Below are 56,662 nucleotides of genomic sequence, written 5' to 3'. Positions count from 1 at the left end.
CGTCACCCTGCACGTCCCGCTGACCCCCGAGACGACCGGGCTGCTGGGGGCGCGCGAGTTGGCGCTCCTGCGCTCCGACGCCTACCTGATCAACGCCGGGCGCGCCGCCCTCGTCGATCGTGACGCGCTGCTCGCGGTGCTCCGCGACCGACGCATCGCCGGCGCCGGGTTCGACGTGTTCCACGACGAGCCCCTCGCGCCCGACGACGAGCTGCTCAGCCTGCCGAACGTCACCCTCACCCCGCACATCGCCGGGGCCTCCGACGACGTCGTCGTCGAGCACTCCCGCCTGGCGGCCGCGGCCGTGGCATCGTTCTTCTCCCGGAAAGAGACCTGATGACCGTCACCCCCACCGCCGACGTCGTCGTGCTCGACATCGAGGGCACGACCTCGGCCGCCGGCTTCATCCTCGGCGACCTCTACGACTACGCCCGCCCGCGCCTCGACGAGGTGCTCGGCCGCGACGACGACACCGTCCGCGCCGCCCGCGCCGACGCGATCGTCGAGACGGGCCTGGATGCCGATGCCTCCGACGCCGAGATCGCCGAGGCGCTGCGCGGACTCATGGCGAAAGACGTCAAGTCGACGCCGCTGAAGACGCTCCAGGGCATCATCTGGGCCGAGGGCTTCGCCGCGGGCGAGATCCACTCGCAGTTCTTCGACGACGTGCCACAGCGATTGCGCGCCTGGCACGCGGACGGCATCCGTCTCGCCGTGTACTCCTCGGGCTCGATCGCCTCGCAGGTGCCCTGGTTCCGCCACGCCCCACAGGGCGACCTCACCCCCCTCGTCGAGGACTTCTTCGACACCGTGAAGGCCGGCCCGAAGAAGGAGCGCGCGTCGTTCGACGCCATCGCCGCAGCGCTCGACGTCTCGCCCGAGCGCGCCCTGTTCCTCACCGACCACCCCGACGAGGTGACCGCCGCCCTCGCCGCGGGCTGGCAGGTCGTCGCCCTCGACCGCGCGGGCGAGCCGTGGGCCGGCGCCGACTTCGCCGCGCCCGCCGTGGCCTCCTTCGACGAGATCGAGGTCACCCGATGAGTCTTCCCGCCGCCGACCGCGTGCAGGCCGCCGGGGCCGCCCTCGCCGCCGAAGCCTCGCGCTTCTCGGGCTACGGCTGGATGCGCGGGACCTCGGGCAACCTCTCGATCGTCGTCGACCGCGACCCGCTCGTGCTCGCCGTCACCGCCTCGGGCCTCGACAAGTCGCTGCTCACCGACGCCGACGTCGTGCTCATCGACGCCGCCGGTCACGCCATCGACGCCGACGACCCCCGACCCCCGTCGGCCGAGTCGGGCCTGCACGCGCACATCGCCGCCCGCACGGGCGCGAACGCCGTGTTCCACGTGCACGCGTTCGACGCCGTCGTCGCCGGGCATCGGTGGCCGAGCGGCGTCGAGATCCGCGACATGGAGATGCTCAAGGGCATCGGCCACCTCGCCGACGACGAGACGGTCACCGTCCCCGTCATCCGCAACCACCAGGACATGACCGTCGAGGCCGGCTGGTTCGACGAGGTCTACCGACCCGCCACGGCCTCGGTGCCCGAGGTCCCCGCCCTGATCGTCGCGAACCACGGCATGTACGCCTGGGGTGCCGATGTGGCTGCGGCCCGTCGCCACCTCGAGATCACCGAGTGGCTCTTGCGCTTCGCCGTCGCGACGCGCTGAGCTTCGGCATCCCTCTTCCCCACCCCCAACGAAAGGAGCGGCCATGACCCTGCTGACCGTCTGGAAAGCGACCGACCCGAGCACGCCCGTGCTCGAGACCACCGAAGAGAGCGAGATCCGCGAGGCCCTCGCCGAACTCGGCGCCCGTTTCTCGCGCTGGGAGGTCAAGGACGTCGCCACCGGCGCCTCGCAGGACGAGGTGCTCGCGCTGTACGCCGACGAGATCGGCGAGGTGAAGGAGCGCGAGGGCTACACCCTGGTCGACGTCGTCGCCCTCGACCCCGCGCAGGACGACTACGACGAGGTCAAGACGCCGTTCCGCGAGAAGTTCCTGTCGGAGCACGCGCACGACGACGACGAGGACCGCTACTTCGCCAAGGGTGCCGGTGTGTTCTACCTGCACGCGAACGAGAAGGTGCACGCGGTGTACTGCGAGGCGGGCGACCTCATCTCGGTGCCGGCGAACACCACGCACTGGTTCGACATGGGCACCTCGCCCCACTACGTGAGCGTGCGCTTCTTCCACGACGACGACGGCTGGGTCGGCCACTTCACCGGCAGCCCGATCGCCGAGTCGTTCGCGTCGTTCGACCAGCTGGCGGAACGTCGCGCGCAGCTCGCCTGAGCTTCCGCTCGGGCCAGCCGGCCCCGGCCGGTCGCACCTCGCAGAAACGCCCGATCCCCGCAGTCTTCCCCACGGATTCTGCGGGGAACGGGCGTTTCTGCGTGCCCGGGTCGCCGTGACGACCCGGGCACGGCGACCGAGGAGATCGCGCTGTCGCGACGAGCCCCTCGCGCTCGTCAGGCGATCATGCCCGCGCGAGCGAGAGCGCAGCCCACGCGATGGGCGGCAGGCTCACGTGCAGGATGCCGCCGTCCAGCCGAGCCGCGACGGTTCCCGGCTGCACGCGCTCGGGCTCGTCGAGCGTGTTGCGCGCGTACGGGTCGTCGTCGTGGAGCAGGTGTGTCTCGACGATCTCGACGTCGCCCAGCCCGCTGACGTCGATCGCGAGGTCGACGGCCTCTTCGCGACCGCGGTGCACCACGAAGATCGCGGTGGCACCGGTCTCGGCGTCGTGGGTGGCGACCGCGTCCACCGCCGGGACCGCGCCGAACTTCTCGGTCCGGATGAGCGGTGCCTCGACCTGCAGGCGTACCGCGTCGCCCTGCGCGAGCCGCGAGGTGATCGCGAAGGGGAAGAACGTCGTCTGGCGCCAGGACGGTCCGCCGGGCTCGGTCATGATCGGGGCGATCACATTGACGAGCTGGGCCAGAGACGCCGATGCCACGCGGTCGGCGTGCTTGAGCAGCGAGATCATGAGGCTGCCGAAGACCACGGCATCCAGAGCCGAGTACACGTCCTCGAGCAGGCGCGGGGCGACCGGCCAGTTGTCGACGCCGGTGATCTGGTCGACGTCGTGGAAGCGGGTCTGGTACCAGATGTTCCACTCGTCGAACGAGATCTCGATTCTCTTCGCGCTGCCGCGCACGGCGCCGACGTGGTCGGCGGTCGCGACGACGGCCTCGATGAAGCGGTCGGTGTCGACGGACGAGGCGAGGAACGAGTCGATGTCGCCGTCGTGCTCCTGGTAGTACGCGTGGCACGAGATCATGTCGACGTCGTCGTACGTGTGCTCCAGCACGACGCGCTCCCACTCGCCGAACGTCGGCATCGACGCTCCCGACGATCCGCACACCACGAGTTCGATCGAGGGGTCCAGCTGGCGCATGCCCTTCGCGGTCTGAGACGCGATCTTGCCGTAGTCCTCGGCCGAACGGTGGCCGAGCTGCCAGGGCCCGTCCATCTCGTTGCCGAGGCACCACACGCGCACGGCGAACGGCTCAGCCCGACCGTTGTCGATGCGCTGCTGAGACAGGGTCGTGCCCCCGGGGACGTTGCTGTACTCGAGCAGGTCGAGGGCCTCGAGCGTGCCCCGGGTGCCGAGGTTGACGGCCAGCATGAGGTCGCTGCCGGCCTTGTCGAGCCAGTCCGCGAACTCGTGCAGGCCGATCTCGTTCGTCTCGGTCGAGTGCCACGCGAGGTCGAGGCGGCGCGGGCGCTGTGCGCGCGGTCCGACGCTGTCCTCCCACCGGAAGCCCGAGACGAAGTTGCCGCCGGGGTAACGGATCGTCGAGACCCCGAGCTCGCGCACGAGCTCCAGCACATCGCGACGGAAGCCCTGCTCGTCGGCCTCGGGGTGGCCGGGTTCGTAGATGCCGTCGTAGACGTGGCGGCCGAGGTGCTCGACGAAACCGCCGAACAGACGGCGACGGACGGCCCCGATCGGGAAACGGGGGTCGAGAGTCAGGCGGGCGGTGGTCATCGTGCTCCTCGGGATGCGTACTCGGCGAATCGGTCGGCGACGGGGTTGCGGCGGCGCGCGAGCCCGGTCTCGGTCTCCACGAGGTCGTGGAGCCCCATGGTCAGAAGATGGGCGGACCGCGGCTCATCGCTGTGCCGGTAGGTCCACTCGTACATGTCGAACAGCGGCCACCACGTGTAGCCGACGACGTCGACCCCGTCGGCGCGAAGCCCCTGGACGGTGGCGACGGAATCGGCCAGCCACCGCAGGCGGGTGGCGACGTCGTCGGTCACGCACGTCTCGGCGAGCATCACCGGCGCGCCGTAGCGGGCGGCGTAGGTGCGCAGCATCTCGGTGAGCCCCTCGACCCCGTCGTCGCGCGTGGGACGGGGGTCGGCGAAGCCGCCGGAGTGATGGATGCCGCTCTCGAACAGTTCCGTCGAGTGCCGGGGGTAGTAGTTGACGCCCATCACATCGGGCTGCACGGCGTTCTCGGCGAACCACGCGAGCGTCTCGTCGGAGGTGCCGTGCGCGCGCAGCAGAGGGAGGAGCGGATGGTCCGCCCCGACCGCACCGGTCACGAGATCCTCGACGAGGAAAGCCTGGTGGCGGTATCGCTCGGCCGTCTCGCGGTGTTCGGGAGCATCGATGTCACCGGCGTACCGCATCGACGCGTCGACGTGCACGAAGGTGGCGCGATCGCCGAGCACCTCGGCCACCGCCCGCTGGGTCTCGACGAAGCCGCGGGCGATCGCGGTCGAGATCTCGACGAGTCCGGCGAGGCCCCGACGGTACGGGGGCCAGTAGGCGTACTCGCCGCTGAACAGGGAGTGCAGCATCGGCTCGTTGACGGGGGTGTAGTCGGTGGCGAGGTCGCGATAACGCTCCGCGGCGCGCGCGGCGTACTCGGCGACGAACGAGGCGTAGTCGGGGTGGGCGAACTCGCCCTCGATCCACGTCGGCGTGCCGTAGTGCAGCAGATCGACGATCGGCCGGATGCCGCGAGCGGCGAAGCCGTCGAGCACCCGGTCGGTCCACGACCAGTCCCACGTCCCGCGCTCGGGCGACACGACGTGCCACGGGATCCCCCAGCGCAAGAACTCGGCATTCACCGACACCGCCAGGTCGAGGTCGTCACTCCAGCGCTCGTAATGCTCGGTGAGGGCGTACTCGTCGATCGCGCGCTCGCCCGGGCGTTCTTGCGGCACGAAGGTGTTCTCGATGCCGGCACCGAAGTGCAGCCGGCCGTCGCGATACCAGGGGGTCGTCGACATGGGGGTCTCTCTCATTTCAGTCCCGACGTTCCGACGCTCTCGACGAACCGCCGCTGGATCAGCAGGAACAGGATGGCCAGCGGCAGCACCGCGATCAGCGAGCCCGCCATCATCACGCCCTGCGGGATGATCCCGCCCGGCCCGGTCAGCAGCGTCAAGCCGGAGGTCACCGTGCCCATCTCGGAGTCGGTCGTGAAGACGAGCGGCCAGAGCAGGTCGTTCCAGTTGTTGACGAACGTGAAGATGCCGAGCGTCAGCAGCGCCGGCACCGCGTTGGGCAGAACGATGCTGCGGAAGATGCGCAATTCGCTCGCCCCGTCGATACGCGCAGCGTTGTCGAGGTCGCGGGGCAGCGACAGGAAGAACTGCCGCAGGAAGAAGATGCCGAACGCGTCCGCGGCGCGCGGGGCGATAAGCCCGGCGTAGGAGTTGACCCATCCCAGGTCAGAGACGAGTTGGTAGATCGGGACCAGGGTCGCCTGGAACGGGATCATGAGGCTCGCGATGATCGCGATCAGCAGGATCTTGTTGCCCCGGAAGTCCAGGCGGGCCAGCGCGTAGGCGGCGAGGGAGTCGAACACCAGCGCGAATAGGGTGACCCCGCCCGCGAAGACGAAGCTGTTGGCGATGAGGCGGGCGAAGGGCAGCTCGGTGAAGATCCGCGCGAAGTTGTCGAGCGTCCACTGACCCGGCAGCAGGGTCGGCGGATACGCATTGACCTCGGCCACGGGCTTGAAGGCCGTGAACACGATGATGAGGATCGGCAGCATCAGAACGAGGGTCGAGGCGGCGACCACGACGAGCAGGGTCGCCGACACGAGGCGGCGGCGACGGGCCTGCGGCGAGTTCCGACGGACGGGGACCGCGGATGCCGGGGCGGCGGGAGCGGGAGCGAGGGCGGTCATGCGGCATCCTGCTCTCGTCGTGAGAAGAAGAGGAACTGGGTCAGGCTCAGCACGAGGGTGATGAGCAGCAGGACGTACGACAGGGCGGACGCGAAGCCGAGCTCGAGCTTGCGGAAGCCGGACTGGTAGATCTCCATGACGATCGTCTGCGTGGTGCCGTAGGGGCCACCGCCGGTCATGACGTAGATCTGGTCGAATGCCTGCAGGGCCGCGATGAGCGCGACGATCACGACGAAGCCCATGGTGTTGCCGAGCATCGGGAACGTGATGCTGCGGAAGCGCTGCCATGCGCTCGCGCCGTCTACGCGGGCCGCCTCGTACAGGCTCGTCGGGATGTCCTGGAGCCCGGCGAGGAAGATGACCATGTAGAAGCCGAAGCTCTTCCACACCGCGACGAGCACGACGGCCGGCATGGCGAGGTTGGGGTCCTGCAGGACGTTTCCGAGCTGGATGCCGAGACCCCGCAGCCAGTAGTTGAGCAGACCGACCTGCGGGTCGAGCAGGTACGACCACGCGAAGGCGGCGACCGCGAGAGACACGATGAACGGCGTGAACAGGGCGGTGCGGAACAGGCCGCGCAGCGGCAGCAGCGGGTTGTTCAGCAGCAGCGCGAAGCCGAGGGCGAGCGCGATCGCGATCGGGGTGAACAGCACGGCATACAGAGCCGTGTTCCCCATCGCGCGCACGATGTCGGGGTCGGTGAAGACCCGCGCGTAGTTCTCGAGGCCGACGAACTTCTCGCGGCCGAAGCCGCTGGCATCCGTGAATGACAGACGCAGGGCCGAGACCATCGGCCAGGCCACGAAGACCGTCAGGATGACGATGGCCGGGGCGAGGAAGGCGACCACCGTGAGGCGGTGGCGGGGGCTGTGCCGGAGGGGTCCGCGGCCGCCGAGCGGAGCCGGTGGGCGGTAGGCCCCGCGCCGACGGGGCGGCGCGCTCGGGGCGTGAGTGGTCATGGTCGTCCTGTTCGAGAAGCGGGGGCGAGGACACGGGAGGGGCGACGCGGGCGCCCCTCCCGTGCGTTGGTCACTCGATGGCCTGCTGGATCTTGGTCTGGGCCGTCGAGAGCAGCTCGGTGACGTCGCCACCCGCGATGGCCTTCTGGGTGAGCTCGTCGACGTCCGAGATGACGTCGGTGCTGTTGACCACGCCGGGCAGCAGCGCTCGACCCGTCGGGGCGATCTCGCTGAGGGCGGCGACGACCGGGTTGGACGCGACGTCGCTGAGCGGGATGTCGGTGCGCAGCGGAGGCCAGCCCGAGGCGAGCGACCACTGCGTCGCCACGTCCTTCTGGAAGAAGTAGGTGAAGAACGCTTCGGCACCCGCACGCTGCGCGTCGTCGGCCGACTCGGTGACGCCCATCGCGACACCGATCGCCGAGGCCGCCTGCTCGGCGGGACCGGCGGGGAGAGCGGCGATGCCGTAGTCGATGTTGTTGTCCTTGGCGATGGATGCCATCCACGGTCCACCGACGTGCATGGCGGCCTTGCCCGAGCTGAACAGCTGGTCGGCCGCGATGCCGTCGAGACCCGTGGGCGAGATCTTGTCCTTCGTGATCGCGTCGGTCCAGAACTGGATGGTCTCCGCATTCTCGGGCGAGTCGATGACGGCCTTGTCGCCGTCGACGATCTGACCACCGCCGCTGAGGAGCAGGCTCGGCCACAGGCCGTTGGCCACCGTGGCGTGATCGGGGATCGCGACGCCGTACTGCTCGGGCGTGCCGTCGGCGTTCTCGTCCACGGTGAGCTTCTTGGCATCCGCCACCCATTCGTCCCACGTCGTGGGGGCCTCGGTGATGCCGGCGGAGGCGAACAGGGTCTTGTTGTAGAACATGGCCAGCGGCACGAACCCGGTGGGGACGCCGTAGGGCGTCCCGCCGACCGTGATCATGTCGACGGCCTGGGGAACGAGGTCGGCGGTGATGCCGGCGGACGACGCGTAGAAGTCGCTCAGGTCGGCGAAGGCGCCGCGATCGGCGTAGACGGGCATGCGCTCCGCCGGCATGGCGACGATCTGGGGGCCCTCTTCGGAACTGAGCGCGGGCAGCAGGGTGTCGTCGATGACCGCCCAGGTCTTGGTCTCGGTGGTGATCTTGTACTTCTGCTGCGAGGCGTTGAAGTCGGCGACGATCTGGTCGAGGACCTTGCCGTCGGCTTCGGTGTAGCCGTGCCAGAACGTGATCTCTGCGGGGCCGTCGGCCGCGGGGCTCGACGAGCCGGAACAACCCGCGAGGAGCAGGGCCGCGGCCCCCACCGTCGCGAGGACGGGCAAGCTGCGCTTCATCATCTTCGATGCCTTTCGTGTGACTGCGTCGTCTTCTCGGCTCGGGCGCCGAGTCTGGTGCAAAGCAATTTACAACGATGGAGGTAAACGTTGTAAATGGATGATCACCCCACCGTCGTGGGATGTCAAGGGCGGGATCTCAGCCCGCCGTGGATTCGCGCTCGACGAGGCGGAAGTCCGCGAGCACCTCGCGCGGTTCGGCGACCGCGTCACCCGTGATGCGCTGGACCAGCAGGTCGACCGCCACGCGCGCGATCTCGGAGCGGCCAGGATCGATCGTCGTCAGCGCCGGCAGTGAATAGCGGGTCTCGTCGAGGTCGTCGAAGCCGACGAGGGCGACCTCCTCGGGGATGCGGATACCCCGTTCGAGCATCACGCGCATCGCCCCGAGCGCGATCGAGTCGTTGAAAGCGACGACGCCATCGAAATCGAGGCCCGTATCGAGCACCGCGCGCATCGCATCGGCACCGTCGACGCGATGCCAACGGTCGACGGGCACCACCAGGACGGGATCGACCTCGAGTCCCGCGTCGGCGAGAGCAGCCTCGTAGCCGCGCAGGCGGAGCCCCGCGGACCCGACGATCTCTCCCGGGTGCGAGCCGAGAGCCAGCACGCGCCGACGCCCCGCGGCAAGCAGGTGCGCCGTGGCCGCGCGAGCCGCCTCGGTGTTGCGCATCGTCACGTGGTCGTGGGCGGAGTGGAAGATCCGCTCCCCCAGCAGCACCATGGGCATGCCGACCTCGTCGAGCAGGGGCGCGTCGTCCTCCCCGAGGGAGAGCACCGAATACAGCACGCCGTCGAGACCCCGGCGACGCGCCCCACGCAGGGCCGCGAGCTCACTGTCGCGATCCGCGTCGAACTGCTCGATGAGCACCGAGAACCCGTGCGCGCGCGCCGCGCGCATGACATCGTCAGCGAGTTCGGCGAAGTACGGGTTGCGCAGATCCGGCACGATCAGGCCGATCATGTCGGTGCGCCCCGATCGCAGGGTGCGGGCGGCCTGGTTGGGTCGATACTGAAGCTCGTCGATCGCCGCTTCGACCCGCTCTCGAGTCGCGTCGCGCACGTGCGGATAGTTGTTGATCACGTTCGAGACCGTCTTGATCGACACCCCGGCCGCGCGGGCCACGTCGTGCAGCGTCGCCGTCATGGCATCCCCCTCGTTCTGGTCGAGACTCTACAACGTTGCACAGGAAGCCTTGACGGCGAAGCTCGCGGCCGTTTACGGTCGTGCCGTCTCTACAACGTTGTAGTAGCGCGGTCGAGACTCCATTCGCACCGAGCGGGTCGCTGCGCCGACGCGGGCGCGCACCGGCAGCCGCCTCCACCCAGAGGAGCACAGAACATGCCACACCCTTCTTCCCTCGCGCGACGACGATCGCGCCTTCTCGCCGCGGCACTGACCGCCGCGGTCCTGGCCGTCGGCGGGATCGCCGCCTCGGCCCCCGCCTCAGCGGTGACGACCGGCAACGGCTCGGTGGTCTATTCGCCCCCGGCGGGGTCGTCGTTCAACCCCGAGGGCGGCACTCCCGCCGGCACGACGTACGCGAAGATCGTCGTCCTGAAGAACAACGGGTCGAACAACGGCACGCAGCTCGTCACCTTCGACAAGCTCGTCCTCCAGAACGGGCGACAGGTCTATCCCATCTATCGCAGCGCTGACGACGGGTCGTCGTGGACGAAGATCGCCGACGTCGACCCCAGCAGCACCTTCCCCGGATACACGCGCACAGCGCAGCCGTTCCTCTACGAGCTCCCGCAGGCTTCGGGCTCGCTCCCCGCGGGCACGCTCCTGCTGACCGGAATGATCATGCCCGAGGACCGCTCGAGCAGCCGGCTCGTCGTCTACAAGAGCGCGGATCGAGGCGCCACCTGGTCGTTCCTCAGCACCATCGACTCCGGCGGCCCCGCGGTGTACGACCCCAGCCCCTCCTCCACGACGACCACCGTCTGGGAGCCCTCCTTCGCGGTCGACGGCGGGGGCGGTCTCGTGGCGTACTACTCCGACGAGCGGCAGAAGGCATCCGGCGTCCTCCAGGCCGTGTCGTACCGCCGCTCCACCGACGGCGGGCAGACGTGGGGCGCGCTGTCGAACGTTTCGGCACCGCCGAACCAGAGCGACCGCCCGGGAATGATCACGGTCGCCAAGCTCCCCGACGGGCGCTACATCGCCACCTTCGAGGTCGTGAATCGCCCGAGCCAGTCGCAGAACACCGCGCCGGTCTACTTCAAGACGTCCACCGACGGGCTGAACTGGGGCGACACGACCAGCATCGGCACCCCCATCCGTCTCGCCGACGGGCGCGGGATCGGCTCCTCGCCGTACGTGAAGTGGGTGCCGGGCGGGGGCCCGAAGGGCATGGTCATCGTGGCATCCAAGTGGTCGCTGACCTCGTCGGGGGCCATCGACGGCGGCCAGAACCTCTACGTCAACTACAACCTGGGCGCCGGCGCCTGGGAGCGCCTCCCGATGCCCGTGACGTACGACGCGAGCGACACGCAGGGCGGGAACTTCAGCGGCTTCGCGCAGGGTCTCGACGTCGGCACCGACGGGCGCACGCTCTACCAGGCGACCAACGTCGAGAACACCGCCACCGGACTCAACGACATCCGCGTCGGATCGATCCCGGTGGATGCCCAGCAGTACGAGGCGGAGAAGGCGACGATCACGGACGCCACGGTGGTCGCGCACGTGCAGGCGTCGAACGGTCTCAAGGTTGGCAACATCAACAACGCCGGGAGCTCGGTGCAGTTCACCGTCCGCGCCCCGGCCGCGGGTCAGTACACGCTGAACATCCGGTACGACAACGGCAGCGGCAGCACGTCCACCCACGGTGTCAGCGTCAACGGCGGGACCAGTTCGGCGATCTCCTACCCGGCGACCGTCGACTGGGGCCGCTACGCCTGGGCGCAGAAGACGGTCACCCTGACCTCGGGCGTCAACACCATCCGGTTCACCAAGGGCACGGGCTTCGCCGAGATCGACACGCTGCACGTGTGGCGCTCGAGCACACTCGACCCGCAATTCCAGGTCGTCAACCGCAACAGCGGGAAGCTCCTCGAGGTCGGATCGGCCTCCCTCGCCGACGGCGCTGCTGTGGGGCAGTGGGGCCCGACGGAGAACGCGACACAGAGGTGGACGCTTCGCCCCACCGGAGCGATGACGCAGCTGGTGAACCTCAACAGCGGCAAGCTGCTCGAGATCCCGGGAGCCGCGACCGCTGACGGCGTCGACGCCGCGCAGTGGGGTCCCACGGGCAACACGACGCAGAACTGGAACGCCGCGACGAGCGGCGGCTGGTGGACCTTCACCAACGCGAACAGCGGCAAGCTGCTCGAGATCGACGGCTGCTCGACCGCCGATGGCGCCGCCGCGCAGCAGTGGACCGCCAACGGTCTCACGTGCCAGCAGTGGCGGCTCGTGCGCGAGGGCATCCAGTAGGACCCGAGCCCGCCCGGCGTGCGACGGCGCGCGCCGGGCGGGCTCCCCGCGCCGCCGAGGCCGCACCGGATCGCCGAAGCCGCATGCCATGGCCCCGATCGGCTGCGTCCTCTACGAACGAGTGCAGTCTCGGCGCTCGGTTGCGCCGTCGGCGTCAGATGACCTCGGCGCTCCACGCGTCGCGCCGACCGAAGCGGAACGCGCCGATCGACACCGACTGCTCGCGCAGGAACGGCAGCAGCTCCAGGCGCCCGGCCGTGGTCACCTCGTCGGCGTAGACCGTCAGCGACACGTCGCCCGCGACCGTCTCGGCGGCGGCCGCCCGCAGCGTCGACACGGTCGCCGCCGGGCCGACGAGTCGCACACGGGCGAGCCGCGGGGCGGCGATCAGGTCGGTGGCCTCGGTCTCGGCGGCCTCCGGGGTGCCCCCCGCCAACCGCTGCAACCACTCCGCGTCGCTCTCGACCGAGACGGCGACGTTGCTCTCGCTGAGCAGGTGGCGCACCGCCGCGGGAAGGCCGACGGGCGAGCTGAGGGTGAACGTCGACCCCGAGCGCACCGCCGCGACGAGCACGCGCAGCACCGCCTGCCACGTGGCGTCGGCGGTGGCGCGGATGGCGACGTCGGCCGGGCGGTACCGCCAGAGGTTGCGCTCCACGCCGAGGCGCGAGACGTCCTTCACGCGGCCGAACTCGCGGTCCCACGCCACGGCGTCCGACAGCGCGCCGCGCCGCAGCCAATCGAAGGCCTCGTACGACAGCGTGGGTTGCGCCGCCTCGATGAGCCCGGTGATGCGACTGTCCAGCCCGCGCAGGTGCAGGGTCGACGATGCGGCCCCGCCCGACGACGGCCGCCACGACCCCAGCGTCACGAGGCGGTGCGGTCCGCCCGCCATCGCGCCGGTGCCGACCGCCGCGTCACCCCAGCCGCCGAGGGGCTCGCGCTGCACGACGGCGCCCGAGGTCGGACGGTTCACGCGCAGCACGGCCGCCTCGGCCGTATCGAGCCAGAGTTCGAGGTCGGCCGCGTCGCGGGTGTGGAGCCCGGCGATGAAGCCCGAGCCGATCGCGTTCTGCATCTCGATCGCGCGGGTGACGGTCGGCGCGTGCAGGATGCCGAGCACCGGGGCCGCGATCGCGGCACGGGTGAGGTGCGACCCGGCGGTGACACCGGTGCGCACGCCCGGCGTCCAGAAGCGTCCGGCCGTCTCGGGTCCGAGGTCGAGTTCGCGCGGCTGCACCAGCCACCGTTCGCCGTCGCCGAGCACAGTCAGCGCACGGCGCACCTCGCCCGTGGGCTCTTCGACGAGTGGGCCGACGTCGGACAACGGATCGACCGCCGGCCCGACGCGCAGCGACGAGACGGCATCCTTCAGCTGGTCGGTGAAGCGCGACGAACGGGCCACGGCGCCCACGAGGATCACCAGCGAGGCGGCGGTGGCCGCTTGGCCCGCGCGCGCGAAGGCGCTGCCGACGATGTCGGCGACGGCCTCGTCGAGATCGGCCGACGGCGCGACGATCACGGCATTGCGTCCGGCGGTGAACGCCTGCACCGGCAGGGCCGGACGCCACGCGGCGAAGCGCTCGGCGGTCGAGCGGGCACCGGCCAGCAGCACGCGGTCGACACCGGGATGCACGATCAGCGCGCGCCCCGAGGCGTCTTCGTTGAGGTCGACGAACGCCAGCAGGTCGCGCGGAACACCGGCCGCCCACAGGGCCTCGGCCACGACGGCGCCGCTGCGACGCGCCCGCGGCGACGGGGTGAGCAGCACCCCCGAACCGGCGGCCAGCGCGGCGAGCGTCTCGGCGGCGCAGAGCCCCACCGGCGCGTTCCACCGCGGGGCGACGACGGTGACCCGATCGGGGAGGAACACCGCTCCCGGCACCCGGTCGAGTTCCTTCACCGTCGAGGCGTAGTACCCGGCCGCGTCGACCGCCTGGCTCACCTCGACATCGGCCTCGGCGACGAGCGCCCCGCCCTCCGACGCCAGCACCTCGATGAGCTCGGCGCGGCGTTCCTCGAGCGCGCGCGCCGCCGACAGCAGCACGGCGGAGCGATCGACCGCCGCGAGCGCTCCCCAGGGCTCGGCGGCCGTGCGCACGCCCTCGATCACGGCGTCGAGGCCGGGTTCGTCGTCGATGCGTCCCGCCGCGGCGGTGGCGTCTCCGGCGGTCGACCCGTCGGCGCGACCGAGGGCGGCGAGCGCCCAGGCGCGGTCGTCGGGCACGGTGGGGTCGGTGTCGGCGACGTTGCGGAAACCGGGCGCTCCGCCCGCGAGCTCGGCGCTCTCGCGCGCCGAGAAGACCGCGGTGTCGACGAACGCCTGCCCGCCGAAGAGCATCTGCTGCACGTCGGGGCCGAGGGCGGAGGTGTCACCGGATGCCGCGGCCTCCCGCGCGATGCCGAGCACCGCCTGGGTGAGTCCGGGCTCGGCGGCGTCGTCGTCGGCCCGCTCGCGCAGGATCGCGGGGTCGGCTGCGAGGTCGCGGTGCGGGGCGCGCCCGGCGGGCGCAGGAGCGTCGGCGGCGGCGAGGGCGCGACGCGCACGGGCAGCCACCGCCGCGGTCTCGGGCGCGACCGCGTCGGGCCGCAACACCTCGTCGAGGGGGGCGGTGTCGGCTCCGTCCCCGGGGTCCCGCTCGGCGGACGCGTCCGGCGCGTCGGCATCGCCCGCGTCGTCGGGGTCTTCGGCGCGCTCCGCTCCCGCGGCCGGGCGCGGGGCGGCGGGCGCCGTCACTGGCAGCGCGGGAGCGCTCGCCACGACACGCGCGTACGCCGACGCCAGGCGGGCAGCGACCGCGTCGAGGTCATCGGGGTGCACGGCTGCGGCCGCGACGATGTGCGCGGCGTCGGGGAACCACGACGTCGAGGCGGGCAGCACCAGGGTCGGCGCGGCCCCCGCGCTCGCTGCGACGGCGAGCACCAGCGCCGCGCGTTCAGGATCCGCGGTCGCGAACTCGACCGTGAGACCCTCGCGGCCGCGCGCACTCACCGCGTCGCGGAGCGCCCGCACGGCGAGGGCATCGACGTCGTCGCGTCCGGCCGCCGCCGGGGCGCTCCACCCGTGTCGGGCCGCGGTCACGGCATCCGGGGTCTGCGAGGGCGCATCGCTCAGCCGAACCGTGAGGCGGGCACCGCCGTCGGCGACGCGCACGCGCGCCCACGCCGCCAGCTCGCGCACCGCGTCGAGGCTCTCGACGACGGCGACCGGCAGCGCGATCCCCGCCGTGAGATCCCGCAGGCGGGGCTCTTCGAGCACGCGGGTCAGTACGGCGACGGTGAGGTCGAGATCGTCTCGACCGTCGACGACGAGCGTCAGGTGGGTGCCGGTCGACGCGGCATCCAGGTACAGCGGCAGAAGCCGCTCGGCGGCGTGATCGACGTCGGCGTCGAACGCCCAGGGCGAGAGCCCCGCCACCGCGTCGGCCACCGCGAGCGAGAGGCGGTCTACGTCGTCGCGGGCGGCCAGGGCACGGATGCCGTCGAGTCGGCGCCGCGCCGAGGCCTCGCCGAGCACGGCGGGGCCGACGAGCCGCACGTCGACCGCGGCGTCGGGGGTACGGAGGGCGCCGATGCCGGCACCGAGGCGTTCGGGGCGGGCATCGAGCGCGAGGCCCGCGAGCAGATCGCGCAGCGCGCGGCGGGCGAGGGGAACGGCGGGCGTGGGCAGCACGGGCGCCACCGCCCCGCCCAGCTGGATCGCTCCCCGCACGAACCAGGGCAGGGTCGCGGGCACGTCTTCGGCGAGGCGGTGCAGCGCCGCGGCCGCGGCCGTCGTGCTCTCGGGGCGCAGCACGCCGTCGGCCACCGCGGCGGTGAACTCCGCGGCCTCGGCGTCGAGCGGCATCTCGCCACGGCGGGTCGGCGCGGCGGGGGCGGGGTGGCGCGGCACGAAGGTCGCCGCGCGCGCGGCTGCCCGGGCGGGAACGTCGGAGGAGAGCGCAAAACCGGTGGCGCGCGGGTCTTTCGTGCTCATGCGGCCAGCCTAGGGATCGCGCGCGTGGCATCCCGACGGCCCGCCGCGCAACCCGCGGATCGGCGCGGAGCGCGGGTCGCGGCGCGACGGTCGCGGCGCACGGTTCGTTACGCGGCCGGTCGCGACTCGGGTCGAGGCGCCGCCGGTTCGCTACTGTCGGGTCACCCCTTCACCGACGAAAGACCACGCATGGCTCAGACCTTCACCGACCTGCCGCTCGAGCTGCTGCGCGAGTACCGCCCGGCGCTCACCGCACCCGCCGACCTCGACGCGTTCTGGGGCGAGACGCTCGCCGCGGCCCGCGAGGCCGCCGGCCCCACGGTCCTGACCCCGGTCGACGGCCCCGTGCGCGCACTGAGCGTGCACGACCTGACGTTCACCGGCTTCGGCGGCGACGAGATCCGCGGCTGGGTCGTGCGTCCACACGGCGACGAGGTGCTGCCCGCCGTCATCGAGTACATCGGCTACGGCGGAGGCCGCGGCCTCCCCGGTGAGCGCACGAACTGGGCCGCCGCCGGGTACGTCCACGTCATCATGGACACCCGCGGCCAGGGATCGGCCTGGAGCGTGGGCGAGACCCCCGATCCCCACGGCTCGGCCGCCGCGTTCCCGGGCGTGATGACCCGCGGCATCCGCGATCCCCGCGACTACTACTACCGCCGCCTCTGCACCGACGCCGTGCGTCTCGTCGACGAGGTCGGGCGGATGCCGGGAGTCGACGCCTCACGCATCGCGGTGACCGGAGCGAGCCAGGGCGGCGGACTCTCGATCGCCGCCGCGGCCCTCGCCGGCGACGCCGTGGCCGCGGTGCTTCCCGACGTGCCGTTCCTGTGCGACTTCCCGAACGCGATCGTGCGCACGCCGTCGGCGCCCTTCACCGAGATCACGAGGTTCCTCGCGGTGCACCGAGACGACGCCGCCCGCGTGCTCGAGACGCTGTCGTACGTCGATGGCGCCATCCTCGCCCGGCGCATCACGGCGCCGGCGTTCTTCTCGGTCGCGTTGATGGACGACGTCGTGCTGCCCTCGGGCGTGTTCGCGGCGTTTCACGCCCTCGCGTCCGAGGACGCGGCGATCGAGGTGTACCCGTACAACGGGCACGAGGGCGGCGGACACCGGCACTGGATGCGGCAGGTCGCCTGGCTGGACGGGCGCTTCGCGCGCTGAGCCGGGCCGGTCGCGCGGGGAACCAGCCCCGACGTCACTCCCAGACGCTGGGCGCCGGACGCTTCGTCGACGGCAGCGATGAACCGTCGGCCCACTCGTGCACCCACTCCTCGATGTCGGGCAGCCCCTCGGGCCGGCCGACCGCGGCGAAGAGCTCGTCGTGCGGCACCGTTCCGCCGGTGCGTCGCAGGATGCGGGCGCGGATGATCGCGCGCGCGTAGATCTCGCCCTTCACGAGCGCGCGGTGCTCGAGGTAGACCGCGCGGTCGTCGTGGCCGATCAGACGCGTCTCGAGGTCGAAGCGCTGCCAGAGCTCGAGCGAGCGGCGGAACGTGATCGTCTCGGCCGCCACCACGGCGTACCAGCCCTGCGCGGTCATCGCCGAGACGAGGCCCGCGCGGGTCAGCAGGTCCCACCGTCCGAGGTCGAACAGCGACAGGTACCGACCGTTGTTCAGGTGCCGCAGCAGGTCGATGTCGGTGGGCAGCACGCGGATGCGCAGCCGCGTCACCGTGTTCGGATCGAGGGGTCCCTCACGCCGCAGGCGACGGCGGGCACGGACGAGCACGAGAAGGGTGCGCCAGAGGACGTTCACGAGGGGCGAGCGTAGCGATTCGACGACGAACCGGCGATTGCTTTGTCGATTCACCACAGCACGCGCGGCGTGCCCCTCCGGCATCCACGGCGCGTCCTCGCCCGATTTCCCGCGCGCCGAGCCCGCGCGTAGAGTCGCGCCATGACTGCGGAATCCCGAACCGACATCGTCGTCCGTCCGGTGCGAGACGTGGATGCCGAGGCCCTGGGCCGCGTGCACGCCACCTGCTGGCACGAGACCTACGATCACCTGATCAGCACCGCCGCCCTCGAAGCGGTCTCCCCCCGCCGCATGGCCGAGCTCTGGACCCACTGGGCTTCGCAGGGCGACGACTACCGCATGCACGCCGCCCTCGTCGACGGCGAGATCGTCGGCTTCGTCGGCTCGGGTCCCGCCCGCGACGACGACGCCCCGCGCGAGCGCGAGCTGTACTTCATCTACCTGCTCGACGCCTTCCACGGCACCGGGATCGGCCAGCAGCTCTTCGACGCCGCCATCGACGACGGCGAAGGCGTGTACCTGTGGGTCGCCGACGACAACCCGCGCGCGCACCGGTTCTACACCCGCAACGGGTTCTCGCTCGACGGCGCTTCGCAGGTGCAGCCGTTCCTCGGTGAGGAGCTCACCGAGGTGCGCTTCGTCCGCTGACGTGTTGCAGATCTGGGCCCCAGACGGCATCCGTGAGATCACCCCGGGCGACGACCTCGTCGGGGTGATCCTCGATGCCGTGACCTCCACGCCCGGCGACGAGACGGCCCTGCGCGACGGCGACATCGTCGTGGTCACGAGCAAGATCGTGTCGAAGGCCGAGGGCCGCATCATCCACGCGTCGGATCGCGAAGACGCGATCACGCGCGAGACCGTGCGTCTCGTGGCCTCGCGCACCTCGCCGGCGGGACACGTGACGCGCATCGTCGAGAACCCGCTGGGCATCGTGTCGGCCGCGGCCGGCGTCGATGCGAGCAACACCCCCGAGGGCACGGTGCTGCTGCTGCCGGTCGACCCCGACGCCTCGGCGCGGGCGCTGGCCACCGGGCTGCGCACCGCCACCGGTGCCCACGTCGGTGTGATCATCACCGACACGCTCGGCCGCGCGTGGCGCGAGGGTCAGACCGACCACGCGATCGGGGCGGGTGGCATCCATGTCTTCGAGGATCTCCGCGGAACCACCGATGCCGAGGGCCGCCCGCTCGTGGTGACTCTGCCGTGCGTCGCCGACGAGCTCGCGGCCGCCACCGACCTGGTCAAGGGCAAGGCCGCCCGCCGCCCCGTGGCCATCGTGCGGGGTCGCGCCGACCTGGTCGGCGACCTCGACCTGCCCGGTGCCCGCTCGATCGTGCGCGACCCGGCGCGTGACATGTTCCGCCAGGGCGCCGACGAGGCCTACGCCGAGGGCTTCGCCGCGGGTCGAGCGACGGCGGTCTGACCGCCCGCCCGCGCGGCCGCCGCGCGGCGCCGGCACGGGCGGCGGGGACGGGCGAGGGGCGGGCGTCGCGAGACCGCAGTTGATCGTCGAAGACGCACCCGTTCGTTGACGAACACATACGTCCTGGGCGATCGAGTGCGGTCTCGGCACCCCGCCCCGGATCAGCGCTGCTTGACGTCGCCGAACAGGCGGGCGATCGGCACGAGCACGCGCGGACGGGCGGCGACCCATCCGGCGGCCATCACCAGCAGGGATGCCGCGAAGATCAGCAGACCGGTCGGATCGCTGGTGTACTCGCCCGGGTCGACGGACCCGCGGGCGGCGTACATGTGATTCAGGTTGCGCAGGGCGCCGGTGGCCAGCACGAGGCCGACGTGCACCACGATGAACGCCACGAAGAACAGCATCACCGGGAAGTGGATCTTGCGCGCCCACTCCACCGGGTACAGCCGGTTGAGACGCTCGGCGTCCTTCGGCCATACGCCCGACAGTCGCACACCGCTGATGATGGCCAGGGGCGCGGCGACGAACGTGATCGCGAAGTACGACAGCTGCTGCAGGCTGTTGTAGTTGACCCAGCCGTTCTCGGTCGGCCAGTCGAGCGACACGTACTGCAGGGCCGCCGACAGCGCGTGGGGGAAGACCTCCCACGAGGTGGGGACGATGCGCATCCACTGCCCCGTGGTGAACAGCAGCACCACGAAGATCACGCCGTTGGCGATCCACAGGATGTCGATCGCCTGATGGAACCACAGGCCCAGGCTGATGCGGCGCCGCTTGTTCTTGCGCGGTGACCAGAACGCCGCGGGGCGCTTCTCGCGCCGCACCTGCCAGCCGGTGCGGATGATGAACAGCAGGAAGAAGCTGTTGAGGAAGTGCGACCAGTTCAGCCACACCGGCAGACCGACGGGCGCCCCCTCGGGCAGCGGGTACTCGCCCGGGAACGCCGCGAGGAACTCCCGCCCCGGCTCGAGCGCCAGGACGAAGCGGGCGAGCAGCACCACGATGGCCGCGAGCGCGAGCGCGAACACGCCCAGCACGGCAGCCGATCCGAGCCACTGCACCGCCGTGTACGGACCGAGCCGCTTCGGCTCCGCGCCTTTCGACCGGTGTGCGGATGCCGCGGCCCCCGGCCAGACGGTTCGGGGCACGGTCAGCGGCGGTCGAGGCGCGGCGGGGGTGGTGGAATCCGGGGACGGCATCGCCGCGTCGCCGGGAGCGGACGCGGGCGCCTGGTCGGCGGACGGGGTCGGCGTCGAGGGGGAATCGGAGCGCGGGTGCTCGGCGGGCACCGCCGCGGCGGGCGGGGTCGGCGTCGAGGCGGAGCCGGAGCGCGGGTGCTCCGCGGGCACCGCCGCGACGGATGACGGCTCCGATGGCGCGGACGACGGGCGCACGGTTGCCGGCGGCCAGGGCTCGCCGCCCGGCGCGCGCGGCAGGCCTCGGCGCACGTCCGACGCGGCTTCACCCGACGCTGCTTCACCCGACGCTGCTTCACCCGACGCCTTCGCGACGGTGTCGTCGCCGGCACCGGTCGACCCGGACGGAGGGACCGTCTCGGCCGCCGCGGCGCCCACGCGCGGACGCGCTTCGGCGACGGTGGGCTCCGCCGCGGTCTCGGTCGTGATGTCGGTCGGCGCCGGCGCGAGAGCGGCCGGCCACGGCTCGCCGCCCGGCTCCCGCGGCAGACCCCGCCGCACCTCGGGCGTGCTCGCACGCGCGGCATCCGGAAACACGGAGCCGCCGGTGGCGGGGGGCGCGGTCGGGAGCGCGGCGTCGGACTGTGACTCCGGCTGGTGCGACGCGGCCTGCTCCGGCTCAGCCGATCCGGTGCCGAGCGGTGCCGCCGACTCGTCGGCGGAGTCCTGCCCGGGCGCGCCGGACGCCGCGGGCGGCCAGGGCTCCCCGCCGGGGATGCGCGGCAGCCCGCGACGCGGGGTGGGTGGTGTGGACGCCATCTACTTCGTGGGGCTACTTCTCGCGGGCTACTTCTTGCGCGCGGCGAGCGCGCTGAGGAGTTGCGGGACGACGGTGAACAGATCTCCGACGATACCGAAGTCGGCGATGGCGAAGATGGGCGCGTCGGGATCTTTGTCGATCGCGACGATCGTGCGCGCGGTCTGCATGCCCGCGCGGTGCTGGATCGCCCCCGAGATTCCGAGGGCGACGTACAGCCGCGGCGACACCGACACCCCCGTCTGCCCGACCTGCGCCGCCGCCGGCACGTATCCCGCGTCGACGGCCGCGCGCGAGGCGCCGACGGCCGCTCCGAGCGCGTCGGCGAGCTGCTCGACGAGAGCGAAGTCCTCGCGCGAGCCCACCCCGCGTCCGCCCGCGACGACGGCCGCGGCTCCGCGCAGTTCGGGACGCGACGAGGGGGCGGTGGTCTCGGCGAAGCCCTCGATCCGGGCCGCCGGGGCACCGGAGGCCGTCACCTCGAGCCGGTCGACGACGAGGGGCTGCGCGTCGAGGCGCCCGTCGACGGCGCCGGGGCGCAGCGTCGCGACGAGGGGGCCGAAGGTCGGGGCTCCCTCGACGGTGAAACCGCCGCCGAAGGCCGAGTGCCGCGCGACGACGCCGAGGTCGTCGCGGCCCAGGCCCACGATGTCGGTGGCGAGCGGGAGCCGCATGCGCGCCGCCAGTCGCGCGACGGCATCGCGCGCTTCGACGGCGTTCGAGGCCAGCACGAGGGCGACGTCTTCGCGCGCCACCGCCGCCGCCAGCGCGTCGACGACCGGCACGGTGAGGGCGTCGGCGTCGGTGGCGGCGGTGAGCACGCGCACAGCCCCGAGCCCGGCCGCCTCGGCGGCAGCGCCCTCGAGCACCGCCTCGGGGGCGGCGATCACGGCGACGGGATCCCCCACCGCGGCCGCCGCCGCCAGCAGTCCCGGCGCCGACGCGGCGAGCGCGCCCCCGGGAAGCACCTCCAGCAGAACCAGCGCCGCACCCATCACGCCACGCCCTCGGCCACGAGGAACGCCGCGAGCTTCTCGCCCGCATCGCCCTCGTCGACGATTTTCGTGCCCGCCGCACGCGGCGGACGTTCGGCGACCGACAGCATGATGTACCGCGGCACGGCGGGGTTCTCGGCCTCGACGCCGAGCGCTTCGGCATCGAGGGTCTCGTAGGGCTTCTTCTTGGCTGCCATGATGCCCTTGAACGTGGTGAAACGCCCCTCGGGGAGCGCCTCGGTGATCGAGACGACCGCCGGCAACGCCGCCGACACCCGCATCGTCCCCGCGTCGCTCACGCGATCACCGGCCACCGCGGCCTCCGACACGTCGAGGCTCGACAGGGCGGTCAGCTGCGGCACCCCGAGTATCTCGGCGATCATCGCGGGAACGACCGCTCCGCCGCCGTCGGTCGACAGGTTGCCCGCGATGACGAGGTCGAACCCGGTGCGTCGGATCGCGGCGGCCAGCACCTCGGCGGTCAGCAGCAGGTCGGCGCCGCGCAGGGTGTCGTCGACCACGTGCACGGCCGACGTCGCCCCCATCGCGAGGGCCTTGCGCACGGTCGCGGTCGCCGAGGCGGGCGCCATCGTCAGCACCACCACCTCGGTCCCCTCGTGCGCGTCGGCGTAGGCGAGGGCGGTCTCGACGGCGCGTTCACCGATCTCGTCGAGCACCGGCGCCGACGCTCCCCGGTCGGTCAGACCGGTTTCGAGGTCGAGACGACGCTCTCCCCAGGTGTCGGGTACTTCCTTGATCGCGACCACGATCTTCATCGACGCGGCTCCTTCGGTCGGGGGACGGATGCCGCGGCCTCGCCGCGGTCGGAAAGTGGCGGCGGGGAATGCACGGCCCTCGCGCCCGCCGAGGGGGCGAGAACCCGCCGCGCGGCGCACCGCCGCCCGGCGCGGGCCGCGCGCGAGGGGTACCGTGAAGCGCGAGGAGGACCGATGACGCGACGACTGCCCGCCGACCCGATCGCCGAGGCCAAGCGCCAGTGGCTGGCGCACGGGTGGGACGACGCCGCCGACGGCATGACGGTCGTGACCTCGGTGATCCGTGCGCACCAGTTGTTGATGGCATCCATCGACCGGGCGCTGAAGCCCTTCGACCTGTCGTTCTCGCGGTTCGAGCTGCTGCGGCTGCTCGCCTTCACCCGCGAGGGACGGATGCCGATGGCCAGCGCCATCGCGCGTCTGCAGGTGCATCCGACGAGCGTGACGAACACGGTCGAGCGACTCGCGCGCGACGGATACGTGACCCGCGAACCGCACCCGACCGACGGCCGGGCCGCGCTGCTGTCCCTCACCGAGGCCGGTCGGCGGCGCGTCGACGAGGCGACCGACGCGCTGAACGCGGTGTTCGCCGACCTGGGGCTCGAGGACGACGACGCGACGGCGCTGGTGCGGATCATCGCGCGCTTCCGCAAGGGTGCCGGCGACTTCGCCGACCCCGCGCCCGTGCCCGACCCGCTCTGAATCTCGCCGAGGCCCCGTGCCGCGGTCGTCCCGCGCGGCAGCAGCACGCGGTGGACGCCCGCCGCGAGATCCCGCCGCGCCACGCCGTTCATCGGTGGGTGTACGACGGAGCCCGCTTCTCGCGGAACGCCGCCATCCCCTCTTTCTGGTCGGCGGTGTCGAAGAGGGCGGCGAACGCCCGTCCCTCGAAGCGCAGCCCCTCGGCGAGGGTCGACTCCATCGCCACGTCGAGGGCGGCCTTCGCCGCGTACAGGGCGGGCAGCGGCTTCTCGGCGATCGCCGTCGCGACCGCCTCGGCCTCCGTGAGCAGGTCGGCGGCCGGCACCACGCGCGACACCAGTCCCGCGCGTTCGGCCTCGGCGGCGTCGATCATGCGGCCCGTCAGCACGAGTTCGGCGGCCTTGTAGTAGCCGAGCGCCCGCACGAGCCGCTGCGTTCCGCCCATGCCCGGAATGACCCCCAACTGCACCTCGGGCTGACCGAACCTCGCGCGATCGGAGGCCAGGATCACGTCGCACATGAGCGCGAGCTCGCACCCGCCGCCCAGGGCGTACCCCGACACCGCGGCGATGACCGGGGTGCGGACGGCGGCGAACCGACTCCACGCCCCGAAGTGGTCGGTGAGCGTCATGTCGAGTCCCGACATCTGCTCCATCTCTTTGATGTCGGCGCCCGCGGCGAAGGCCTTCTCGCTGCCGGTGACGACGATCGCGCCGATACCCGTGTCGGCGTCGAAGGTTTCGGCGGCGGCGACCACGTCGCGCATCGTCTGGGTGTTCAGGGCGTTGAGCGCCTCGGGGCGGTCGAGCGTGATCCACCCCACGCGACCTCGCCGCTCGACTCGGATCGTCTCGTACCCGGCATCCTGCTCCGTCATGTCACTCCCGTCGTGTCGGCGCGGACGACCCCGCACCGGCATGCTCGCACGCTCCCCCGACATCGGGCGAGCCTCTGGCGTCAGGCGGCCAGCACGCTCCGGCCGACGATCAGACGCATGATCTCGTTGGTGCCCTCGAGGATCTGGTGCACGCGCAGGTCGCGCACGACCTTCTCGATCCCGTACTCCTGCAGATAGCCGTAGCCGCCGTGCAGTTGCAGGGCCTCGTTCGCGACACGGAAGCCCACGTCGGTCGCGAAGCGCTTCGCCATCGCGCAGCGGGTCGCGGCATCGGGGGTCTTCGCGTCGAGGGCCCGCGCCGCGTCGCGCACGAGCAGCCGCGCGGCCTCGAGCTCGGTGGCCATGTCGGCGACGGCGAACACCACCGACTGCTTCTCGGCGAGCGCCTCGCCGAACGTGAAGCGCTCGTGCACGTACGCGACGGAGCGGTCGAGGGCCCAGCGGGCGCCACCGATCGAGCAGGTCGCGATGTTGAGTCGCCCGCCGTTCAGCGCGGTCATGGCGATCGAGAACCCCCGGCCCTCGCCCCCGAGCAGGTTCTCGGCCGGCACGCGCACCTCGTCGAGGATCACGGGACGGGTGGGCTGGGCGTTCCAGCCCATCTTCTTCTCGTTCGCGCCGAACGACAGTCCCTCGGCGTCGGCGGGCACGAGGAACGCGCTGATCCCGCGCGCCCCCGGCTCGCCCGTGCGAGCCATGACGACGTAGACCGAGGCCTCGCCGGCACCCGAGATGAACTGCTTCACGCCCGTGAGCACGTACGTGTCGCCGTGACGGATGGCCGAGGTGGTGATCGCCGCGGCGTCGGAGCCGGCACCCGGCTCGGTGAGGCAGTACGCACCCAGGTCGTCCATGGCGACGAGGCCGGGGAGCCACCGCGCTCGCTGCGCCTCGTCGCCGTAGGCGTCGATCATCCACGCGACCATGTTGTGGATCGTGATGTAGGCCGTCACCGTCGGGTCGCCGTACGCGAGCTCCTCGAAGATCGCCACGGCGTCGGCCCGCGACAGCCCGGCGCCGCCCACGTCTTCGCTGACGTAGACGCCGCCGAGACCCAGCTCTCCCGCGCGCCGCAGCACGTCGCGGGGGAAGTGCTTCTCGGCATCCCATTCGAGGGTGTGCGGAGCGAACTCCGTCGCGGCGAAGTCGCGGACGGCGTCGAGGATGGCGGTGCGCTCTTCTGCCGACAGCGCGCCCGCGGGTGCGGCGGCGAGCGCGGGAGCAGGGGTGGTGTCCATGCGGCTCTCCTTCGTGGAGCGACGGCGTCGTCGCCTTCCTCAGATTACCTGGACGTCCTTGTAATTGATAGGGGTGTGGACTTACGCCGCGATGCCGCCGAACAGCGAGCCGACGACGTACGTCGCCCCGAGCGCGAGCGCCCCGCCGACCACCATGCGCACCACCGCGCGCCCCCGACGGGCCCCGCCGATCCAGGCGGCGACGTACCCGGTGACGGCCAGCGCGAGCAGCACCGCAGCGAAGGTCGCGATGACGCGCACCTCGACCGGCAGGAGCAGGATCGTCAGCAACGGCACCGTGAAGGCCACCGCCGAGGCGAACGCCGCCGTCCACGGGCTCACCACGTCGTCGGCGTCGATGTTCAGCTCGACCGAGAGGTGCGCCTTCAGGGCGTCGGATGCCGTGAGCTCGGTCGCCACCCGCGTCGCCGTCTCGGTCGACAGTCCCCGCGCCTCGTACAGTCCCACGAGCTCGGCGAACTCGGCATCCGGGGCCTCCGCCAGTTCGCGGCGCTCCTTCTCGATGAGCGCGTGCTCGCTGTCGCGCTGACTCGAGACCGAGACGTACTCGCCGAGCGCCATCGACACCGCCCCACCGACCAGCGCCGCCATACCCGCCACGAGCACGGGGGCGACCTCGCTCGTCGCCCCGGCCACGCCCACGACGACGGCGGCGGTCGACACGATGCCGTCGTCGGCCCCGAGCACCCCGGCGCGCAGGCCGTTGAGTCGCTGCGCGAGGCCCTGACGGTGCGGTTCGTCGGGATGGGCACCGGACGGCGTGGTCATGCGCTCAGGCTAGACCGGCTCGGCCGCGACGGGAGCGCCGCGTCGCCGTTCGCCCCGCGTTCACCCGCGGGACACCGCCCCCGGGCAGACTCGCCCCGTTCGCCGCCCCCGCGGCGTGCCCGTGCCGCCCCATCGCACGCCACCCCTGCCCCGAGGACACAGCCATGCCTTCGCCCTTCCTTCGCCGTACCGTCGCGCTGACCGCGACCGCGGCGGCCGTGTGCGCGCTCGCCCTGTCGAGCGTCACCGCGGCGTCCGCCGCCATCGTCGCCGATCCGGTGCGCGACTCCCCCGCCGACAGCGCGGTGAGCCTGCGCCCGATCGGCACCTACGAGACCGGGGTGTTCGACCAGTCGGCCGCCGAGATCGTGCACGCGTACAAGAACCGCCTGTTCGTCGTCAACGCCCAGGCCGGGGCCGTCGACGTGCTCGACAGCAGCACCCCGACCGCCCCCGCCAAGCTGTACTCGATCACCGGGACCGGCGTCGCCAACTCGCTCGCCGTGCGCGCCGACGGACTCGGCGTGATCGCCCTCGAGAACGTCGACAAGACGGCCCCCGGTCGCCTGGTGTTCTTCGACGCCGACGCCGCCGAGCCCACCGTGCTCGGCGAGGTCACCGTCGGAGCCCTCCCCGACATGGTCACGCTCTCGGCCGACGGCACGGTCGCCGTCGTCGCCAACGAGGGCGAGCCCGCCGACGACTTCACGGTCGACCCCGAGGGGTCTGTCGGTATCGTCACCCTGCCCGCCGAGAAGGCGGCCCCGAGCCAGGATGCCGTGCGCACGGCCGGCTTCGGAGCCTTCGAGCAGGGCGGGTCGATGACCCTCGACCCCGCCGTCCGCGTCTTCGGCCCCGACGTCGCCGCCCCCGATCAGGGCGACACCCCGCTCGACACCAACCGCGTGAGCCGCAACCTCGAGCCCGAGTACGTCGCCCTCGCCGGCGGCACCGCCTACGTCGCCCTGCAGGAGGCCAACGCCGTCGCGACCGTCGACCTGGCGTCGGCCTCGGTCACTGGCATCCGCCCCCTCGGGTTCAAGGACTACGGCGTCGATACCCTCGACGCGAGCGACCGCGACCCCGAGGACGCGCCGACCTACACGCAGAAGACCTCCCCCGGCCTGTTCGGCATGTACATGCCCGACGGCATCCAGGCCTACGAGGCGAACGGTGAGACTTTCCTCGTCACCGCCAACGAGGGCGACGGCCGCGAGTGGGGCGCGTACAACGACACCGCCCGGGTGAAGGACCTCGGCGACGACGGCCTCGCCCCCGTCTGCGCCGACAGCCCGCTCGCCGGCTCGCTCGACGACGCCGACCTGGGCCGCCTCAACGTCGCCACCGACATGGGGCTGAACGCCGACGGCACCTGCTACTCCGAGCTGTACACGTTCGGCGGCCGCGGCTTCTCGGTGTGGACCACCGAGGGCACCCAGGTGTTCGACTCGGGCTCCGACTTCGAGCGGATCACGCACGACGCGAACCCGGAGTTCTTCAACTCGAACCACTCCGAGTCGAACCTCGAGGGCCGCAGCGACGACAAGGGCCCCGAGCCCGAGAACCTCGCCATCGGGCAGGTCGACGGACGCACCTACGCCTTCATCGGTCTCGAGCGCGTGGGCGGCGTGATGACCTACGACATCACCGACCCCGCCGCCGCGAGCTACGCCGGATACGTCAACAACCGCGACTTCTCGGTGTCGGTCGAAGACCAGCTGACCGGAGACGAGATCGCCGACCGCGCGCTGCTCTCGAACGCCGGCGACCTCGGCCCCGAGGGCATCGACTTCATCCCCGCCGACGCCTCGCCCACCGGTCGTCCCCTCGTCGCCGTCGGCAACGAGGTGTCGGGGACGACGACGCTGTTCGCCGTCGAGAACCCGAACGTGAAGAACATCGACATCCTCACGATCAACGACTTCCACGGTCGTCTAGAAGCAGGGTCCCAGGGCGAGGCCGGCGCCGCGGTCATCGCCGGAGCGGTGAAGGCCGCCGAGGCCGCCAACCCGAACACCGTGTTCGTCTCGGCCGGTGACAACATCGGAGCCTCGACGTTCACCTCGCTCATCCAGGACGACTCCCCCACGATCGACACCCTCGTCGCCTCCGGCCTCGACGTCTCGGCCGTCGGCAACCACGAGTTCGACCGCGGCTTCGCCGACCTGACCGACCGGGTGCTGCCCGAGTACGGCGGCGGCGAGTTCGGGCTCGGCGCGAACGTCTACAAGAAGGGCACGAAAGAGCCCGTGCTCGACGAGTACGCGATCAAGGTCGTCGACGGGGTGCGCGTGGCCTTCATCGGCACCGTCACCCCCGACACCGCCACCATGGTCGACCCGGCCGGCGTCGCCGACCTGGAATTGGGCGACCAGCTCGAGGCCGCCGACCGCGTCGCCGACGAGATCACGGCCGCGGGCTCCGCCGACGTCATCGTGCTGCTCACCCACTCGGGCGCCGCGGTGTCGGACGACTGCGCCGCCATCGCGGCCGACCAGGCCGGCTTCGGCAACCTGGCCGTGAACGCCTCGCCCGAGATCGACGCGATCGTCTCAGCGCACACGCACCAGACGTACGCCTGCGACCTTCCCGTGGCCGGAACCGACCGCACGCGTCCCGTGATCCAGGCGTCGGAGTACGGCAAGGCGATGGGTCAGCTCTCGCTGAGCTGGGACACGCGCACCGGCTCGCTGGCATCCGTCACCGGCACGACCTTCCCCCTCGAGGGCGCGTTCGCCCCGGATGCCGCGATCGAGGCGCGCGTGGCCGAGTACGTCGCGCAGGCCGACGTCATCGGCGCGAAGCCCGTCGGCGAGATCAGCGGCGACATCCTGCGCGGCGGCACCCCGTCGGGCAGCGACCGAGGCGTGGAGTCGTCGATGGGCAACTCCGTCGCCGACGTGTACCTCTGGGCGACGTCGCAGAACCCCGCCTTCGCCGGCACGAAGGCGCAGATCGCCCTGATGAACCCGGGCGGCCTCCGCGCCGACCTGCTCAAGGGCGACGACGGCGTGGTCACCTACAAGGAAGCGGCACTGGTCCAGCCCTTCGCCAACACTCTCGTGACGGTGACGCTGACGGGTGCGCAGATCCGCGACATCCTCAACGAGCAGTGGAAGGCGGAGGGCGACCGCCCCAAGTTGCACCTGGGCGTGTCCGACGGCTTCACCTACGAGTACACGCAGGATGCCGCGAACCCCCGCGTGGGCTCGGTCGTCTCGATGGCGTACGAAGGCACGGCGATCGCCGGCGGTGACACGTTCACCGTGGTGACGAACTCGTTCCTCGCGAACGGCGGCGACGGCTTCCCGACCTTCGCGGCCGGCACCGACCGCACCGACACCGGTCAGATCGACCTCGACGCGACGCTCGCGTACTTCGCCGCGACGCCGCTGGTCGATCCCGCGCCGCTCGGTCGCGCGATGGTCGCCTCGGGCGAGAACCCGGGCGGCGGTGACCCCGGCCAGCCCGGTGCCGAGCCGACTCCCGCACCGGGTCAGCCGGCACCCGGTCAGCCCGCGCCGGGCCAGCCGTCGGGCGACCGCCCCGGCAGCGACCTCGCGAACACCGGCGCACAGGCACCGTGGGGACTCGCCCTCGCCGGCGGATTCCTCGTGGTGGCCGGCGGCCTGGCCTTCGCCCTGCGGCGGCGCACCGTCTGACGCACGGACGTCGGAACGGCCCTCACCCTCACGGGTGGGGGCCGTTTTGGTCAGGGCTTGTCGACGCGGGGATCCCCCGACCCGGCGCTCGATAGGCCGACGAGCATCAGGCAGAACGCAGGGCGACGCGAACGCCGGGGGACGCCGCGGTGACGTGCCAAACGTGCCCCGAACCCGACACGGTGCTCGCGCCGTCGGCATCCACGATGAGCGCCGTGTGCTCGTCGATCGCCACGCCCTCCGTCACGAGTTCCGCATCGACCGCGGCCACGAGACGCGACAGGGTTCCCCACTGCGCCGCGTGCACATCGACGGCGAACGGCACCAGGCCGAGACCGTCGCGGATCCCGAGCTCGTCGAGCTCCTCACCCGCATCTTCAGATGCCACCTCGATGCCGCCCAGCCGGTAGCCGCCCACGAGCGCCGGTCCCGCCGCGATCGCCGCGCCCGCCGAGAACCCGGCGTAGGGCATGCCGTCGCGCACGCCGCCCGCCACGGCATCCCGGATCGGCGCGAGAGCGTCGAGGTACGCGGGCGTGAGGCCCCCGCCCACGAACACCGCATCGGCTCTCACCACCTCGGCGTCGAAGGTCCCACCCTCGACGATCGCCGCGACGCGCAGCTCGGCGGCCGCCGCCCCCGCCGCCTCGAGCACCGCCGCGAAGCGAGCGACCGAAGAGTCGTCGTCGGCCTCGAGCACGAGCAGCACGGCGATCACGGGAGGGCGGTCATCGGCCCGCGCCCGGGCCTCGACGACGAAGGGACGCAACAGCGCGCCGCAGCGTGCGACGTCGCGCCCGCCGCCGAGAAGGTGAACGCTCATGCGCCCCAGTATCGCGGCCCCGAGGCGCCGCCGGAGCGCGCACAACCGCGGACGACACAGCGAACACGCCGGCCAGCCCACCCCCACGACGGCGCGCCGCCAGCAGGCCCCGCCGTTGTGCACGCCGTGACGTCAGTACCGCCGCAGCAGCGCCGCCAGCGCTTGGCCGCCGCCGATGCACATCGTCACGACCGCGTACTCGAGGTCGCGGCGCTGCAGGTCGAGGGCCGCCCGCACGGTCAAGATGGCGCCCGTCGCGCCCACCGGGTGGCCCAGGGCGATCGCGCCGCCGTAGGGGTTGACCTTCTCGGGGTCGAGTCCGGCGTCGCGGATCACGGCGACCGCTTGAGCGGCGAAGGCCTCGTTCAGCTCGACCACGTCGACGTCGGCGGGGGTGAGCCCGGTCTGCTCCCACAGCCGCTGCAGCGCGAGCACGGGGGCGTAGCCCATGATCTCGGGGTCGACGCCCGCGGTCGTCACGGCCTCCAGGGTGACGAGGCCCGTCAGGCCGCGCTCGCGCACGTCGTCCTCGCGCATGAGCACGGTCGCAGCGGCGCCGTCGTTGATGCCCGACGAGTTGCCCGCCGTCACCGACCCGTCCTTCTCGAATGCCGGGCGGAGCCCCGCGAGCGCCTCCCTCGTGGTGCCGGGTCGCGGATGCTCGTCGACCAAGACCTCGACCGGCCGCTTACCGCCGGTGGTCACGGGCACGATCTCCTCGGCGAAGGCCGCGCGCGCGGCATCCGTCGCCGCCCTGCGCTGGCTCTCGACCGCGAAGGCGTCCTGCTCCTCGCGCGAGACGGAGTACCGGGATGCCACGACCTCGGCCGTCGTTCCCATGTGCCGGCCGCTGAAGGGGTCGGTGAGGATCGCGAGCGTGCCGTCGAGCAGTGTGCGGTCGCCGAGGCGGGCGTTGCCGCGGGCCCCGTACTCGAGGAAGGGGGTGCGCGACATGCTCTCGTCGCCGCCGGCCACCGCGACGTCGATGCCACCCCAGCGCAGTTCCTGCGCCGCCGACCAGATCGCCTGCAGGCCCGAACCGCAGAGGCGGTTCACCGTGAACGCGGGCACGCGGGTCGGCAGCCCCGCCGCGAGGGCGACGCGGCGAGCGTTGTAGGCGTCGGGGCCGTTCTGGGCGATGCAGCCCATCACGACCTCGTCGACGGCGTCCCTGTCGACGCCCGCTCGCCGGAGGGCCTCGGTCACGGCCACGGCGCCGAGCTCGAAGGCATCGACGCCCGACAGCGCCCCGCCGAAGGAGCCGATCGGCGTGCGCGCCCCCGCGACGATGACGATCCGGGGTGCGCTCATCAGCCCGCCGCCTCTTCGGGGCGCTCCTGGGCGTCGATCACGGCCGCGTCGGGGACGTACCCCGCGATGTGACGCTCATCGGGGCCGACGTACTCCGACAGGGGGCGGATGAGGGCGTTCGACGCCTGCTGCTCGCGGATGTGCGCCGTCCAGCCGGTGATGCGCGCGGCCACGAACAGGGGCGTGAAGGTGAGCGTGTCGAAGCCCAACAGCGCATACGCCGGACCCGAGGGGTAGTCGAGGTTGGGGTAGATGCCCTTCCGCTCCACGAACTGGCTCTCGAGCGCGTCGTACAGCGCGGCGACGTCGGGGCGGTCGTAGTGGGCGACGAGGGTGTCCAGCGCGGCCTTCATCGTGGGCACGCGCGAGTCGCCGCGCTTGTACACGCGGTGACCGAAGCCCATGATCTTGCGCTTCTCGGCCAGGGCGGTGTCGAGCCAGGGGCCGACGTTCTCGGCCGAACCGATCTCGTCGAACACGTGCAGCACGGCCTCGTTGGCGCCGCCGTGCAGCGGCCCCTTGAGCGCGCCGATCGCCCCGACGACGGCGGAGTAGAGGTCGCTGAGCGTCGACGCGATCACGCGCGCGGTGAACGTCGAGGCGTTGAAGGAGTGCTCGGCGTACAGGATCATCGAGCGATTGAAGGCGTCGACGACGACGGGGTCGGACTCCTCGCCGAACGTCATCCACAGGAAGTTGGCCGAGTAGTCCAGGTCGTCGCGGGGCTCGATGAGCTCCTCGCCCCGCCGGCGGCGCTGACCGTACGCGACCACGGCGGGCAGCTGCGCCCACAGGCGGATGCTGCGTTCGAGGTTCTCTTCGGGGGTGCCCACGGCATCCATCACGTTCGCGATGCCCGCGGTCTCGCGCGCGCCGATCACGCTCACGGCCGTCCGCACCTCATCCATCGGGTGCGCCGAGGTGGGCAGCAGGTCGATCGCGGCGCGGACCTCGTCGGGCAGCGCCCGGTGCTGACGCTCGGTCCGGCGCAGGGCGTCGAGCTGCGCGGCATCCGGAAGCTCACCGTTCCACAGCAGGTACGCCACCGCCTCGAACGGCTGCGTCGCGGCGAGCTCCTGCACGGGGTACCCGCGGTACAGCAGGCTGTTGGTGTCGGGGTTGACCTTGCTGATGGCGGTCTCGTCGACCGTGACGCCGGCGAGGCCCTTCTTGATGTCGGTCATCGTCTCTCCCTCGAGTCGTGCTCGGTTCTACTCTGTCTCACCCCGGCCGCCTACCGGCAACCCACCCGTGTCCCACTTGGTGCAGAAAACAGGCGCATAACCTGCACGGAGTGGGACACGCTGGTCTGCCGCCGCCTCAGCGCTCGACGGTGAAGTCGAACACGTCGGCGTCGAAACGCGTGTAGCCCTCGTAGTCGATGAGGTCGTACAGGTCGGCGCGGTGCTGCATCTCACCGAGATGCTCGCGCAGGTGCCCCTCGGATGCCAGGGCATCCAGGCCCCGACCGGCGGCGCCCATCGCGAGGCGCAGCAGCGACACCGGCCAGATGACCAGGTTCACCCCGGCGTCCTGCAGCTGGGCGGTGGAGAACAGCTCGCTCTTGCCGAACTCGGTCATGTTGGCCAGGATCGGCACGTCCAGCGCGGTGCGCATCGCCTCGAACTCGCCGAGATCGCGCATCGCCTCGGGGAAGATCGCGTCGGCGCCGGCGTCGACCAGGGCCTTCGCGCGGTTGATCGCGGCATCCAGCCCCTCGACGGCCCGCACGTCGGTGCGCGCCATGATGAGGAAGTCCGGGTCGCGCCGGGCATCGACGGCCGCGCGGATGCGCTTGATCGCGGTGTCGGCATCCACGACGCTCTTCCCGTCGAGGTGCCCGCAGCGCTTCGGATTCACCTGGTCCTCGATGTGCGTGCCGGCCAGCCCCGCGTCTTCGAGCGTCTGGATCGTGCGGGCGACGTTCATCGGCTCGCCGAACCCGGTGTCGGCGTCGATGATCGCCGGCAGCTCCGTCATGCGCGCGATCTGCTGCCCGCGTCCGGCGACCTCGGTGAGGGTCGTCAGGCCGATGTCGGGCAGGCCCAGGTCGGCCGAGATGACGGCCCCCGAGATGTACACGCCGTCGAAGCCCTTGCGCTCGATGAGCCGAGCCGACAGCGGGTTGAAGGCTCCCGGCATCCGCACGAGCTCTCCGGATGCCAGCTTGTCGCGCAGCGCGCGGCGCTTCTGCTGGGGGGTGGTCTGGGAGTACAGCATCAGCGGCTCCGCTTCGTGGAGTGGATCTCGCGCACCGGCGGCTCCGGCTTCTCGGGAGCGCACCCGCCCCCGCGCATCAGAACAGCCCCTTCGGGGCGGGGGCCAGGGCCAGCACGCCGGGCTTCGCCACGATCGTGAGCTGCATGACCTCGGCCGGAGTCAGTTCGGGCAGACGCTGCACGAGCTCGAGGAAGCGCTCGATCTCCTCCGGCTGCAGCACCGGTTCGGCGAGCGTGCGGAACTTGCGGATGTAGTCCTCACGCGCGAACGGACGGGCGCCGAGCGGGTGGGCGTCGGCGACGGCGATCTCGTCCTGCACCGTCGAACCGTCGGTCAGCGTGATGACCACGCGGCCGCCGAACGCCTTCTCGTTCGGATCCTCCGAGTGGTAGCGGCGCGTCCATTCGGCATCCTCGGCCGTGGTGACCTTGTGCCAGAGGGCCACCGTGTCGTCCCGGCCCGCGCGCTCCGGCGCATAGGAGTCGACGTGGTGCCACGCGCCGTCCTGCAGGGCGACGGCGAAGATGTACGGGATCGAGTGGTCGAGCGTCTCGCGCGACGCGGTCGGGTCGTACTTCTGCGGGTCGTTCGCCCCCGAGCCGATCACGTAGTGCGTGTGGTGGCTGGTGTGCAGCACGATGGATGCCACGTTCGCGGGGTCGCGGAGGTCGGGCCGCTCCGTGCCCAGGCGGCGGGCCAGGTCGATCCAGGCCTGCGCCTGGTACTCGGCCGAGTGCTCCTTCGTGTACGAGTCGAGGATGCCGCGCTTGCTCTCGCCCTCGCCGGGCAGCGGTACGTCGTACGAGGCCTGGGGGCCGTCGAGCATCCACGCGATGACGCCGTCTTCGCCCTCGTAGATGGGCGAGGGACTGGTCTCGCCGCGCATCGCCCGGTCGACGGCCTCGATCGCCATCTTCCCCGCGAAGGCGGGGGCGTGCGCCTTCCACGTCGAGATCTCGCCCTTGCGCGACTGGCGCGTGGCGGTGGTGGTGTGCAGGGCCTGACCGATGGCCTGGTAGATCGTCTCCTGATCCAGGTCGAGCAGGGTGCCGATACCGGCGGCGGCGGCAGGGCCGAGGTGGGCGACGTGGTCGATCTTGTGCTTGTGCAGCGAGATCGCGCGCACGAGGTCGATCTGGATCTCGTACGCCGTGGCCAGGGCGCGCACCACGGCGGCGCCGTCGCGTCCGGTGTGCTGCGCGACGGCGAGCACGGGCGGGATGTTGTCGCCCGGGTGCGAGTAGTCGGCGGCGAGGAAGGTGTCGTGGTAGTCGAGCTCGCGCACGGCCACCCCGTTGGCCCACGCGGCCCACTCGGGGCTGGAGCGGCGTTCGAGCGCGCAGCCGAACACCGTGGCGCCGGATCCGCCGATCGACACGGCGTGATCGAGTGCCTGCTGGCGCGCGGCGCTGACCGGCTGCCGCGTGATCGACGCGGCGGCGACGGCGGCGTTGTCGATGAGGCGGTTCACGATCATGTCGATCACGTCGTCGTCGACCGCGACGGCGTCGGTGGCGACCCGGGCGAGCGCCCAGGCGAGCTGTCCCTCGCGAGCGAGGTTCTCGTCGCTGCGGTGTACGCGCACATGGTGGGTGATCGTCATGAGGGGTCCTCCGTGAGGGCTTCGAGGATGGTGGTGAGGGCGTTGTGCAGGTGCACGTGGGTGGCGTGGGCGGCGAGTTCGGGATCGCCGGCGCCGATCGCTCGCGCGATCAGTTCATGCTCCCCGGCGGAGGCCGAGAGACGGAGGGGGTTGTCGCGGGCCATGCGCCGCACGCGCACGAGGTGGGTGCGGACGCTGCGGAGGGCCGCGGAGAGGTAGGGGTTGGCGACGGCGTCGTCGATCCGGGCGTCGAAGCGCGCGATGAGGGAGTAGTACGCGTCGGCATCGGCGGTGTCGACGGCGGCGAACTCGCCGGCGAGCGCCGTGAAGAGGCGACCGTCGCCCCGAGCCGTGGCGATGCGCGCCGCCTGGGTCTCGAGGGCGCGGCGGAGTTCGAACAGCGCACGGATGTCGTCGGCGTCGATCCCGGCCACGACGGTGACGCGCGGCGAGGCCTGGGCGACGAGACCATCGGATGCCAGTCGACGCAACGCCTCGCGCAGGGGGGTGCGACTGACACCGAGGCGGGTGGACTGCTCCACCTCGCCGAGGACGGTTCCGGGGGCGAGAGCGCCCGTCTGGATCTCATCGAGGAGGGTCGCGTAGGCCCGTTCTCCCGCTCGCATGCTGCACCCCCTCGTCGTGTATACATTACGCGCCATTTGGGCGGATGGCCACCCGACGGAGGTCCCCTAGGTATACACACGGCATCGCGAGCCGTCGGCACCGCGGCCGTCCTCTCGCTCACCGCCGCACCGCTCGGCATCCGCTCGACTCACCGTCCCCGCGTCGCGGATCCGCACTGGCGCCCCCGCCCGCCGCGCTGCCACACTGGGCGCATGCTCGTCACAACCATGAACGATGTCCCCGGCCGCCAGATCGTCGAGGTGTACGGCGAGGTGACCGGCCTCACCGTGCGCGCCCGCAACATCGGCGTGCAGTTCGGCGCCGGCCTCAAGTCGATCTTCGGCGGCGAGCTCGAGGGCCTCACGAAGCAGCTGCAGCAGAGCCGCGACGAGGCCAAGCAGCGCCTCGTCGAGCAGGCGCAGGCCCTGGGCGCCGACGCGGTCATCGCGATGCGATTCGACACGAGCGAGGTCGCGCAGAACTTCCAGGAGGTCGTCGCCTACGGCACGGCCGTGAAGCTGGCCTGATCCCGCCGCACCCGTCGCGCTCCTTACGCGCGAGGTGCCGGATTTCGTCGCCGAGGTGGTCGCGCGAGCGACGATCTTCGGCGACTCACGCGCTTCGTTGCCACGACTCCAGGGTCGTCGGAATGGATGCCAGGGTCGCCAGCGACGCGTCACGGTCGGCTCGCGCGAGGGTGAGCCCGGCCACCACGAGCGAGGCGCAGACCGCGGCGAGGGCGTCCACGGCATCCGGGGCCAGATCCGGGCGACGATCGGCGACCGCCGCGCGGATGGCGGTGCGCATCTCGGCCGCGTAGTCCGAAACGAGGGTGCGCACCTCGGCGTCGTCGGTGGCGAGCGGTGACGACCCGGCGTTGAGCAGCAGGCAGCCGAGTCGAGCGCGCGGGGTGTCGGCCTCGATCGCCGCGCACATCTCGTCGACGTACGCCTCGAGGGCACCGGGGCCTCCCCCGCCCAGGGGGCGCAGACGCGTGCGCACGACGTCGTCGAGGTAGCCCGCGAGCACGGCATCGAACAGACCGCGTTTGCTGCCGAAGGCGTGGTAGATGCTCGAGCGGGTGAGGCCGGTCGCCTCCTCGAGCTCGGCGATGCCCGCCTCGGCGTAGCCGCGCCGCCAGAACACGTCGCGCGCGGCGTCGATCACGACGGAGCGCTCGAAGCTCGGCATCCTGGCCATGGGTGTCCTTCTCTCGCGCCGCTGACGAACTCCCGGGTTGCGGTCTCAGACCCGAGGTCTATATTAGACCGGTCGTTACAAAATAACCACAGGAGGAATCATGCGCGCAGTCATCCACCACGAGTTCGGCGAGCCGGCCGACGTCGTCGGCGTCGAAGAGGTCGAGAACCCGACCCCCGGCCCCGGCCAGGTGCGCCTGCGCGTGCTCCTGTCGCCCATCCACAACCACGACCTGTGGACCATCCGCGGCACCTACGGCTTCAAGCCCGAGCTGCCCGCGCGCGCCGGCACCGAAGCCGTCGGCGTGATCGAAGAGCTCGGCGAGGGCGTCGAGGGCCTGACCGTCGGCCAGCGCGTCGCCACCGGCGGCACCTTCGGCGTATGGGCCGAGCAGGTCGTCGCGCAGGCCGCCGGGCTCATCCCCGTCGCCGAGGGGCTGTCCGACGAGGTCGCCTCGCAGCTCGTGTCGATGCCCTTCAGCGCCATCAGCCTGCTGCACTCGCTCAACCTGAAGCCCGGCGACTGGATCGTGCAGAACACCGCCAACGGCGCCGTCGGCCGCATGGTCGCGCAGATCGCCCGGGCGCGCAGCGTCAACGTCGTCGGTCTGGTGCGTCGCCAGAGCGCCGTCGACGAGCTCGCCGCGCAGGGCATCGACAACGTCGTGTCGACCGACACCGACGACTGGCGCGACAAGGCCCTCGCCCTCGTCGGCGACGGCAGGGTCGTGGCGGGCGTCGACTCCGTCGGCGGATCCGCCGCGGGTCAGGTGCTGTCACTGCTCAGCGAGAACGGCACCCTCGTGATCTTCGGCTCGATGGGCGCGGGCACGCTCGAGCTCGGCGCCGGCGACCTCATCTTCCGCCAGGCCACCGTGAAGGGCTTCTGGGGCAGCGTCGTCAGCAAGACGATGGATGCCGAGACCCGCGGCGCCCTGTTCGGCGAGCTGTCGCGCTACCTCGCCGACGGCACGCTGACGCTCCCCGTCGCCGCCACCTTCGGCTTCGACGACATCGTCGAAGCCGTCACCGCGAGCGACGCCCCGCGCGTGGGCAAGGTGCTGCTGCGCCCGTGACCCGGTAGCGCCGCGGTGCCCGCCCTCGCGGGGGCACCGCGGCGCGCCCGCCCCGCGCCCCGCGCCCGCGTTGCCCGCGCCCGCGATGCCCGAACCCGACGTCGAGTGTCCAGAACACGCCGCACCGCGCGCGCGGGACGCGGCGTGTCTTGGACACTCAACGGTCCTTGCCCGCCCGGGCGGCGGCGGGGCACCTCGCGCCCACGCCCGAGCCCGGCGTTGAGTGTCCAGTACACGCCGCACCACGCACCGGGGACACGGCGTGTACTGGACACTCAACGGTTCTTACCCGCGCGCGCAACGGCGGGACGCCTCACGCTCCGCGCCTGTGCCCGAACCCGCGCCCACGCCCACGCCCGCGTTGCCCCCAACACCACGTTGAGTGTCCAGAACACGCCGCACCGCGCACCGGGGACACGGCGTGTCTCGGACACTGAACGGTCCTTGCCCGGGCGGCGGCGAGACACCTCACCCGCACGGGCGACGGCGAGACGCCTCACGCGCCGCGCGACGCCTCCACCGCCGCGGCCAGCGCGTCGATCGCGGGACGTTGGCCCTTCACGAGGGCGTCGCGGGCGGCATCCAGGCCCATCCATTCGACGCGGTCGACCTCGGGGAACGCGGCCGTTCTTCCCGAGCGCGGTGGCCAGACCATCTCGAAGGTGCCGAACGTGAAGCCGGATGCCGTGAACCCGGCGCCGTCTCCCGCGAAGACGACGACCTTCTTCCCCGACGAGTACGCGAACGTGCCGAGCTCGGCCCACGGCGTCGCGGGCGGTTCGACGCCGAGCTCCTCGCGGAACTCGCGGTGGGCGGCATCCAGAGCGCCCTCGGTCTCGGGGTCGAACTCCCCCTTGGGGATCGACCACGCGCCCGCGTCCTTCTTCGCCCAGAAGGGCCCGCCCATGTGCGCGACGAGTACCTCGGGCGCGGGGGTCAGCCGGTACAGCAGCAGCCCCGCGCTCCAGGCGACCATCAGGCCGTCGCCACCGGCACGCGGGCCGCCTCGTCGGCGATCACGTCGGCCCGTTTGCGGAACGTGCGCGCGGTGACGCGGTCGAGGGCGATCTGCCCGCGCATCTTCTCGGCCTTCTCGTACAGCGACGGACCGCCGAAGCCGGTGAGCACCTTCACGAGCACGGGGAGCAGCTCGATCATGAAGAACAGCGCCGCGATCAGGTAGTGCGCCCAGCGCAGGGCGGGCTCGCGGTCCGACAGGCGCTCGAGGGCCGTGATCTGGCTGAGCAGTCCGACGGCGCCGGCGTTGCCGTCGGCGATCGACGACGCGCGCGCGTTGTACGCGGCCAGCGCCGACTCGTACTGGGTGCGGGCGGCGGGCAGCTGGTCTTCGGCCTGCTGCTTGTTCTGGTCGGCCGACGATGCCGCGGCCTCGGCGCCCGAGGTGTTGGCGGCGGCGAGGGTGGACTGCGCCTGCTGCAGCTGCGTCGACAGCGCGTCGTACGACGACTGCGCCTGGGCGAGCTGGGCTTGGGCGGCCTCGGAGCTCGCGCCGGTGCCGGCGAGACCGGTGCAACCGGGCACGGTGCCCGCGCCCTGGCCGGTGAGCTCGCACTGGTACACCGCGCGCGCCTGGTCGATTACGCTCTGCTGAGCGGCGAGCTGCTGGGTGAGCTGGTCGACCGTCTGCTGCGCCGCGGCCGACTCGGCCGACGTCGACGAGGTTCCGCTGACGATGCCGGTGGCCGCCTGGTTCTCGAGGGCCGACACCTGGGCGCTCGCGGCGTCGAGGGCCTGCTTCTCGGGACCGCTGGTCACGGCATCCTGATCGGTCAACGCCTGGGTGACGTTCGTGGAGTTCACCTCGCGGGCGATGTCGTTCTGGAACACCTGCAGCACGAGCGGCTCGGCGACGACGATGCCGATGAGCGCCGCCATGATGATGCGGGGGAACGCGAGGCCGAGCAGGCGGAAGACGTTCTTCGTCGAGCGCATCGTCGAGGTGAGGAAACGGTCGAGGTTGTAGATGATGAGGCCCCAGATCAGGGCCAGCGGGATCGCGAGGAAGATGCTGACGCGCACCCCGGTGAGCAGGGCGAACATCATCGACAGCGACGAGACGAGCGCCGTTCCCGCGAGCACCAGGAACATCTGCACGAAGCGCGGCACCTCTTCGGGAACCTCGTCGAGCACGTCGTTGTCGGCCCCGCCCAGCACCGCCATCCGCCGCACGAGCGACAGGCGCGGACGCCGCGGGTCGTGTCGGCGCAGGCGCGGCGGGCGGGGATCGGATGCCACCGGGGCGGCGACGGCGTCGGGCTCGTCGTGCGCTGCGGGCTCGTCGTGCGCGGAGGTCACCGCGTCAGCCTGGCGATCGAGCACGACCGTCTCGTCGGCGCCGGCGTCTGCGGCCGGGAGCGGGGTGGTCTCGCTCTCGGCGCCCGCGCGATCCGCCCCACGCGGCTCGGCGGGGCGGCGCTCGATCGGGAGCGTCGGGTCGTCGTCGGCGGGCGGGGCTCCCCACGGCTCGGACGTGTGGTCGTGCGGCGCGGGACGGGCCGCCGCGGTCTGCGCGGCGAGGATGTCGTCGAGGTACTGCGCGCGTTCCTCGTCCGTCGTGAACTCGATGCGACCGCCGGAGCCGAAGCGGCCGGGTCGTGGATCGGAAAAGGACATTCGATGAGGGTAAGACGCGTTCCTGTCGATCAGATGAGCGAGGGCGGGGGCGCGGCGACCCCGAAACGAGTCGGGCGGGCCGGACGCGAACGTCCGACCCGCCCGAACGGTCGTCAGACCAGGCGTTGCTTCGGCGAGACCTCGTACGTGTTCTCGGGGTCGGAGAACACCTCGTCGCCGAGCGCCGCGTCGATGGCGGCGAGCGTGTCGGCGTCGAGGGTGACGCCCGACGCCTTGACCGTGTCGGCGAGCTGCTCGGGACGGGAGGCTCCCACCAGGGCCGCGGCGATGTTGGGGTTCTGCAGCACCCACGCGATCGCGAGCTGCGGCATGGCGAGCCCGGCCTCGTCGGCGATGGGCTTGAGGCGCTGCACGGCCTCGAGCGTGTCGTCGTTCAAGAAGCGCTTGATGAAGGTGGCGCCGCTCTTCTCGTCGGTCGCGCGCGAGCCCTCGGGCGCCGGCTGGCCCGGCAGGTACTTGCCGCTCAGCACGCCCTGCGCCATGGGCGACCAGACGATCTGCGAGATGCCGAGCTCTTCGCTGGCGGGAACCACCTTGCCCTCGATCACGCGCCACAGCATGGAGTACTGCGGCTGGTTCGAGATGAGCTGGATGCCGAGCTGCTTCGCCAGCGCGTGTCCCTCGCGCAGCTGCTCGGCGGTCCACTCGGACACACCGATGTAGAGGGCCTTACCCTGCCGCACCACGTCGGCGAAGGCCTGGAAGGTCTCTTCGAGCGGGGTCTCGTAGTCGAACCGGTGGGCCTGGTACAGGTCGACGTAGTCGGTGCCGAGGCGCTTCAGCGACCCGTTGATGGAGTCCATGATGTGCTTGCGGCTGAGCCCGGTGTCGTTCGGACCCGCGGGACCGGTGGGGAAGTACACCTTCGTGAAGATCTCGAGCGACTCGCGCCGCTGACCCTCGAGGGCCTTTCCGAGAACCGTCTCGGCCGCTCCGTTGGCGTAGCCGTCGGCGGTGTCGAACGTCGTGATACCCGCGTCGAGCGCGGCGTGCACCGTCTTGATGGCCGCATCGTCTGCGACCTGCGACCCGTGCGTCACCCAGTTGCCGAGGGTGATCTCCGAGATCTTGAATCCACTGTTTCCGAGATAGCGATAACCGACCATCACTCCACGCTAGCCGCGGCCTCCGACACCGGGGCCCGAATCCCCTGGTGGCGAAATCGGCCGCGCGCACCGCGTCACAGGATGCCGAGCTCCATCGCCCGCGTGACCGCGCGGGTGCGGTCGGCGACGTCGAGCTTGGCGAACGCCTTCAGCAGGTGCGTCTTGACCGTGGCCTCGCCGAGGTGGAGGCGCACCCCGATCTCGCGGTTGCTGAGTCCCTGCGCGACGTGACCGAGCACCTCGACCTCGCGGGCGGTGAGCGCAGGTCTCTCGGCGGGTCGCCCGGTCTGCGCGACGAGCACGCGCGCCACGCTCGGCGCGAGGGCCACCTCGCCGGCGGCCACGGCGCGGATCCCCGCCAGCAGCTCCTGCTCGGGCGCGGCCTTCAGCAGATAGCCGCTCGCCCCGGCGGCGATGGCCCGCACGATGACGTCGTCGCTCTCGTAGGTCGTCAGCACGATGATCCGCGCCGTCGGCACGCTCTCGCGCAGCATCGCCGTCGCCTCATCGCCGTCGCGGCGTGGCATCCGCATGTCCATCAGCACCACGTCGGGGCGTTCGCGCTCCACGACGGTCACCGCCTCGATCCCGTCGGCGGCCACGCCCACCACGCACATGTCGTCGGCGGCATCCAGGATGCCGGTGAGCCCGGCCCGCACGATCGGATGATCGTCGACGACCACCACGCGGATCACACGGCCGGTCACGCGCGCACCGCCGAGCGCGGAACGCGGGCCGTGAGCACCGTGGCCCCGGGGCTGCCGTCGATCAGCAGGTCACCGTCGAGGTGCCCGAGCCGCGCGCGGAGCCCCTCGAGCCCGAACCCCTGCGCCCGGGCGGCGGGGTCGAAGCCGGCGCCGTCGTCGGCGATGCGCAGTTCCACGCCGTCGTCGAGCTCGGTCAGCGTCACCTCGACACGTCGTGCGCCCGAGTGCCGGCGGGCGTTCGACAGGCCCTCCTGGGCGCACCTCAGCAGCGCGACCTCGCTCTCACGGTCGAGGCCCGTGACGGCGTCGGCGCGCAGGTCGATGCGCAGCCCCGATTCGCGGCCGAGACGGTCGACGAGCACCGTCAGGGCGGCGACCAGCCCCTCGCCGTGCGACACGGGCGCCCCGCCCGCGACGAGGGTGCGCGTCTCGGTGAGGGCCTCGCGCGCGGCCTCTTCGACCAGGCCGAGGGTGGAGTCGGCCAAGACCCCCGCCGCGAGCTCCCGGCGCGAGCGCTGAACCAGCAGCACCGTCCCCGCCAGCGTCTGCGCGATGGTGTCGTGGAGTTCGGCGGCCAGACGTCCACGCTCCTCGACGACGCCCGTATCGCGGTGCAGGGCGGCGAGTTCGTCCTGCGCGGCGGTGAGTCGATCGAGCAGGCCCTGGGTCTCGGCTGCGTGCCGGTAGACGGCGGTGAACCACAGACCGAGGCCGATGTTGCCGGCGAACGACGTCGCCTGGATGATCGCGGCGCGCTCCCACGCGCCGCCGTCGCCGCCCCAGGCCAGCGCGACGAGCACGAGCACGCTCGACAGGGCGGTCCAGGCGATCGCCGTGCGCCGGCGCGACGAGATCACCCAGAGCAGGGGGTACGCCGCGAACTGCAGCATCGCGATCCACGGCACGCACGCGATGGCCAGGGGAAGGAGCAGCAGCGTCGACACCACCAGCCCCGTGGCGACCCGCGGCGCTCCCTGCTCGCTCAGCACGCGAGGGAGGGCGACGAGCACGAGCGCGGCGTGCACGACGACGGCTCCCAGCGCCACGAGCGCCGGCCCCCACGGGGCCGCCCCGATGCTCCCGGCCACGAGGGCGATCGCGATGCCCGCGGCACCCGCGATGCCGTAGACCAGGGTCCATCCGCGCACGGCCGAGGCCACGGCATCCGCCCGCTCCCGCTCCCCGTGCGGGCCATCGGTCCCGGTCACCACGGCGCCGCCGGAGGCGACGGTTCCCGCGCCCCTCACGCGTCTTTCCGGATCCATCGGAACGTCGCCCGCACCACCGCGAGCCCCGCGACGAGCCAGAGTCCCGTCACGAGCAGGATCAGCGGGTGCTCCCACGACCCCGACGGCTCGGCCGCGGCGAAGCCCTCGGGCAGGAAGACCGAGCGGAAGCCCTGCGCCAGCCACTTCAGCGGGAACACGCTCGCCACGTTCTGCAGCCACTCCGGCAGGGCGGCGAAGTTGATGTAGACCCCCGAGATGAACTGCAGCAGCAGCACGATCGGGGTGACGACGCCCGTGGCGCTGCGACCGGTGCGCGGGAGGGCCGAGAGCCCGATGCCGAGGATCGCGCAGGTGGTGACGCCCAGCAGGAACACCCACGCGAAGGTCAGCCAGCGCTCCGGTTCGGTGGGCAGCGGCACGCCGAAGAAGACCGCCGCGACGACGATCAGCAGCACCGACTGCAGAAAGCCGGTCACCAGCACCTGCCCGAGCTTGCCGATGAAGTACGACACGGGGCTGAGCGGAGTGCCACCGAGGCGCTTGAGGGTGCCGTCGCTGCGTTCCATCGCGATGTCGATCGACATGTTCTGCAAACCCGACAGCAGCACGCCCGCGGCGAGCATGGCGGGCAGGTAGAACTGCGCGGCCTTCACCTCGGCGCCCGGGGGACCGAAGGTCTGCGCGTCGAACGCGACGGCGAAGATGAGCAGGATCATCACGGGGAACAGGAAGGTGAAGAACACCGAATCGCCCTGGCGGAAGTACGCGCGCACCTCGAACCCCACGCGTGCGGCACCGAGCCGCAGGACCCGGCTCACGCGGCACCCCCCGCAGCCGCGGTGCGGCGCTCATCGGCACCGAGGAACGACAGGTACACGTCTTCGAGGCTCGGCCGCACGACCTCGAGCCGCTCGGGTTCGCTGGCTCGGGCGTAGAGGGCCGCGACGAACGCGCCCGGGTCGTCGGTGCGCTGCTCGCGCGTCACCCCGCCCTCGCGCCACCGCACGAACGGCACGCGGGCGTCGGGTCCGCCGAGTTCGTCGATGCGGCCCACGGATGCCACCTGCCCGGCCACGATGATCGCTGCGCGCTCCGAGAGCTCGGCGGCCTCGTCGAGGTAGTGGGTCGTGAGCAGGATGGTGGTGCCCTCGGCCTGGAGCAGGCGGATGAGGTCCCAGAACTGCCGCCGCACCTCGGGATCGAAGCCGGTGGTGGGCTCGTCGAGGAACAGCAGCTCGGGGCGGCCGATGATCCCCAGCGCCACGTCGACGCGGCGACGCTGCCCGCCCGAGAGCTTGCGCACGCTGACTGTGGCCTTCTCGGTGAGACCGACCGCGGCGATGACCTCGTCGACGCCCCTCGGGCGCGGGTAGAACGAGGCGAAGTGGGCGAGGAGCTCGCGCACGGTCGCGGTCGGCGCCTCGCCCGTGTTCTGCAGGACGATGCCGAGTCGCGCCTTCCAGTCGAGGCCCCCGCGGTGCGGGTCGACGCCGAGCACGCTCACCTCACCGCTCGTGCGGTCGCGGTAGCCCTCGAGGATCTCGATGACGGTGCTCTTGCCGGCGCCGTTGGGGCCGAGCACCGCGAACGTCTCGGCGCGTCGGATGTCGAAAGAGACCCCGCGCAGCGCTTCGACGCCTCCGCGGTAGGTCTTGCGCAGGTTCTGCACCCGCACGACGTGTTCGCTCATGCCCTCAGTCTGACCGCGCGCGGCCCCGGCCGGGAACGACGGACCGGTGGACTCGGCATCCACCGATCGGTGGACGCGCGGCCGCCATCCCCACGCGGAAACGCCGATCCTGCGCGTGAACGCTCAGACAGCGCGTTTATGCGCAGGAAGAGCGTTTATGCCCGGGGCGGCGAGAGCGCTCGACGGGCACCACCGAACGCGCGGGCGGGCGTCAGCCGCCGAACGGACCGGCGGGCGTCAGCCGACGGGCGTCGCCGCGGCCGCCACCGCGTCGTCTTCGGTCGCCACGAGCTGACCGCAGGCGCCGTCGATCTCTTTGCCGCGGGTGTCGCGGAGGGTCGTCGGAATGCCCGCGTCGTTCAGCCGGCGCACGAACTCGTTCTGCACGGGCACCTCGGATGCCGTCCAGATCGACCCCGGAGTCGGGTTCAGCGGGATGGGGTTCACGTGAACCCAGCCGCGACCGCGGGCGTTGAGCTTCTCGGCCAGCAGGTCGGCGCGCCAGGCGTGGTCGTTCATGTCCTTGATCAGGGCGTACTCGATCGAGACACGGCGGCCGGTCTTGTCGAAGTAGTTGCGCGCGGCATCCAGGGCCTCGTCGACCTTCCACTTGGAGTTCACCGGGATGAGCTCGTCGCGCAGGTGGTCGTCGGGAGCGTGCAGCGACAGGGCGAACGTCACCGGGATGTCTTCGTCGGCGAGCTTCTTGATCGCGGGCACGAGTCCGACGGTCGAGACGGTGATGCCGCGGGCGCTCATGCCCAGGCCGTGGTCCTTGTCGACCATCACGCGCACGGCCTGCATGACCCGCGCGTAGTTGGCGAGCGGCTCGCCCATGCCCATGAAGACGATGTTGCTGACGCGGTCGAGCGAGTGATCGTCGTGCTTCTTGCCGCCCAGGCCGCCGGCGGCGATGAGGGCGTTGGCGCGGACGATCTGCTCGATGATCTCGGCCGCCGACATATTGCGGGTCAGACCCGCCTGGCCGGTGGCGCAGAAGGGGCAGTTCATGCCGCACCCGGCCTGGCTCGATACGCAGAGGGTGATGCGGCCGGGGTAGCGCATGAGCACCGACTCGACGAGCGCGCCGTCGTGCAGCTTCCAGAGGAACTTGATCGTGTCGCCGCGGTCGGTCTCGAGCCGGCGCACCTCGGTGAGCAGCGGCGGCAGCATTCCCGCGACGAGCTCTTCGCGACCGGATGCCGGCAGGTCGGTCATGTCGGCGGGGTCCGACGTGTAGTGCGTGAAGTAGTGCTTCTCGAGCTGCTTCGCGCGGAAGCCGGGCAGGCCCAGCTCCTTGGCCTTCTCGACCCGCTCCGCGGGGGTGAGGTCGGCGAGGTGCACGGGGGGCTTGCCGCGCTTCGGGCTGGCGAACTGCAGCAGCGGACGACCGGTCTCGTCTTTCGCCTGCTTCCATCCCTCGGTCGCGGGGCGCACCTGGCGGACGCCTGTGTCGGCCGGGGCCCCTGCGGGGCGCACTTGCCGGGGCGTCGTCGTGCGCACGGGGGGCTGATCGGTCATGGTTTCCAGGGTACCGGGCGCGTCTGCGTCGCGGCTGGGCGCGCCATCGGGCGTGCACAACTCCTGCACACTCACCCGGACGCCGCCGGTCTTTGAACCAAAGATGCTGCGGGAGCGCCCTGACATGCTCGCCCCGTGCGAATCACACCATCTCCTCCTGTCCACTTCCCTTCACGCCAGACGCCCGAGCGCACGAACTGGAAGTTCAGCCTGCTATACCCCGCCGTGACCGTGACAGCTGGGCTGTACGTGCTCGTCCTCACCGCGGTGACGACGTCTGCATCCATCGACCCGACTGTCTGGCTCCGCGTCATCGCGGAGTGGGGCGCGAGCAGCAGCGGGCACGTCCCCTGGTCCGCATCTCTGCTCGTCACGACCGTTGGCGCTCTCGCCGCGCTGTCCAACTCCCCGCTGGCGAAGGACGAGATTCTCGGATTGGCCCTCACTCTTTGCGCGCAGGCGATCGCTGTAGGCACGGCTCTGTGGATGGTCACCGCACTGGTGGGGGCCACTGTGCCGGACATCGTCAGCGAGCCAATCGAGCGCAGCCAACTCTGGGGGGTGGTATTCGTAGCCGGTCCCGTCATCATCGGCGCGGCCGTCTTCGCGGGGAGATTCACGAGGGTGGGTCCCGACGTCCGTATCGCCGTCGCCGAGAGAGCGATCCCGGTACTCGATCGCGAACTCGGCGAAACGCGCTGGCGAGTCCACGAACTGTGGAGTCTCACCCGCGCACGATGTCACGCGTGGATGCCGCCCGTCGCCGCGTGGGTGGCCGCTACCAGCGTCCTCCTCGCAATCCTGTCCGCAGAGGGAACGACGGCGCCCGGATCGACCGCCTTCGCCGTCATCGTCTTCTCAATGGTGTGGGGTTCCTGCGCCCTTGCTCTCGGACTGCTACGAATAACGTTCAATCAACCCACCGGACGAATCTGGCAGCGGAGGGAACGGTCGGGACGCCGCCTCACCCCCCTTGGCCGCTGGCTCATCGGCGCCACTGCTGCGTTGGGTGGCCTTTCGATCTGCTCGTCGGTTGCTCTGACCGCCGTTCTGTTCATCGACTCCGATCCGGCGACGGCGGAGGCTCGGCTTCGACTCGCGGCCGTTCTGCTGGGCGGAACGGTCGCTGTGTCCATCGCAGTGCTCAAGAGTCGACGCGGGAAGAACTCATGGGCGACGATCGGCTACCGTCTGCGCGCTCGGAGACGCGAGTCATTTGTCACGCAGCTTCGCGAAGCTCAGGCCGAACGCGACTCTCGTCGTGCGGAGCGTTCTGCGTTTCGTAGGCTTCGAGCTCTGCTGCGTGGGCGATGATACAGGCCATGAGAGCGCTTTAAGGCGATAAAGATCGTCACAATCGCCTCTCCTGGCGAGTAATCTCGTCACAGGAGGTGGCGCACGTGACGGGCTACAAGATCGATCGCGAGATCGTACAGTTCGGCGAGCACGTCCACGGCTGGCGAATGGTCCTCGGTCTCACTGCTCAGCAGGTCGCCGAACGCGCGGACATCACCCGCGACACCCTGCGCAAGATCGAGACGGGTGACCCCGGCGTGAGCTTCCGCAACGTCGCTCAGGTCCTGCGCGCCCTCGGCGTTCTGAGCCAGACGGTGCAGGCGATCGACCCGCTGTCCAGCGACATCGGGCGCTTGCGCGCCGGCAATCTCTCCAGGAGGCGGGTGCGATGACTTCGCTGGATGTGTTCGTCGACGATGGCGGAACCGACCGCCTGGTGGGGCAGGCCTACTTCACCCGCAGCCGCGGGGAGGTGTCCACGACGTTCGTCTATGACACCGAGTACCTTGCCGGCGGCGGAGGGAGCATCGATCCCTCCCTTCCGCTGGTATCGGGGAGTCAACACCAACGAGGCCTCGTACGCGCCTTCGCCGACAGTGCGCCGGATCGGTGGGGACGCAACCTCATCGAGAAGGCGGAACGCCTGCGGGCTCGGCAAGAGCAGCGGACCCCGCGCCGTCTCGACGACGTGGACTTTCTCTTGGGAGTCAGTGATGACGCCCGTCAGGGAGCGCTCCGGTTCCGCACGCATGGGAGCGCAGTCTTTCTCGGCGAGGCGGCCCATGTTCCACCGTTGGTCTCTCTGCCCGAGTTGCTTCGCGCAGCCGATGACCTGTCGAGTGGCGATGACTCCGCGCAGGCGGTGAAGCAGCTCCTCGACACCGGGACCACCGGTCTCGGAGGAGCACGGCCCAAGGCCTCCGTCCGACTGGATAACGGCGAGCTGGCCATTGCCAAGTTCCCCCACGCAAGCGACGAGTGGGACGTCATGGCGTGGGAAGGAACGGCGCTGGATCTTCTCGAATCCGCCGGTATCCGCACCCCGGATCGTCGTCTGATGAAGATCGGAAACCGGTCCGTGCTCGTCCTGCGCCGCTTCGATCGCGCACCCGGTACGCGCATCGGCTACATCAGCGCACTCACCGCGGTCGGCGCGAACGACGGCGAGCACCGCGACTACGCCGAGATTGCCGAGGCCACCCGCGACCTGTCCGACTCACCGCGCGCGGAACTTCGAGAGTTGTTCAGCCGCGTCGTCGCCAACGTCGCACTCGGCAACACCGACGATCACCTGCGAAATCACGGGTTCCTCGCGGAGCGAAGCACATGGACCCTCAGCCCAGCATTCGACGTCAACCCGCAACCGGATGCCCTGAGGCCCCGCGCCACGACGGTGATGGGCGCAGACACTCCGCCGGATGAGGCCGAGAGTCTTCTGGCTTTCGCCGACGAATGCGACCTCGACATCTCGGTCGCCCGCGAGCGGATGGCCTCCGTCGCCACCGCGCTCGCCGGATGGGCACGCGGAGCGCGTGCGAACGGCATCCCCTCCCGTGAAATCCAGATCATGGGTCAATCCATCCGCCCTCGTCTGGAGTCCGTCACAAGGGTGGCCTCGACCGCATCCGTCTGAGAGCGGCCCTATGATGCATCCCATGCCCGGTGCCGGTGATGCCCCCATCCCGCCCGGCGGCGTGCAGAAACTTCTGAACAACAACGTCGTCGTGGCGATCGACGCCGACGGCCGCGAGCGCGTGCTCATGGGACGCGGTATCGGCTTCCAGCTCAAGCACGAGGGGCACGTCGACCCCGCCAAGGTCGAGAAGACGTTCGTGCTCGACCAGGCCACCGACACCGCGCACGCGCAGAAGCTCCTCACCGACGCGCCCTATGCCCTGGTGCAGGCGGTGCTGCGCGCGGTCGACGAGGCCGAGCGCGAACTGGGCCGCGACCTCGGGCGTCGGCTGCCGCTCGCCGTCATCGACCACGTCAACTACGTCATCGAGCGCCTCGACCAGGGCATCCGCATCCCCGTCACCTCGATGCCCGAGCTGCGGATCCTCCACCCCGACGAATCGCGTGTCGCCGAGCGCATGGCGGCCTCGATCGCGGCATCCCTCGATCGCGACCTCCCGCCCGAAGAGGGCGTGTTCCTCACGATGCACCTGCTCAACGCGACGCGCGACGAGCCCAACGGCACCGCGGCCCTGCTGTTCCGCCGCGTGCAGCACGTCGTGCGCACGGTCGAGACGGGCCTCGGCGTCACCCTCGACACCGCCGGCCCCGACTACGCGCGGTTCATCCTGCACGTGCGGTTCCTGCTGCAGCGCCTCGTGGACCGCTCGATGCTCACGAGCGGCGACTCGTCGTTCTTCGAGTTCGCGAAGCACCGCTACCCCCGCGCCTTCGGCATCGCCGAGGCCGTGAAGGCCTACGTACTCGCGGCGACGAGCTCGACCCTCACCGACGAGGAAGTGCTCTACCTGACCGTGCACGTCGAGCGATTGGCGACGAGCATGGGGCGCGCCGACACCTCTGGCGCACCCGACGCACCGGTGCTATAGTCGCGGACGCAGGTTCACACCTGCCGACGATTTCCGGATTGTTACCGCGCGAGCGGGCAAGACCTGAATCCACATCGCTGACGAGCGATGAACGGATTCGGGTCTTTTTTATTGCCCGAAAACAATCCGGGTCGTCGCCACAGAACATTCGACGGGCCGCATGGATGCGGCGAAAGGCAGGCGGATTCCGATGGCGGATTACGCGAAGACAGCGGCGGCGGTTCTCACCGGCGTCGGCGGAGAAGGCAACGTCACCTCGCTCGTGCACTGCGCGACGAGGCTCCGATTCGTGCTGAAAGACGAGAGCAAGGCGAACGCCGCAGCCCTCCGCGCCACCCCCGGCGTGATCACCACCGCCCAGGCGGGCGGGCAGTACCAGGTCGTCATCGGCAACGACGTGCCCGAGGTGTTCGCGGCGATCCAGTCGCAGACGAAGCTCGGCGCGGGCTCCGACGACACCGGCGAGAAGGGCCCGAAGGGCAACCTCTTCAACCGGTTCATCTCGATGATCTCGGCCATCTTCACGCCGATCCTCTGGGCGCTGGCCGGCACCGGTCTGCTCAAGGCGTTCCTCGCCGCGGCCGTCACCTTCGGGTGGATCGATGCCACGACCACGACCTACACGATCCTCAACGCCCTCTCCGACGCGCTGATCAACTTCCTCCCCCTCGCCCTGGCGATCACCGCGGCCCGCTACTTCAAGGCCGCCGAGTTCACCTCGCTCGCCATCGCGGGAGCGCTCGTCTACCCCTCGATCACGGCCCTCACCGGCGTTCCCGACGTGACGTTCTTCGGCATCCCGGTGACGATGGTCAGCTACGTCTCGAGCGTCATCCCGATCATCATCATCGTGTGGCTGCAGAGCCACGCCGAGCGTTTCCTCTACGCGAAGCTCCCCGGTGCCATCCGTCGTTTCGTCACCCCGATGCTCGTCGTGCTCGTGGCCGTGCCGCTGATCTTCGTCGTCATCGGTCCGCTGTCGGCGCTGGTCGGCGGCGGACTCGCCTCGGCCATCGGCTGGGTGTTCCAGACCGTGCCGTGGGCCGGTGGCGCCATCATGGGCGGCCTCTGGCAGGTCTTCGTGATCTTCGGCCTGCACTGGGGCCTCGTGCCGCTCTTCCAGCTCGAGTACCAGACCACGGGCATGATCCTGCTCATCGGACCCGTCTTCGCCGCCGTGCTCGCCCAGGCCGCCGCGGTCGCCGGTGTGCTCGTTCGCACCCGCAACAAGAGCCTCCGCTCGCTCGCCGCCCCGGCGACGCTGTCGGGCTTCCTCGCCGGCATCACCGAGCCCGCGATCTACGGCATCAACCTGCCGCTCAAGCGCCCCTTCGCCTTCGGCATCGTCGGCGGCGCCGTCGGTGGCGCGCTCATCGCGATGGGCGGGGTGTTCTCGAAGGCGTTCGTCGTCCCCTCGGGTCTCGCGCTTCCGGCCCTTCTCGGCAACGGCAACATGGTCATGCTCGCGATCGGCCTCGCCGCCGCGATCGTCATCCCGTTCCTGCTGGTCGTGCTGATCGGCTTCACGGATCCCGTCGACACCGCCGCCCCCGCGACCCCGGCCGCGGCGACCGACACCGAGGTCTCGAACCCCGTCGACGGCACGGTCGTCGCCCTCAGCGAGGTTCCGGATGCCGCCTTCGCCGACGGCTCGCTCGGCAAGGGCGTCGCGATCCGGCCCACCTCGGGCGCGGTCTACGCGCCGTTCGACGCCACCGTGGTCGCCGCCTTCCCCACCGGTCACGCGATCGGCCTGCGCGGCGTCGACGGCGTGGAACTGCTCATCCACGTCGGCCTCGACACCGTCAAGCTCGGCGGCCAGCACTTCACCCTCAAGGTGCAGTCCGGCGCCGAGGTGAAGACCGGTGACCTGCTGCTCGAATTCGACGGCGCCGCCATCGAGAAGGCCGGGTACGACCTGATCACCCCGGTCATCGTGACCAACGGCGACCTGTATCCCGACGTCGCCGACGTGGCATCCGGACCCCTCTCGCACGGCGAGACGCTGTTCCGCGCCATCTCGGTCGACTCCCTCTCCACCGCCCGCTGACCCCCTGGAGGCACAGACCATGACGACCACTTCCTTCCCCGACGGCTTCCTCTGGGGCGGCGCGACCGCCGCGAACCAGATCGAGGGCGCGTACGACGCAGACGGCAAGGGGTACTCGGTGCAGGACGTGATGCCCCGCGGCATCTCGGGTCCCCGCAGCGACCAGCCCACGCCCGACAACCTCAAGCTCGTCGGCATCGACCACTACCACCGCTACGCGGAGGACATCGCGCTGTTCGCCGAGATGGGCTTCGGCGTCTACCGGTTCTCGATCGCGTGGAGCCGCATCTTCCCGAAGGGCGACGAGACCGAGCCCAACGAAGAGGGCCTGGCGTTCTACGACCGCGTGCTCGACGAGCTCGAGAAGCACGGCATCGAGCCGCTCGTGACGATCTCGCACTACGAGACGCCGCTGCACCTGGCCGAGGCCTACGGCGGCTGGACGAACCGCGAGCTCATCGGGTTCTACGAGCGCTACGCCCGCACGCTCCTCGAGCGCTTCGGCTCGCGCGTGAAGTACTGGCTGACGTTCAACGAGATCAACTCGCTGCTGCACGCCCCGTTCATGAGCGGCGGCATCCCGATCCCCGAGGGCGGCGTTCCCGAGCAGCAGCTCTACCAGGCGATGCACCACGAGCTCGTGGCATCGGCCCGGGCCACGCGCATCGCCCGCGAGGTCGCCCCCGAGGCGAAGGTCGGCTGCATGGTGCTGTCGATGCCGATCTACCCCCTCACCCCGTCGCCCGACGACGCCCGCGCCGTCATGGACGCCGACCACGGCAACCTCGTCTACGGCGACGTGCACACCCGCGGTGAGTACCCCGGGTACTTCCTGCGGACGCTGCGCGAGAAGGGCATCGCCCTCGACATCACCGATCAGGACCGCGACGACCTGACGAACACCGTCGACTTCGTCTCGTTCAGCTACTACATGTCGATCGCCGAGACCGCCGACCCCGCGAAGCGCGCCGAGGGCGAGGGCAACATCATGGGCGGCATCGCCAACCCCACGCTCGAAGCGAGCGAGTGGGGCTGGCAGATCGACCCCGTGGGCCTGCGCCTCGTGCTGAACCAGTTCTGGGACCGGTGGCAGAAGCCGCTGTTCATCGTCGAGAACGGCCTGGGCGCGCGCGACCAGCTCGTCGAGGTCGACGGCGAGAAGACGGTCGTCGACGACTACCGCATCGCCTACCTCAACGACCACCTCGTGCAGGTCGGCGAGGCGCTCGAAGACGGCGTCGACGTGCTCGGCTACACCTCGTGGGGCTGCATCGACATCGTCAGCGCCAGCACCGCTCAGCTCAGCAAGCGATACGGTTTCATCTACGTCGACCGCAACGACGACGGCACCGGAACGCTCGACCGCTACCGGAAGAAGTCGTTCGGCTGGTACGCCGACGTCATCCGCACCAATGGCGCGTCGCTGACGCGCTGACCCCCCCCTGATCGGATCGGCCCCGGGTCCTCACGGCCCGGGGCCGATCTCTTGGAGTACATCTATGACCCGCATCGCCTTCCTCGACGTCGACGGCACGATCCTCGAGCACGGTTCGGTGATGGCGCCCTCGACGGCGACCGCCATCCGACAGGCGCGAGAGAACGGGCACCTCGTGTGGCTCAGCACCGGCCGCTCCGCCGGCGACATCCACCCCGACGTGCTCGCCATCGGCTTCGACGGCGCGATCACCAACGGCGGAGCGTATGCGACCCAGGCCGATCGGACGCTGGTGGAACGCCCCCTCCCCCGCGCCGACGTCGACACCCTCGAGCGGTACTTCGAGGCCCACGGCATCCACTACTTCCTGCAGACCCACGGCGGCGTCTTCGCCAGCCCCGGCATGGGCGCCGTGATGAACGAGTACCGGCGCGAGCGTCACGCCCAGCGCGCGGCCGAGCTCGAGGCCCAGGGCCTGCCCCCCGAGCAGCCGCTGTGGCGCGAGCCCCGCCCGGTGTCGGAGGTCGACCGCGACGCCGTCGCCAAGGCCGTCTTCGTCAGCCCCTCGACCGACACCGTCGCCCACGCCGCCGCCGAGCTCGGCGACGGGTTCCACGTCATCCCGGGCTCGATCCCGCTGCCCGGCGGCTCGAACGGCGAGATCGGCCAGGCCGGCGTCACCAAGGGCTCCGCGATCACCGACGTGCTCGCCGAACTGGGCCTGTCGGCGACGGACGCCATCGGCATCGGCGACAGCTGGAACGACGTCGAGATGTTCGAGGTCGTCGGCACCCCCGTCGCGATGGGCAACGCCGTGCCCGAACTGCAGCGCCTCGCCGGCCGGGTGACCACCGCCGTGCTCGACGACGGCGTGCACAACGCGTTCGCGGAGCTGGGCCTGATCTGACGGGTCGTGGGCCCACGCGGTCCACATGCAGGAGCGTGGGTTCGTGCGGCGCCTCACACGCCGCGCGACAGCACATGCGCCACACCGGTCATGCAGATGGACCCGCGGATCGCGTTACTCGCAGCCGGGTGGAGCAGCGCGGGCGCCCTCTCGGCGCGGTCAGGCCCCCGACGTGACCCGGCGCGACCGCCGGCGACGCTCCGCCCGCTCGACGGGGGGAAGCCGCTCGACCAGACCCGGCATCGACTCCACACGGGCCCGCTCGACGTGCGCGGCGGCGAGCGTCTGCGCGAGCGAGACGTGCCCGCCCACGATCGCCTCCACCATCTCGGCGTGCTCATCCCATCGACCGGGGGTGTCGCGTTCGGGCGTCAGACGGAAGAGCCATCGCGTGCGCCCCGTGAGCAGACCGCTCATCCGCGAGAGCAGCGCGTGACCGGCGAGGGCGAAGATCTCGTCGTGCAGATCGGAGTTGCGCGACGAGGCCGACGCCGCGGCGACCGACGCGACGTGCGCCACGTCGAGCGCGGCCCGCAGCGCTGCGGTGTCGGCGCCCGCGGCGGCGCGCTCCGCGGCGAGTGCC

The 56,662-nt window shown here is 71.3% G+C and carries 49 protein-coding genes (2 of these 49 running past the window's edge); 19 read left to right on the top strand and 30 right to left on the bottom strand.

The features are described from left to right. The 4 genes in view from IFR11_RS05260 to IFR11_RS05245 are tightly spaced (at most 43 nt apart) and all read left to right on the top strand, a layout consistent with a single transcriptional unit that may run on beyond the window. Positions 1 to 337 carry the end of an NAD(P)-dependent oxidoreductase gene (locus tag IFR11_RS05260; protein WP_191915459.1) on the top strand. Its footprint begins 629 nt before the window's first position, so only the last 337 of its 966 coding nucleotides appear in the window; the start codon falls outside the window, past its left edge; it ends in the stop codon at positions 335 to 337. Next, positions 337 to 1,041: an acireductone synthase gene (gene mtnC, locus IFR11_RS05255; RefSeq protein ID WP_191915458.1), complete on the top strand. Its 705-nt coding sequence runs from the start codon at positions 337 to 339 to the stop codon at positions 1,039 to 1,041. The genes IFR11_RS05260 and mtnC overlap by 1 nt, the downstream gene beginning before the upstream one ends. Beyond that, a complete protein-coding gene (gene mtnB, locus IFR11_RS05250; protein ID WP_191915457.1) occupies positions 1,038 to 1,670 on the top strand; it encodes a methylthioribulose 1-phosphate dehydratase in 633 nt (210 codons plus the stop codon). Before mtnC ends, mtnB begins: the two co-directional genes overlap by 4 nt. Before the next feature lie 43 nt (positions 1,671 to 1,713). Further along, positions 1,714 to 2,295: a 1,2-dihydroxy-3-keto-5-methylthiopentene dioxygenase gene (locus IFR11_RS05245; RefSeq protein WP_055832840.1), complete on the top strand. Its 582-nt coding sequence runs from the start codon at positions 1,714 to 1,716 to the stop codon at positions 2,293 to 2,295. 184 nt (positions 2,296 to 2,479) lie between these two features. On the opposite strand, the gene arfA is transcribed toward IFR11_RS05245, so the two are convergent. From arfA to IFR11_RS05215, 6 genes are all read right to left on the bottom strand, one after another. Further along, positions 2,480 to 3,994 (bottom strand): arabinosylfuranosidase ArfA, encoded by a 1,515-nt coding sequence (gene arfA / locus IFR11_RS05240; RefSeq protein ID WP_055832839.1) that lies wholly within the window; start codon positions 3,992 to 3,994, stop codon positions 2,480 to 2,482. After that, complete coding sequence (locus IFR11_RS05235; RefSeq protein ID WP_191915456.1) at positions 3,991 to 5,247, bottom strand: family 1 glycosylhydrolase; 1,257 nt, start codon at positions 5,245 to 5,247, stop codon at positions 3,991 to 3,993. Before IFR11_RS05235 ends, arfA begins: the two co-directional genes overlap by 4 nt. A gap of 11 nt (positions 5,248 to 5,258) precedes the next feature. Then, positions 5,259 to 6,152 (bottom strand): carbohydrate ABC transporter permease, encoded by an 894-nt coding sequence (locus IFR11_RS05230; RefSeq protein ID WP_191915455.1) that lies wholly within the window; start codon positions 6,150 to 6,152, stop codon positions 5,259 to 5,261. Beyond that, entirely contained in the window at positions 6,149 to 7,111 is a 963-nt protein-coding gene (locus IFR11_RS05225) for a carbohydrate ABC transporter permease (RefSeq protein ID WP_191915454.1), read from the bottom strand. Before IFR11_RS05225 ends, IFR11_RS05230 begins: the two co-directional genes overlap by 4 nt. A gap of 70 nt (positions 7,112 to 7,181) precedes the next feature. Continuing rightward, positions 7,182 to 8,441, bottom strand: coding sequence for an ABC transporter substrate-binding protein (locus IFR11_RS05220; RefSeq protein ID WP_244630592.1), 1,260 nt, complete (start codon positions 8,439 to 8,441; stop codon positions 7,182 to 7,184). A 136-nt stretch (positions 8,442 to 8,577) separates the two neighbouring features. Next, positions 8,578 to 9,588 carry a LacI family DNA-binding transcriptional regulator gene (locus IFR11_RS05215; protein ID WP_055832835.1) on the bottom strand — a complete coding sequence of 337 codons (1,011 nt, stop codon included), beginning with the start codon at positions 9,586 to 9,588 and terminating at the stop codon, positions 8,578 to 8,580. 195 nt (positions 9,589 to 9,783) lie between these two features. Between IFR11_RS05215 and IFR11_RS05210 the strand changes: the two genes are divergently transcribed. Next, positions 9,784 to 11,880 (top strand): RICIN domain-containing protein, encoded by a 2,097-nt coding sequence (locus tag IFR11_RS05210; RefSeq protein ID WP_191915453.1) that lies wholly within the window; start codon positions 9,784 to 9,786, stop codon positions 11,878 to 11,880. A gap of 154 nt (positions 11,881 to 12,034) precedes the next feature. Here IFR11_RS05210 and IFR11_RS05205 read toward each other — a convergent pair whose 3' ends face one another. Continuing rightward, positions 12,035 to 15,856 (bottom strand): aldehyde dehydrogenase family protein, encoded by a 3,822-nt coding sequence (locus tag IFR11_RS05205; RefSeq protein ID WP_191915452.1) that lies wholly within the window; start codon positions 15,854 to 15,856, stop codon positions 12,035 to 12,037. 189 nt (positions 15,857 to 16,045) lie between these two features. Between IFR11_RS05205 and IFR11_RS05200 the strand changes: the two genes are divergently transcribed. Further along, a complete protein-coding gene (locus tag IFR11_RS05200; RefSeq protein WP_191915451.1) occupies positions 16,046 to 17,023 on the top strand; it encodes an acetylxylan esterase in 978 nt (325 codons plus the stop codon). Between the two features lie 34 nt (positions 17,024 to 17,057). Here IFR11_RS05200 and IFR11_RS05195 read toward each other — a convergent pair whose 3' ends face one another. Further along, positions 17,058 to 17,618 carry an acyl-CoA thioesterase gene (locus tag IFR11_RS05195; RefSeq protein ID WP_055940718.1) on the bottom strand — a complete coding sequence of 187 codons (561 nt, stop codon included), beginning with the start codon at positions 17,616 to 17,618 and terminating at the stop codon, positions 17,058 to 17,060. A 141-nt stretch (positions 17,619 to 17,759) separates the two neighbouring features. On the opposite strand from IFR11_RS05195, the gene IFR11_RS05190 reads away from it, so the two are divergent. Both IFR11_RS05190 and cofE read left to right on the top strand, forming a co-directional pair. After that, on the top strand, positions 17,760 to 18,266 hold the full coding sequence (locus IFR11_RS05190) for a GNAT family N-acetyltransferase (RefSeq protein WP_191915450.1): 507 nt from the start codon (positions 17,760 to 17,762) through the stop codon (positions 18,264 to 18,266). Position 18,267: 1 nt separating this feature from the next. Continuing rightward, a complete protein-coding gene (gene cofE, locus IFR11_RS05185; protein WP_191915449.1) occupies positions 18,268 to 19,044 on the top strand; it encodes a coenzyme F420-0:L-glutamate ligase in 777 nt (258 codons plus the stop codon). A gap of 161 nt (positions 19,045 to 19,205) precedes the next feature. Here cofE and IFR11_RS05180 read toward each other — a convergent pair whose 3' ends face one another. Genes IFR11_RS05180 through IFR11_RS05170 form a run of 3 tightly spaced genes read right to left on the bottom strand, consistent with a single transcriptional unit; the run spans position 19,206 to position 22,771 of the window. Beyond that, a complete protein-coding gene (locus IFR11_RS05180; protein ID WP_191915448.1) occupies positions 19,206 to 21,002 on the bottom strand; it encodes a cytochrome b/b6 domain-containing protein in 1,797 nt (598 codons plus the stop codon). A 27-nt stretch (positions 21,003 to 21,029) separates the two neighbouring features. Then, positions 21,030 to 21,995: an electron transfer flavoprotein subunit alpha/FixB family protein gene (locus IFR11_RS05175; protein WP_191915447.1), complete on the bottom strand. Its 966-nt coding sequence runs from the start codon at positions 21,993 to 21,995 to the stop codon at positions 21,030 to 21,032. Continuing rightward, positions 21,995 to 22,771 (bottom strand): electron transfer flavoprotein subunit beta/FixA family protein, encoded by a 777-nt coding sequence (locus IFR11_RS05170; protein WP_191915446.1) that lies wholly within the window; start codon positions 22,769 to 22,771, stop codon positions 21,995 to 21,997. The genes IFR11_RS05175 and IFR11_RS05170 overlap by 1 nt, the downstream gene beginning before the upstream one ends. Before the next feature lie 174 nt (positions 22,772 to 22,945). Between IFR11_RS05170 and IFR11_RS05165 the strand changes: the two genes are divergently transcribed. Beyond that, positions 22,946 to 23,473 (top strand): MarR family winged helix-turn-helix transcriptional regulator, encoded by a 528-nt coding sequence (locus IFR11_RS05165; RefSeq protein ID WP_070409122.1) that lies wholly within the window; start codon positions 22,946 to 22,948, stop codon positions 23,471 to 23,473. A gap of 88 nt (positions 23,474 to 23,561) precedes the next feature. On the opposite strand, the gene IFR11_RS05160 is transcribed toward IFR11_RS05165, so the two are convergent. The 3 genes from IFR11_RS05160 to IFR11_RS05150 all read right to left on the bottom strand — a co-directional run bounded on the left by IFR11_RS05160 (position 23,562) and on the right by IFR11_RS05150 (position 26,398). Next, on the bottom strand, positions 23,562 to 24,350 hold the full coding sequence (locus IFR11_RS05160; protein WP_191915445.1) for an enoyl-CoA hydratase-related protein: 789 nt from the start codon (positions 24,348 to 24,350) through the stop codon (positions 23,562 to 23,564). A gap of 80 nt (positions 24,351 to 24,430) precedes the next feature. Continuing rightward, positions 24,431 to 25,609, bottom strand: coding sequence for an acyl-CoA dehydrogenase family protein (locus IFR11_RS05155; RefSeq protein WP_191915444.1), 1,179 nt, complete (start codon positions 25,607 to 25,609; stop codon positions 24,431 to 24,433). Between the two features lie 81 nt (positions 25,610 to 25,690). Beyond that, positions 25,691 to 26,398, bottom strand: a complete 708-nt coding sequence (locus tag IFR11_RS05150) for a VIT1/CCC1 transporter family protein (RefSeq protein ID WP_191915443.1) — start codon at positions 26,396 to 26,398, stop codon at positions 25,691 to 25,693. Positions 26,399 to 26,562: 164 nt separating this feature from the next. On the opposite strand from IFR11_RS05150, the gene IFR11_RS05145 reads away from it, so the two are divergent. Next, entirely contained in the window at positions 26,563 to 30,060 is a 3,498-nt protein-coding gene (locus tag IFR11_RS05145) for a choice-of-anchor I family protein (RefSeq protein ID WP_191915442.1), read from the top strand. Positions 30,061 to 30,166: 106 nt separating this feature from the next. Here the strand turns inward: IFR11_RS05145 and IFR11_RS05140 are convergent, their stop codons facing one another. From IFR11_RS05140 to IFR11_RS05115, 6 genes are all read right to left on the bottom strand, one after another. Next, entirely contained in the window at positions 30,167 to 30,883 is a 717-nt protein-coding gene (locus tag IFR11_RS05140) for a Type 1 glutamine amidotransferase-like domain-containing protein (RefSeq protein ID WP_191915441.1), read from the bottom strand. A 132-nt stretch (positions 30,884 to 31,015) separates the two neighbouring features. Beyond that, the gene (locus IFR11_RS05135; RefSeq protein ID WP_191915440.1) at positions 31,016 to 32,194 is read right to left on the bottom strand and encodes a thiolase family protein; all 1,179 of its coding nucleotides are present in this window, start codon (positions 32,192 to 32,194) and stop codon (positions 31,016 to 31,018) included. Further along, a complete protein-coding gene (locus tag IFR11_RS05130) occupies positions 32,194 to 33,378 on the bottom strand; it encodes a bifunctional 2-methylcitrate synthase/citrate synthase (RefSeq protein ID WP_070409117.1) in 1,185 nt (394 codons plus the stop codon). The genes IFR11_RS05135 and IFR11_RS05130 overlap by 1 nt, the downstream gene beginning before the upstream one ends. Positions 33,379 to 33,514: 136 nt before the next feature. After that, on the bottom strand, positions 33,515 to 34,414 hold the full coding sequence (gene prpB, locus IFR11_RS05125; RefSeq protein WP_070409116.1) for a methylisocitrate lyase: 900 nt from the start codon (positions 34,412 to 34,414) through the stop codon (positions 33,515 to 33,517). 76 nt (positions 34,415 to 34,490) lie between these two features. Beyond that, positions 34,491 to 36,017, bottom strand: coding sequence for an MmgE/PrpD family protein (locus IFR11_RS05120; protein ID WP_191915439.1), 1,527 nt, complete (start codon positions 36,015 to 36,017; stop codon positions 34,491 to 34,493). Then, positions 36,014 to 36,643: a GntR family transcriptional regulator gene (locus tag IFR11_RS05115; protein ID WP_191915438.1), complete on the bottom strand. Its 630-nt coding sequence runs from the start codon at positions 36,641 to 36,643 to the stop codon at positions 36,014 to 36,016. The genes IFR11_RS05120 and IFR11_RS05115 overlap by 4 nt, the downstream gene beginning before the upstream one ends. Positions 36,644 to 36,856: 213 nt before the next feature. On the opposite strand from IFR11_RS05115, the gene IFR11_RS05110 reads away from it, so the two are divergent. Further along, positions 36,857 to 37,171 (top strand): YbjQ family protein, encoded by a 315-nt coding sequence (locus IFR11_RS05110; protein ID WP_055832815.1) that lies wholly within the window; start codon positions 36,857 to 36,859, stop codon positions 37,169 to 37,171. An 85-nt stretch (positions 37,172 to 37,256) separates the two neighbouring features. On the opposite strand, the gene IFR11_RS05105 is transcribed toward IFR11_RS05110, so the two are convergent. Next, positions 37,257 to 37,844: a TetR/AcrR family transcriptional regulator gene (locus tag IFR11_RS05105; protein WP_191915437.1), complete on the bottom strand. Its 588-nt coding sequence runs from the start codon at positions 37,842 to 37,844 to the stop codon at positions 37,257 to 37,259. A gap of 100 nt (positions 37,845 to 37,944) precedes the next feature. Between IFR11_RS05105 and IFR11_RS05100 the strand changes: the two genes are divergently transcribed. Next, positions 37,945 to 38,919 (top strand): zinc-binding dehydrogenase, encoded by a 975-nt coding sequence (locus IFR11_RS05100; RefSeq protein ID WP_191915436.1) that lies wholly within the window; start codon positions 37,945 to 37,947, stop codon positions 38,917 to 38,919. A 496-nt stretch (positions 38,920 to 39,415) separates the two neighbouring features. Here IFR11_RS05100 and IFR11_RS05095 read toward each other — a convergent pair whose 3' ends face one another. From IFR11_RS05095 to rlmN, 8 genes are all read right to left on the bottom strand, one after another. Next, positions 39,416 to 39,895: an NUDIX domain-containing protein gene (locus IFR11_RS05095; protein WP_191915435.1), complete on the bottom strand. Its 480-nt coding sequence runs from the start codon at positions 39,893 to 39,895 to the stop codon at positions 39,416 to 39,418. Beyond that, positions 39,895 to 41,553: a DUF4407 domain-containing protein gene (locus IFR11_RS05090; RefSeq protein ID WP_191915434.1), complete on the bottom strand. Its 1,659-nt coding sequence runs from the start codon at positions 41,551 to 41,553 to the stop codon at positions 39,895 to 39,897. The genes IFR11_RS05095 and IFR11_RS05090 overlap by 1 nt, the downstream gene beginning before the upstream one ends. Before the next feature lie 113 nt (positions 41,554 to 41,666). Then, positions 41,667 to 42,680, bottom strand: coding sequence for an aldo/keto reductase family protein (locus IFR11_RS05085; protein WP_055832810.1), 1,014 nt, complete (start codon positions 42,678 to 42,680; stop codon positions 41,667 to 41,669). Between the two features lie 74 nt (positions 42,681 to 42,754). Continuing rightward, positions 42,755 to 43,387: a response regulator transcription factor gene (locus IFR11_RS05080; RefSeq protein ID WP_342030246.1), complete on the bottom strand. Its 633-nt coding sequence runs from the start codon at positions 43,385 to 43,387 to the stop codon at positions 42,755 to 42,757. After that, positions 43,384 to 44,634 carry a histidine kinase gene (locus tag IFR11_RS05075; RefSeq protein WP_191915433.1) on the bottom strand — a complete coding sequence of 417 codons (1,251 nt, stop codon included), beginning with the start codon at positions 44,632 to 44,634 and terminating at the stop codon, positions 43,384 to 43,386. The genes IFR11_RS05080 and IFR11_RS05075 overlap by 4 nt, the downstream gene beginning before the upstream one ends. After that, positions 44,631 to 45,434 carry an ABC transporter permease gene (locus tag IFR11_RS05070; RefSeq protein ID WP_191915432.1) on the bottom strand — a complete coding sequence of 268 codons (804 nt, stop codon included), beginning with the start codon at positions 45,432 to 45,434 and terminating at the stop codon, positions 44,631 to 44,633. The genes IFR11_RS05075 and IFR11_RS05070 overlap by 4 nt, the downstream gene beginning before the upstream one ends. Then, positions 45,431 to 46,306 (bottom strand): ABC transporter ATP-binding protein, encoded by an 876-nt coding sequence (locus IFR11_RS05065; protein ID WP_191915431.1) that lies wholly within the window; start codon positions 46,304 to 46,306, stop codon positions 45,431 to 45,433. Before IFR11_RS05065 ends, IFR11_RS05070 begins: the two co-directional genes overlap by 4 nt. Before the next feature lie 237 nt (positions 46,307 to 46,543). Then, positions 46,544 to 47,827, bottom strand: coding sequence for a 23S rRNA (adenine(2503)-C(2))-methyltransferase RlmN (gene rlmN / locus IFR11_RS05060; RefSeq protein WP_191915430.1), 1,284 nt, complete (start codon positions 47,825 to 47,827; stop codon positions 46,544 to 46,546). Between the two features lie 249 nt (positions 47,828 to 48,076). Here rlmN and IFR11_RS05055 point away from each other — a divergent pair, with 249 nt between their 5' ends. From IFR11_RS05055 to IFR11_RS05025, 7 genes are all read left to right on the top strand, one after another. Beyond that, positions 48,077 to 49,141 (top strand): hypothetical protein, encoded by a 1,065-nt coding sequence (locus IFR11_RS05055; protein WP_191915429.1) that lies wholly within the window; start codon positions 48,077 to 48,079, stop codon positions 49,139 to 49,141. Positions 49,142 to 49,227: 86 nt separating this feature from the next. Beyond that, positions 49,228 to 49,515, top strand: a complete 288-nt coding sequence (locus tag IFR11_RS05050; RefSeq protein WP_191915428.1) for a helix-turn-helix domain-containing protein — start codon at positions 49,228 to 49,230, stop codon at positions 49,513 to 49,515. Beyond that, complete coding sequence (locus IFR11_RS05045; protein ID WP_191915427.1) at positions 49,512 to 50,756, top strand: type II toxin-antitoxin system HipA family toxin; 1,245 nt, start codon at positions 49,512 to 49,514, stop codon at positions 50,754 to 50,756. The genes IFR11_RS05050 and IFR11_RS05045 overlap by 4 nt, the downstream gene beginning before the upstream one ends. Positions 50,757 to 50,778: 22 nt before the next feature. Next, a complete protein-coding gene (locus tag IFR11_RS05040) occupies positions 50,779 to 51,687 on the top strand; it encodes a PRD domain-containing protein (protein ID WP_191915426.1) in 909 nt (302 codons plus the stop codon). A 190-nt stretch (positions 51,688 to 51,877) separates the two neighbouring features. Further along, on the top strand, positions 51,878 to 53,737 hold the full coding sequence (locus IFR11_RS05035) for a beta-glucoside-specific PTS transporter subunit IIABC (protein ID WP_191915425.1): 1,860 nt from the start codon (positions 51,878 to 51,880) through the stop codon (positions 53,735 to 53,737). A 19-nt stretch (positions 53,738 to 53,756) separates the two neighbouring features. Continuing rightward, positions 53,757 to 55,172 (top strand): glycoside hydrolase family 1 protein, encoded by a 1,416-nt coding sequence (locus IFR11_RS05030; RefSeq protein ID WP_191915424.1) that lies wholly within the window; start codon positions 53,757 to 53,759, stop codon positions 55,170 to 55,172. 64 nt (positions 55,173 to 55,236) lie between these two features. Next, on the top strand, positions 55,237 to 56,079 hold the full coding sequence (locus IFR11_RS05025; protein ID WP_191915423.1) for a Cof-type HAD-IIB family hydrolase: 843 nt from the start codon (positions 55,237 to 55,239) through the stop codon (positions 56,077 to 56,079). Between the two features lie 159 nt (positions 56,080 to 56,238). On the opposite strand, the gene IFR11_RS05020 is transcribed toward IFR11_RS05025, so the two are convergent. Next, on the bottom strand, positions 56,239 to 56,662 hold the 3' portion of the coding sequence (locus IFR11_RS05020; RefSeq protein ID WP_055832800.1) for a GntR family transcriptional regulator. 278 nt of this gene lie beyond the right edge of the window; the window shows 424 of its 702 coding nt (coding positions 279–702); its start codon lies off the right edge, out of view — the gene reads right to left on this strand; the stop codon is at positions 56,239 to 56,241.

It is taken from the genome of Microbacterium sp. CFBP 8801 (assembly GCF_014839455.1).
Taxonomy (GTDB): domain Bacteria; phylum Actinomycetota; class Actinomycetes; order Actinomycetales; family Microbacteriaceae; genus Microbacterium.
The sequence above is the reverse complement of the archived record's forward strand: the minus strand, read 5'-3'. Positions and strand labels throughout refer to the sequence as shown.

Bases quoted from the DNA above. Each gene is read 5' to 3' on its own strand.
- mtnC (WP_191915458.1), top strand. From the start codon at position 337: ATGACCGTCACCCCCACCGCCGACGTCGTCGTGCTCGACATCGAGGGC.
- mtnB (WP_191915457.1), top strand. From the start codon at position 1,038: ATGAGTCTTCCCGCCGCCGACCGCGTGCAGGCCGCCGGGGCCGCCCTC.
- IFR11_RS05245 (WP_055832840.1), top strand. From the start codon at position 1,714: ATGACCCTGCTGACCGTCTGGAAAGCGACCGACCCGAGCACGCCCGTG.
- arfA (WP_055832839.1), bottom strand. From the start codon at position 3,994: ATGACCACCGCCCGCCTGACTCTCGACCCCCGTTTCCCGATCGGGGCC.
- IFR11_RS05235 (WP_191915456.1), bottom strand. From the start codon at position 5,247: ATGTCGACGACCCCCTGGTATCGCGACGGCCGGCTGCACTTCGGTGCC.
- IFR11_RS05230 (WP_191915455.1), bottom strand. From the start codon at position 6,152: ATGACCGCCCTCGCTCCCGCTCCCGCCGCCCCGGCATCCGCGGTCCCC.
- IFR11_RS05225 (WP_191915454.1), bottom strand. From the start codon at position 7,111: ATGACCACTCACGCCCCGAGCGCGCCGCCCCGTCGGCGCGGGGCCTAC.
- IFR11_RS05220 (WP_244630592.1), bottom strand. From the start codon at position 8,441: ATGATGAAGCGCAGCTTGCCCGTCCTCGCGACGGTGGGGGCCGCGGCC.
- IFR11_RS05215 (WP_055832835.1), bottom strand. From the start codon at position 9,588: ATGACGGCGACGCTGCACGACGTGGCCCGCGCGGCCGGGGTGTCGATC.
- IFR11_RS05210 (WP_191915453.1), top strand. From the start codon at position 9,784: ATGCCACACCCTTCTTCCCTCGCGCGACGACGATCGCGCCTTCTCGCC.
- IFR11_RS05205 (WP_191915452.1), bottom strand. From the start codon at position 15,856: ATGAGCACGAAAGACCCGCGCGCCACCGGTTTTGCGCTCTCCTCCGAC.
- IFR11_RS05200 (WP_191915451.1), top strand. From the start codon at position 16,046: ATGGCTCAGACCTTCACCGACCTGCCGCTCGAGCTGCTGCGCGAGTAC.
- IFR11_RS05190 (WP_191915450.1), top strand. From the start codon at position 17,760: ATGACTGCGGAATCCCGAACCGACATCGTCGTCCGTCCGGTGCGAGAC.
- IFR11_RS05180 (WP_191915448.1), bottom strand. From the start codon at position 21,002: ATGGCGTCCACACCACCCACCCCGCGTCGCGGGCTGCCGCGCATCCCC.
- IFR11_RS05175 (WP_191915447.1), bottom strand. From the start codon at position 21,995: ATGGGTGCGGCGCTGGTTCTGCTGGAGGTGCTTCCCGGGGGCGCGCTC.
- IFR11_RS05170 (WP_191915446.1), bottom strand. From the start codon at position 22,771: ATGAAGATCGTGGTCGCGATCAAGGAAGTACCCGACACCTGGGGAGAG.
- IFR11_RS05165 (WP_070409122.1), top strand. From the start codon at position 22,946: ATGACGCGACGACTGCCCGCCGACCCGATCGCCGAGGCCAAGCGCCAG.
- IFR11_RS05160 (WP_191915445.1), bottom strand. From the start codon at position 24,350: ATGACGGAGCAGGATGCCGGGTACGAGACGATCCGAGTCGAGCGGCGA.
- IFR11_RS05155 (WP_191915444.1), bottom strand. From the start codon at position 25,609: ATGGACACCACCCCTGCTCCCGCGCTCGCCGCCGCACCCGCGGGCGCG.
- IFR11_RS05150 (WP_191915443.1), bottom strand. From the start codon at position 26,398: ATGACCACGCCGTCCGGTGCCCATCCCGACGAACCGCACCGTCAGGGC.
- IFR11_RS05145 (WP_191915442.1), top strand. From the start codon at position 26,563: ATGCCTTCGCCCTTCCTTCGCCGTACCGTCGCGCTGACCGCGACCGCG.
- IFR11_RS05140 (WP_191915441.1), bottom strand. From the start codon at position 30,883: ATGAGCGTTCACCTTCTCGGCGGCGGGCGCGACGTCGCACGCTGCGGC.
- IFR11_RS05135 (WP_191915440.1), bottom strand. From the start codon at position 32,194: ATGAGCGCACCCCGGATCGTCATCGTCGCGGGGGCGCGCACGCCGATC.
- IFR11_RS05130 (WP_070409117.1), bottom strand. From the start codon at position 33,378: ATGACCGACATCAAGAAGGGCCTCGCCGGCGTCACGGTCGACGAGACC.
- prpB (WP_070409116.1), bottom strand. From the start codon at position 34,414: ATGCTGTACTCCCAGACCACCCCCCAGCAGAAGCGCCGCGCGCTGCGC.
- IFR11_RS05120 (WP_191915439.1), bottom strand. From the start codon at position 36,017: ATGACGATCACCCACCATGTGCGCGTACACCGCAGCGACGAGAACCTC.
- IFR11_RS05115 (WP_191915438.1), bottom strand. From the start codon at position 36,643: ATGCGAGCGGGAGAACGGGCCTACGCGACCCTCCTCGATGAGATCCAG.
- IFR11_RS05110 (WP_055832815.1), top strand. From the start codon at position 36,857: ATGCTCGTCACAACCATGAACGATGTCCCCGGCCGCCAGATCGTCGAG.
- IFR11_RS05105 (WP_191915437.1), bottom strand. From the start codon at position 37,844: ATGGCCAGGATGCCGAGCTTCGAGCGCTCCGTCGTGATCGACGCCGCG.
- IFR11_RS05100 (WP_191915436.1), top strand. From the start codon at position 37,945: ATGCGCGCAGTCATCCACCACGAGTTCGGCGAGCCGGCCGACGTCGTC.
- IFR11_RS05095 (WP_191915435.1), bottom strand. From the start codon at position 39,895: ATGGTCGCCTGGAGCGCGGGGCTGCTGCTGTACCGGCTGACCCCCGCG.
- IFR11_RS05090 (WP_191915434.1), bottom strand. From the start codon at position 41,553: ATGTCCTTTTCCGATCCACGACCCGGCCGCTTCGGCTCCGGCGGTCGC.
- IFR11_RS05085 (WP_055832810.1), bottom strand. From the start codon at position 42,680: ATGGTCGGTTATCGCTATCTCGGAAACAGTGGATTCAAGATCTCGGAG.
- IFR11_RS05065 (WP_191915431.1), bottom strand. From the start codon at position 46,306: ATGAGCGAACACGTCGTGCGGGTGCAGAACCTGCGCAAGACCTACCGC.
- rlmN (WP_191915430.1), bottom strand. From the start codon at position 47,827: ATGACCGATCAGCCCCCCGTGCGCACGACGACGCCCCGGCAAGTGCGC.
- IFR11_RS05045 (WP_191915427.1), top strand. From the start codon at position 49,512: ATGACTTCGCTGGATGTGTTCGTCGACGATGGCGGAACCGACCGCCTG.
- IFR11_RS05040 (WP_191915426.1), top strand. From the start codon at position 50,779: ATGCCCGGTGCCGGTGATGCCCCCATCCCGCCCGGCGGCGTGCAGAAA.
- IFR11_RS05035 (WP_191915425.1), top strand. From the start codon at position 51,878: ATGGCGGATTACGCGAAGACAGCGGCGGCGGTTCTCACCGGCGTCGGC.
- IFR11_RS05030 (WP_191915424.1), top strand. From the start codon at position 53,757: ATGACGACCACTTCCTTCCCCGACGGCTTCCTCTGGGGCGGCGCGACC.
- IFR11_RS05025 (WP_191915423.1), top strand. From the start codon at position 55,237: ATGACCCGCATCGCCTTCCTCGACGTCGACGGCACGATCCTCGAGCAC.